Source organism: Nocardioides oceani, assembly GCF_030412965.1.
Taxonomy (GTDB): Bacteria; Actinomycetota; Actinomycetes; order Propionibacteriales; family Nocardioidaceae; genus Nocardioides; species Nocardioides oceani.
Window position 1 is genome coordinate 55025 of the sequence record NZ_JAUHJQ010000009.1, and the last position, 56540, is coordinate 111564.

At 74.3% G+C, this 56540-nt stretch carries 55 protein-coding genes and 1 pseudogene (2 of these 56 running past the window's edge); 20 read left to right on the top strand and 36 right to left on the bottom strand.

What is annotated here, in order from left to right; all coding sequences use genetic code 11:
• On the top strand, positions 1-769 hold the end of the coding sequence (locus QWY28_RS18340; protein ID WP_300954032.1) for a hypothetical protein. It extends 1100 nt beyond the left edge of the window; 769 of the gene's 1869 nt are visible here — the last part of the coding sequence; its start codon lies beyond the left edge, outside the window; the stop codon is at positions 767-769.
• Between the two features lie 22 nt (positions 770-791).
• Here QWY28_RS18340 and QWY28_RS18345 read toward each other — a convergent pair whose 3' ends face one another.
• Genes QWY28_RS18345 through QWY28_RS18355 form a run of 3 tightly spaced genes read right to left on the bottom strand, consistent with a single transcriptional unit; the run spans position 792 to position 3654 of the window.
• Positions 792-1541, bottom strand: a complete 750-nt coding sequence (locus tag QWY28_RS18345; RefSeq protein ID WP_300954033.1) for an SDR family oxidoreductase — start codon at positions 1539-1541, stop codon at positions 792-794.
• A 33-nt stretch (positions 1542-1574) separates the two neighbouring features.
• Positions 1575-2258, bottom strand: coding sequence for a lysophospholipid acyltransferase family protein (locus QWY28_RS18350; protein ID WP_300954034.1), 684 nt, complete (start codon positions 2256-2258; stop codon positions 1575-1577).
• Between the two features lie 46 nt (positions 2259-2304).
• Positions 2305-3654 (bottom strand): cation:proton antiporter, encoded by a 1350-nt coding sequence (locus QWY28_RS18355; protein WP_300954035.1) that lies wholly within the window; start codon positions 3652-3654, stop codon positions 2305-2307.
• 114 nt (positions 3655-3768) lie between these two features.
• Between QWY28_RS18355 and QWY28_RS18360 the strand changes: the two genes are divergently transcribed.
• Positions 3769-6033, top strand: a complete 2265-nt coding sequence (locus QWY28_RS18360; RefSeq protein WP_300954036.1) for an SCO7613 C-terminal domain-containing membrane protein — start codon at positions 3769-3771, stop codon at positions 6031-6033.
• Here QWY28_RS18360 and QWY28_RS18365 read toward each other — a convergent pair.
• The 3 genes from QWY28_RS18365 to moeZ all read right to left on the bottom strand — a co-directional run bounded on the left by QWY28_RS18365 (position 6012) and on the right by moeZ (position 8696).
• On the bottom strand, positions 6012-6341 hold the full coding sequence (locus QWY28_RS18365; RefSeq protein ID WP_300954038.1) for an MGMT family protein: 330 nt from the start codon (positions 6339-6341) through the stop codon (positions 6012-6014). The genes QWY28_RS18360 and QWY28_RS18365 overlap by 22 nt on opposite strands.
• A 78-nt stretch (positions 6342-6419) precedes the next feature.
• A complete protein-coding gene (locus QWY28_RS18370) occupies positions 6420-7310 on the bottom strand; it encodes a hypothetical protein (protein WP_300954039.1) in 891 nt (296 codons plus the stop codon).
• Positions 7311-7496: 186 nt separating this feature from the next.
• Positions 7497-8696, bottom strand: a complete 1200-nt coding sequence (gene moeZ / locus QWY28_RS18375; protein ID WP_300954040.1) for an adenylyltransferase/sulfurtransferase MoeZ — start codon at positions 8694-8696, stop codon at positions 7497-7499.
• 251 nt (positions 8697-8947) lie between these two features.
• Between moeZ and QWY28_RS18380 the strand changes: the two genes are divergently transcribed.
• Positions 8948-9529 carry a TetR/AcrR family transcriptional regulator gene (locus QWY28_RS18380; protein ID WP_300954164.1) on the top strand — a complete coding sequence of 194 codons (582 nt, stop codon included), beginning with the start codon at positions 8948-8950 and terminating at the stop codon, positions 9527-9529.
• Positions 9530-9581: 52 nt separating this feature from the next.
• Positions 9582-9803: a DUF3107 domain-containing protein gene (locus tag QWY28_RS18385; RefSeq protein ID WP_300954041.1), complete on the top strand. Its 222-nt coding sequence runs from the start codon at positions 9582-9584 to the stop codon at positions 9801-9803.
• 80 nt (positions 9804-9883) lie between these two features.
• Here the strand turns inward: QWY28_RS18385 and QWY28_RS18390 are convergent, their stop codons facing one another.
• On the bottom strand, positions 9884-10597 hold the full coding sequence (locus QWY28_RS18390; RefSeq protein WP_300954042.1) for a ferritin-like fold-containing protein: 714 nt from the start codon (positions 10595-10597) through the stop codon (positions 9884-9886).
• A gap of 136 nt (positions 10598-10733) precedes the next feature.
• On the opposite strand from QWY28_RS18390, the pseudogene QWY28_RS18395 reads away from it, so the two are divergent.
• Positions 10734-12373 (top strand): annotated as a pseudogene (locus tag QWY28_RS18395) (DEAD/DEAH box helicase); the annotation flags it as partial.
• On the opposite strand, the gene QWY28_RS18400 reads toward QWY28_RS18395, so the two are convergent.
• From QWY28_RS18400 to QWY28_RS18425, 6 genes are all read right to left on the bottom strand, one after another.
• A complete protein-coding gene (locus tag QWY28_RS18400) occupies positions 12370-13080 on the bottom strand; it encodes a class I SAM-dependent methyltransferase (protein WP_300954044.1) in 711 nt (236 codons plus the stop codon). The pseudogene QWY28_RS18395 and the gene QWY28_RS18400 sit on opposite strands and share 4 nt — an antisense overlap.
• Entirely contained in the window at positions 13077-13904 is an 828-nt protein-coding gene (locus tag QWY28_RS18405) for an ABC transporter ATP-binding protein (RefSeq protein WP_300954045.1), read from the bottom strand. Before QWY28_RS18405 ends, QWY28_RS18400 begins: the two co-directional genes overlap by 4 nt.
• A complete protein-coding gene (locus QWY28_RS18410; protein ID WP_300954046.1) occupies positions 13901-14899 on the bottom strand; it encodes an ABC transporter substrate-binding protein in 999 nt (332 codons plus the stop codon). Before QWY28_RS18410 ends, QWY28_RS18405 begins: the two co-directional genes overlap by 4 nt.
• Before the next feature lie 9 nt (positions 14900-14908).
• Complete coding sequence (locus tag QWY28_RS18415; RefSeq protein WP_300954048.1) at positions 14909-15985, bottom strand: FecCD family ABC transporter permease; 1077 nt, start codon at positions 15983-15985, stop codon at positions 14909-14911.
• 174 nt (positions 15986-16159) lie between these two features.
• Positions 16160-16876: a L,D-transpeptidase gene (locus QWY28_RS18420; protein WP_300954050.1), complete on the bottom strand. Its 717-nt coding sequence runs from the start codon at positions 16874-16876 to the stop codon at positions 16160-16162.
• A 1-nt stretch (position 16877) separates the two neighbouring features.
• Complete coding sequence (locus tag QWY28_RS18425) at positions 16878-17690, bottom strand: ParA family protein (protein WP_300954052.1); 813 nt, start codon at positions 17688-17690, stop codon at positions 16878-16880.
• Between the two features lie 76 nt (positions 17691-17766).
• Between QWY28_RS18425 and QWY28_RS18430 the strand changes: the two genes are divergently transcribed.
• The 7 genes from QWY28_RS18430 to QWY28_RS18460 all read left to right on the top strand — a co-directional run bounded on the left by QWY28_RS18430 (position 17767) and on the right by QWY28_RS18460 (position 26535).
• A complete protein-coding gene (locus QWY28_RS18430) occupies positions 17767-18525 on the top strand; it encodes an SDR family NAD(P)-dependent oxidoreductase (protein WP_300954053.1) in 759 nt (252 codons plus the stop codon).
• A gap of 281 nt (positions 18526-18806) precedes the next feature.
• Positions 18807-18896, top strand: a complete 90-nt coding sequence (locus tag QWY28_RS18435; RefSeq protein WP_154614804.1) for a potassium-transporting ATPase subunit F — start codon at positions 18807-18809, stop codon at positions 18894-18896.
• Positions 18896-20554, top strand: a complete 1659-nt coding sequence (gene kdpA / locus QWY28_RS18440; RefSeq protein ID WP_300954055.1) for a potassium-transporting ATPase subunit KdpA — start codon at positions 18896-18898, stop codon at positions 20552-20554. The genes QWY28_RS18435 and kdpA overlap by 1 nt, the downstream gene beginning before the upstream one ends.
• A complete protein-coding gene (kdpB, locus tag QWY28_RS18445) occupies positions 20551-22668 on the top strand; it encodes a potassium-transporting ATPase subunit KdpB (RefSeq protein ID WP_300954056.1) in 2118 nt (705 codons plus the stop codon). Before kdpA ends, kdpB begins: the two co-directional genes overlap by 4 nt.
• Positions 22669-22672: 4 nt before the next feature.
• Positions 22673-23251 (top strand): potassium-transporting ATPase subunit KdpC, encoded by a 579-nt coding sequence (kdpC, locus tag QWY28_RS18450; RefSeq protein ID WP_300954057.1) that lies wholly within the window; start codon positions 22673-22675, stop codon positions 23249-23251.
• 81 nt (positions 23252-23332) lie between these two features.
• Positions 23333-25855, top strand: a complete 2523-nt coding sequence (locus QWY28_RS18455; RefSeq protein WP_300954058.1) for a DUF4118 domain-containing protein — start codon at positions 23333-23335, stop codon at positions 25853-25855.
• Positions 25852-26535, top strand: coding sequence for a response regulator (locus QWY28_RS18460; RefSeq protein WP_300954059.1), 684 nt, complete (start codon positions 25852-25854; stop codon positions 26533-26535). Before QWY28_RS18455 ends, QWY28_RS18460 begins: the two co-directional genes overlap by 4 nt.
• Positions 26536-26547: 12 nt before the next feature.
• On the opposite strand, the gene QWY28_RS18465 is transcribed toward QWY28_RS18460, so the two are convergent.
• The 5 genes from QWY28_RS18465 to QWY28_RS18485 are packed head-to-tail and all read right to left on the bottom strand — an operon-like array spanning position 26548 to position 30935.
• Positions 26548-27426 (bottom strand): PHP domain-containing protein, encoded by an 879-nt coding sequence (locus QWY28_RS18465; protein ID WP_300954060.1) that lies wholly within the window; start codon positions 27424-27426, stop codon positions 26548-26550.
• Positions 27427-27461: 35 nt separating this feature from the next.
• Positions 27462-27647 carry a hypothetical protein gene (locus QWY28_RS18470; RefSeq protein ID WP_300954061.1) on the bottom strand — a complete coding sequence of 62 codons (186 nt, stop codon included), beginning with the start codon at positions 27645-27647 and terminating at the stop codon, positions 27462-27464.
• A 19-nt stretch (positions 27648-27666) separates the two neighbouring features.
• The gene (locus tag QWY28_RS18475) at positions 27667-28308 is read right to left on the bottom strand and encodes a DUF6758 family protein (RefSeq protein ID WP_336622424.1); all 642 of its coding nucleotides are present in this window, start codon (positions 28306-28308) and stop codon (positions 27667-27669) included.
• A 42-nt stretch (positions 28309-28350) separates the two neighbouring features.
• Entirely contained in the window at positions 28351-28908 is a 558-nt protein-coding gene (locus QWY28_RS18480; protein WP_300954063.1) for a histidine phosphatase family protein, read from the bottom strand.
• Between the two features lie 29 nt (positions 28909-28937).
• A complete protein-coding gene (locus tag QWY28_RS18485) occupies positions 28938-30935 on the bottom strand; it encodes a CASTOR/POLLUX-related putative ion channel (RefSeq protein WP_300954064.1) in 1998 nt (665 codons plus the stop codon).
• 88 nt (positions 30936-31023) lie between these two features.
• Between QWY28_RS18485 and QWY28_RS18490 the strand changes: the two genes are divergently transcribed.
• Entirely contained in the window at positions 31024-32232 is a 1209-nt protein-coding gene (locus QWY28_RS18490) for an MFS transporter (RefSeq protein ID WP_300954065.1), read from the top strand.
• Here QWY28_RS18490 and QWY28_RS18495 read toward each other — a convergent pair.
• From QWY28_RS18495 to QWY28_RS18560, 14 genes are all read right to left on the bottom strand, one after another.
• Positions 32147-33622, bottom strand: coding sequence for a peptide MFS transporter (locus QWY28_RS18495; RefSeq protein WP_300954066.1), 1476 nt, complete (start codon positions 33620-33622; stop codon positions 32147-32149). The two genes, QWY28_RS18490 and QWY28_RS18495, sit on opposite strands and share 86 nt — an antisense overlap.
• 67 nt (positions 33623-33689) lie before the next feature.
• Positions 33690-34226, bottom strand: a complete 537-nt coding sequence (locus tag QWY28_RS18500) for a MaoC family dehydratase (protein WP_300954067.1) — start codon at positions 34224-34226, stop codon at positions 33690-33692.
• 100 nt (positions 34227-34326) lie between these two features.
• Positions 34327-34506 (bottom strand): DUF5302 domain-containing protein, encoded by a 180-nt coding sequence (locus QWY28_RS18505; protein WP_300954068.1) that lies wholly within the window; start codon positions 34504-34506, stop codon positions 34327-34329.
• A gap of 500 nt (positions 34507-35006) precedes the next feature.
• Positions 35007-35153 carry a DUF1059 domain-containing protein gene (locus QWY28_RS18510; protein ID WP_166195053.1) on the bottom strand — a complete coding sequence of 49 codons (147 nt, stop codon included), beginning with the start codon at positions 35151-35153 and terminating at the stop codon, positions 35007-35009.
• 17 nt (positions 35154-35170) lie between these two features.
• Positions 35171-36178, bottom strand: coding sequence for a hypothetical protein (locus tag QWY28_RS18515; protein WP_300954070.1), 1008 nt, complete (start codon positions 36176-36178; stop codon positions 35171-35173).
• Between the two features lie 58 nt (positions 36179-36236).
• Positions 36237-37436 carry an acyl-CoA dehydrogenase family protein gene (locus tag QWY28_RS18520; RefSeq protein ID WP_300954071.1) on the bottom strand — a complete coding sequence of 400 codons (1200 nt, stop codon included), beginning with the start codon at positions 37434-37436 and terminating at the stop codon, positions 36237-36239.
• 121 nt (positions 37437-37557) lie between these two features.
• The gene (locus QWY28_RS18525; RefSeq protein WP_300954072.1) at positions 37558-37785 is read right to left on the bottom strand and encodes a hypothetical protein; all 228 of its coding nucleotides are present in this window, start codon (positions 37783-37785) and stop codon (positions 37558-37560) included.
• Positions 37782-39089 (bottom strand): DUF6752 domain-containing protein, encoded by a 1308-nt coding sequence (locus QWY28_RS18530; protein ID WP_300954073.1) that lies wholly within the window; start codon positions 39087-39089, stop codon positions 37782-37784. Before QWY28_RS18530 ends, QWY28_RS18525 begins: the two co-directional genes overlap by 4 nt.
• On the bottom strand, positions 39086-40678 hold the full coding sequence (locus QWY28_RS18535; protein ID WP_300954074.1) for a LicD family protein: 1593 nt from the start codon (positions 40676-40678) through the stop codon (positions 39086-39088). The genes QWY28_RS18530 and QWY28_RS18535 overlap by 4 nt, the downstream gene beginning before the upstream one ends.
• A gap of 11 nt (positions 40679-40689) precedes the next feature.
• Positions 40690-41742 (bottom strand): endonuclease/exonuclease/phosphatase family protein, encoded by a 1053-nt coding sequence (locus QWY28_RS18540; RefSeq protein WP_300954075.1) that lies wholly within the window; start codon positions 41740-41742, stop codon positions 40690-40692.
• The gene (locus tag QWY28_RS18545) at positions 41739-43925 is read right to left on the bottom strand and encodes an RCC1 domain-containing protein (RefSeq protein ID WP_300954076.1); all 2187 of its coding nucleotides are present in this window, start codon (positions 43923-43925) and stop codon (positions 41739-41741) included. The genes QWY28_RS18540 and QWY28_RS18545 overlap by 4 nt, the downstream gene beginning before the upstream one ends.
• 149 nt (positions 43926-44074) lie before the next feature.
• Positions 44075-45487, bottom strand: a complete 1413-nt coding sequence (locus QWY28_RS18550) for a phospholipase D-like domain-containing protein (RefSeq protein WP_300954077.1) — start codon at positions 45485-45487, stop codon at positions 44075-44077.
• Positions 45488-45586: 99 nt separating this feature from the next.
• Positions 45587-45997: a hypothetical protein gene (locus tag QWY28_RS18555; protein WP_300954078.1), complete on the bottom strand. Its 411-nt coding sequence runs from the start codon at positions 45995-45997 to the stop codon at positions 45587-45589.
• Positions 45994-47073, bottom strand: a complete 1080-nt coding sequence (locus tag QWY28_RS18560; protein ID WP_300954079.1) for a hypothetical protein — start codon at positions 47071-47073, stop codon at positions 45994-45996. Before QWY28_RS18560 ends, QWY28_RS18555 begins: the two co-directional genes overlap by 4 nt.
• 56 nt (positions 47074-47129) lie before the next feature.
• On the opposite strand from QWY28_RS18560, the gene QWY28_RS18565 reads away from it, so the two are divergent.
• The 4 genes from QWY28_RS18565 to QWY28_RS18580 are packed head-to-tail and all read left to right on the top strand — an operon-like array spanning position 47130 to position 50483.
• The gene (locus tag QWY28_RS18565) at positions 47130-48377 is read left to right on the top strand and encodes a magnesium transporter MgtE N-terminal domain-containing protein (RefSeq protein ID WP_300954081.1); all 1248 of its coding nucleotides are present in this window, start codon (positions 47130-47132) and stop codon (positions 48375-48377) included.
• Positions 48370-48969: a DUF1003 domain-containing protein gene (locus QWY28_RS18570; RefSeq protein ID WP_300954083.1), complete on the top strand. Its 600-nt coding sequence runs from the start codon at positions 48370-48372 to the stop codon at positions 48967-48969. The genes QWY28_RS18565 and QWY28_RS18570 overlap by 8 nt, the downstream gene beginning before the upstream one ends.
• Before the next feature lie 11 nt (positions 48970-48980).
• Entirely contained in the window at positions 48981-50144 is a 1164-nt protein-coding gene (locus QWY28_RS18575) for an Mrp/NBP35 family ATP-binding protein (protein ID WP_300954084.1), read from the top strand.
• A 3-nt stretch (positions 50145-50147) separates the two neighbouring features.
• Positions 50148-50483, top strand: a complete 336-nt coding sequence (locus tag QWY28_RS18580; protein WP_300954085.1) for a sec-independent translocase — start codon at positions 50148-50150, stop codon at positions 50481-50483.
• An 11-nt stretch (positions 50484-50494) separates the two neighbouring features.
• On the opposite strand, the gene QWY28_RS18585 is transcribed toward QWY28_RS18580, so the two are convergent.
• The gene (locus QWY28_RS18585) at positions 50495-51034 is read right to left on the bottom strand and encodes a hypothetical protein (RefSeq protein ID WP_300954086.1); all 540 of its coding nucleotides are present in this window, start codon (positions 51032-51034) and stop codon (positions 50495-50497) included.
• A gap of 101 nt (positions 51035-51135) precedes the next feature.
• On the opposite strand from QWY28_RS18585, the gene QWY28_RS18590 reads away from it, so the two are divergent.
• Both QWY28_RS18590 and QWY28_RS18595 read left to right on the top strand, forming a co-directional pair.
• A complete protein-coding gene (locus QWY28_RS18590; RefSeq protein ID WP_300954087.1) occupies positions 51136-51342 on the top strand; it encodes a hypothetical protein in 207 nt (68 codons plus the stop codon).
• 87 nt (positions 51343-51429) lie between these two features.
• On the top strand, positions 51430-51711 hold the full coding sequence (locus QWY28_RS18595; protein WP_300954088.1) for a GlsB/YeaQ/YmgE family stress response membrane protein: 282 nt from the start codon (positions 51430-51432) through the stop codon (positions 51709-51711).
• A 58-nt stretch (positions 51712-51769) separates the two neighbouring features.
• On the opposite strand, the gene QWY28_RS18600 is transcribed toward QWY28_RS18595, so the two are convergent.
• On the bottom strand, positions 51770-52774 hold the full coding sequence (locus tag QWY28_RS18600; protein WP_300954089.1) for a cytochrome d ubiquinol oxidase subunit II: 1005 nt from the start codon (positions 52772-52774) through the stop codon (positions 51770-51772).
• Positions 52774-54234, bottom strand: coding sequence for a cytochrome ubiquinol oxidase subunit I (locus QWY28_RS18605; protein WP_300954090.1), 1461 nt, complete (start codon positions 54232-54234; stop codon positions 52774-52776). The genes QWY28_RS18600 and QWY28_RS18605 overlap by 1 nt, the downstream gene beginning before the upstream one ends.
• A gap of 140 nt (positions 54235-54374) precedes the next feature.
• Here QWY28_RS18605 and QWY28_RS18610 point away from each other — a divergent pair, with 140 nt between their 5' ends.
• Entirely contained in the window at positions 54375-56159 is a 1785-nt protein-coding gene (locus QWY28_RS18610) for an N-acetylmuramoyl-L-alanine amidase (RefSeq protein ID WP_300954091.1), read from the top strand.
• Between the two features lie 36 nt (positions 56160-56195).
• On the opposite strand, the gene QWY28_RS18615 is transcribed toward QWY28_RS18610, so the two are convergent.
• A protein-coding gene (locus tag QWY28_RS18615; RefSeq protein ID WP_300954092.1) for a Kelch repeat-containing protein crosses the window boundary here: on the bottom strand, positions 56196-56540 show its end. It continues 819 nt past the right edge of the window; the window shows 345 of its 1164 coding nt (coding positions 820-1164); its start codon lies beyond the right edge, outside the window; its stop codon occupies positions 56196-56198.

Consider the following 56540-nt stretch of genomic DNA (forward strand, 5'->3'; position numbering starts at 1 on the left):
CCGCGGCCGGTGGCACGACCCACTCACGGTCGACCAGTGGTCCGGCCTCCTCGCCGTCGAGAGCGGGTTCGTGCCCGGCTCCCTGGCCACCGCACGGGCGGCGCAGGGAGCGGTGCGCGGGCTCCTGGTGCGCGCGAGCCCGTCGTACCTGCACGTCATGGTGCTCGGACGCGACCGCGTCCCGCAGCGCCTCGACCTGCTGGTCGACTCGGTGCCGGGCGGCGGAGGCGAGGGTGCCGACCACCTGGTGCAGGTCGACACGGCGGCGGGCACCGCCCGCGCCTTCGCGCGGGCGGGCCTGGACCCCCTCCGCCTCTACGCGGGCCGGGATCTCGCGGCGGTGACCGAGACGACCTACTGGCGGCTGTACCGCCAGCTCACCAGCGCCAGCCGCACCGTCGGCGGCGGTGAGGTCCTGCCGCCGGAGACCAGCGCGGTCGGAGACCTCGTCGAGGGCTCGTGGGCGGTCGACCGAGGCGGGTACGACAGCTTGTCGACCTGGCAGGTCGACGAGCAGAACCGCGCACTCCGGCTGCGCCTGCCCTGGCCCCTGGTCGGGATCGCCGACCCGTCCCGCCGGGTGGCTGCTGGACCCGGGACGTCCGCGACGCTGGTCCCGGCACCCCACCTGGACCTGCGCGCCGACGTCGACGGCTCGCGGCTGGACCTGCGCTACCGCTGGCCGGCCTGGACGGCGCCTGAGCGCGAGGAGCGCCTCAAGGACGGCAGCGGGCTGGTCGCGGCCGCGTTCGCCGCCGTCTCGCCCTGACCGGCCGCCGCGGCGACGGCGGTCAGCGCCCGCCGCCCACCCGCAGCGTCGTGCCGGTGACGTACGACGCCTCGTCCGACATCAGCCAGGCGACCGCGTCGGCGACCTCCTCGGGGTCGCCGGGTCGGCCCATCGGCACGGTCGGCCCCACCCGGGCCAGCCGCCCGGGCTCGCCCGCGTCGGCGTGGATGGTGGTGTCGATGATCCCGGGCGCCACGGCGACGACCCGCACGCCGTCGCGGGCGACCTCCTGGGCCAGCCCGTGGGTCATCGCGTCGACGCCGGCCTTCGCGGCGGCGTACTGGACGTACTCCCCCGGAGCGCCGGTCGTCGCGGCGACGGACCCGATGGTGACCAGCACGCCGCCGGAGCCGCCGCGGCTGACCGCCATCGCGCGGACCGCCGCGCGGGCGACGTACAGGGCGGAGGTGAGGTTGAGCTCGACGGTCCGCGCGAGCACCTCGACCGGGGTGTCGGCCAACGGGCCGATGTGGAGCGTGGCGCCGGCGTTCGAGACCACCCCGGTGACCGGGCCGGCGGCCTCGAGGAGCGCGTCGACCTGCTCGGGGTCGACGACGTCCGCGCGCACGACGCTGCAGGTCGACCCGAGCGCCTCGACCTCGGCCGCCGTGCGGGCCGCCGCCTCCGCGTCGGCGCGGTAGGAGAGCACCAGGTCGTGCCCGGCCCGGGCGAGCCGCCGGGCGACCGCCGCGCCGATGCCGCGCGACCCTCCGGTGACCAGCGTGCGGGGACGAGCGTCGGGTGGCGTCATGGGCCCATCCTGGCGTGGTCCCGGCTGCGCGGGTCAGGCGTCCGGCGGCCGCTCGTTGTAGGTGCCGGCCTCGACCTGCCCGGTGAGCCGCTGGACGGCCGTCATCACCTCGTCGGTGAGCAACCGCCGCGCGCGGCCGAGCGGCATCCCGTCGTACCTCCCGCGCGGGTCGACCGGCGCGCCGAACGCCACGTCGACGTGCCTGACCCGCGGCAGCCGGGCCCCGACCGGCTGCAGCCGCTCGGTCCCGCGCAGCCCCACCGGCACGACCGGGACGCCGGCGGTCAGCGCGAGGTGCGCGACGCCGGTGCGACCGCGGTAGAGCCGACCGTCGCGCGAGCGGGTCCCCTCCGGGTAGATCCCGAACGCCTCGCCGCGGGCCAGCACCTCCAGCGCCGTGTCCAGGCTCGCCATCGCCGCCTTGGTGTCGTCGCGGTCCACCGGCAGCATCCCCAGCCCCTCGAACCACGCGCGCTGCAGCCACCCGGCCAGTCCTGGGCCGGTGAAGTAGTCGGACTTGGCGAGGAAGACGACCTTGCGCGGCACGACCACCGGGATGACCACGGAGTCGGCGAAGCTGAGGTGGTTGCTGGCCAGGATCACCGGGCCGGTCGCCGGGACGTGGTGCAGGCCGGTCACCGTGGGGCGCCACACCGCGCGTGCCAGCGGCGGCACGACCGCGTGGAGGACGCCGTACACCGACGGTGCGCTGGGCATGTCCAGCAGCATCCCGGTTACCCGTGGGTCAGCCGCATCGGCGGGATCACGAGCCCGGCGAGGACCGCTCCTCCTGCTCCTCGGCCTCGGCCTCGGCCTGCCGCTTCGCGGCGGCGTCCCTGCTGCGTCCGACCCGCGCCATCACCGGCGTGGCCAGGACGCCGTGGACGAGCACCGAGGCGACGATCGTGAACCCGACGGTCGACCACAGCCAGTCGGTTCCGAGCTCGTCGGACTCCCCCGCGGCGTAGGCCAGGTAGTACAGCGAGCCGATGCCGCGCACGCCGAAGAACGCCGCCGCCCACTTCTCCCCCCGGGTCATGCCGGGGTACGGCGCGCGCCGCCAGGCCGCGAGCGCGAGCGCCCCCGTGAGCGGCCGGATCACGAAGATGAGCCCGAGCCCGATCGCGACCCCGCGCAGGTCGAGGCTCTCGAGCAGGCCGCGGGTCAGCGCGATGCCGAGGACCAGCAGCACGAACAGCGTGAGCAGCCGCTCGAGCCGCTCGGCCACGTCGTGCATCGCGGCGTGGTAGTCGTGGCTGCGCTCGGCGGACCGGAAGGTCATCGCGCAGGCGAACACGGCGAGGAAGCCGTAGCCCTGGGCCACCTCGCCGACGCCGTACGCCGCCACCAGGGCCGCCAGCGCGAGGAGCGACTCGCCCCGCTCGGCCACGCGCAGCGACGCCGACTCCGACCGGAACGCGACGTAGGCGAGGACCCGGCCGACGAGGATGCCGGCCGCCACCCCGATGAGGACCTTGCCGACCAGGTAGAAGCCGATCCACGTCGGGAGCAGGTCCAGGCCCACGCCCTCGTGGGCGACGAGGATCGCCAGGTAGACGAAGGGGAAGGCCAGCCCGTCGTTGAGACCCGCCTCCGAGGTGAGGGTGAACCGCAGCTCGTCCTCCTCGTCGACCTCGTGCTCCTCGCCGGTGCGCGGGCCGGCGACCTGCACGTCCGAGGCGAGCACCGGGTCGGTCGGCGCCAGCGCACCTCCCAGCAGCAGCGCGGCGGCCAGGGGCAGCCCGGCCCACCACCAGCCGAGCAGCGTCACCGCCGCGATCGAGAGCGGCATGCCGATCGTCAGCAGCCGCCAGGTCGGGCCCCACGGCCGCCAGGAGGAGATCCGGCGGACCAGCAGCGGCCGGTCGATCGCCAGGCCGACGCCCATGAGCGCGACGATGACCACCAGCTCGGTGACGTGCTCGATCACCGCCCGGTTGGCCTGCGGGTCCAGCGGCAGGCCGTCGGGCAGCGAGGTGAGGCCGAGCAGCATGCCGACCCCGACCAGCACCATCGGCGAGGACACCGCCCAGCGGCTGAGCAGCTCGGGCAGGACGATCGCCAGGAGCAGTGCTCCGCCGGCGACGACGTAGACGACATCTGAGGTCACCACCCGCAGTACCCACCTCGCGCCCGCCCCGATCCGCCCGGCTGAGCCCGCGTACCCACCGGGGTTGAGCCGCGACCCCGGTCCGCCGACCCGTCGTCCCACGGTGCGATGGGGAGCATGAGCCCGACCGCCCTCGTCCCCTGCCCCACCTGCGGGTCCGCCGTGCCCCGCGACCGGCTCCGGCCGGCCGCCGAGCCCACCGCTGCCCCGGCCCCGACCCCCGCCCCTGCGCCCGCTGTCCCCGTCGTGCACGCCCCGCTGCCGACCTACCCCGTCGCCTCACCGCCGGCGCCGACCGCGGCCCGCCGCCGCGGCCGGGGCCTGCCGACGATGTCGGTCCCCGCGCTGCTCCTCGGCCTCGGCGCGCTGTGCCTGCTCGTCGCGGCCGTGGCGTTCCTCGCGGTCGCCTGGTCCACCCTCGGCGTGGGAGGCCGTACGGCGGTGCTCCTCGGCCTCACCGGCGCCGCGGCCGCGCTCGGCGTGGTGCTCGCGCGCCGGGGCCTGCGCGTCGCCGGTGAGTCCCTGTCCGTCGTCGCGCTCGGGCTGCTGGTCCTCGACGTCGTCGGTGCCGCCTCGGCCGGCTGGCTCGGCGACGCGAGCGGTACCGCCCTGGTGTGCCTGACCGCCGGCGTCCTCGCGCTGGCCGCCCTCGCCTGGCTCCCCACCGGCCTCGGGGCTCCGCAGGTCCTCGCCCCGGTCGCGCTCCTCGTCGCGGCGGTCGCCGCCGCCGGGCTCACCGGCCACCCGCACGCGGTCGCCACCGCCGCGACGGTCCTGCTCGTGGCCATGGCCGGGCTCGGCGTGCTCGCCGGAGCGCGGCTGCTGCCGTGGACCGCCGGGGTCGGGGCGGCCGTCGCCTGGGGGTCGCTGGCCCTCGGCGGGCTCGTCGAAGCGGCGACGTACCCCTCCCTCGGCGGGCTGTGGGCCGACGGCCACGCCCTGCCGCTGCTCACCGCCGCCGGCCTGCTCGCCGCCGCGGCGACGGCCTGGCGGCCCGCGCTCGCCGGCACCACCTCGGTGCTGACCCTCCTCGCCGTCCTCCCCGCCCTCGACGAGGGCGCCACGCCCGCCGGCCTGGCCGTCCTGGCCGCCCTGCTCGGCTGGTCCGCGCTCGGCCTGGTCACCCGCTCCGGGACCACCGCCGCGGTGCGCCTGCCGCTCGCCGGCGCCGGCGCCACCGCGGTCGCGCTCCTCGTGCTGCAGGTCGCCGAGGCCGTCGCCCGGGTCCTGCTGGTCGCCCCGCCGGCCACCGTCGACGCGGCCGTGCGCCTGCCCGCGACCGGCACGGCCCTGCACCCCGCGCTCGCGGCGACCTGGGCGCTCGCCCTCGCCGCGGCGTACGTCGTCGGCGTCGGCCGCGCCCTCCCGACCGCCGCGTGGGTCGCCGCCGCGGCCCTGGGCGCGGTCGTCGCGCTCGCCCTGCTGCCGGTCCCGCTGGCCGTCGTGGTCGCCGCCCTCGCGGTCGCCGGCCTGGTGGCCGTGCGCAGCCGGCTGCTCGCCGGCCTGCTGCTGCCGGCCACGGTCGTGGCCGCCCTCCCCAGCGAGGTCCTCACCGCCGGGGCGCTCGCGGCGCTGGTGGCCGGCTGCGCGCTCGTCCTGCACCGCGCCGTCGCCGCAGCGGTCCTCCCGGCCGCGCTCGCGGGCCTCGTGTGGACGGTGCTGGCGGTCGCCGACGTCGAGGTCGCCTGGCGCGCCGTGCCCGTCCTGCTCGCCGTCGCGGCGCTCGCACTGCTCCGCCCGCGCCCCGAGCTCGAAGCGGTCGCCGTGGCGTCCGGCGCCGTGGCCGCGGCGGTCGCGATCACCGGCCCGACCTCGCTCGCGGTGCACCTGACCGCCGCCGGCGCGCTGCTCACCGCGCACGCCCTCCTGGTGGCCGGCCGCCGGCCCGTCGCCTGGCTCGGCGGGCTGCTGCTCGCCGCCGCGACGTGGGTGCGGCTGGCCGAGATCGGCGTGACCGCGCCCGAGGCCTACACGCTGCCCTCGGCGGCGGCCCTGCTGCTCGTCGGGCTGGCGCGCCTGCGCCGCGACCCGGCGGCACCGACCGGGCCTGCGCTGACCCCGGGCCTGGTGCTCGCGACGGTCCCGACGCTGCTGTGGGTGCTCGCCCTCGAGCCGGTCTCGCTGCGAGCCGCGCTGCTCGGCCTCGGCTGCCTCGCGCTGGTCCTCGGCGGCACCTCGGTGCGGTGGAGCGCGCCGGTCGCGGTCGGCTGGGTGGTGGGCGCCGTGCTCGTCGTGCGCGAGCTCGCGCCGTACGCCGCCGCGACCCCGCAGTGGATCCTCATCGGCGCGGCCGGCACCGCCCTGACCGTCGTCGGGACCACCTGGGAGCGCCGCCTCGGCGACCTGCGCCGGGCGCAGGCCTACGTCGGGCGGCTGCGCTGAGCGTCGACCGCCCGCGGCTGGACGAACGCCTCGACGATGTCGACGTTCCCCGACGGGCGCAGCGGCGTGCCCTCCTCGAGGTAGGTCTGCCGGGCCTCGTCCTGGTGGCTCGGCGGGAGCGAGCCGTCCGCGCGGACCACGCGCCACCAGGGCACCGCGGCGCCGTGCTCGGCCATCACGTTGCCCACGCGGCGCGGGCCGAAGCGCCCGACCGCGTCGGCGATGGCGCCGTACGTCGTCACCCGGCCGCGCGGCACGGACTCGACGCAGGCGAGGACCGCCTCGACGTAGTCCTCGGGGTGCCGCACGGGCCCGACGCTAGCCGCTGCGCCGCGTCGGGCCCGTGGACCGCTCCCCCGTGAGGTCGGGACGTGGGGTCGTGCCGGTCAGAGGATCGGGTCGAAGGCCTCGGTCCCCTCGACCAGCTGCAGGCCGGCGATGCCGGAGTGCTGCTGGGCGAAGGCGAGCTCCTTGGCCAGGTCGCCGATGTTGTTCGACGCGGGCAGCGGCGCGAGGCCGAGCGTGGACAGCGTGCCGATGGCCTCGCCCTGCTTGTCGACGAACGCCGAGCCGGAGTCACCGGGGACGCCCGGAGTCAGGGTGTAGAGCGGGTGGCTCCAGCCGCCGTCGGCCGCGGCGTCGCCGAGGCTGATGCCGGTCTTCGGCGAGAGCAGCTCGACGCCGAAGCGCAGGCTGGAGTTGCCGTAGGAGTAGACCTGCTCGCCGGCCGACGTGCCGTCGGTGTCGATGCCGGTCGGGCCGCCCCAGAACGGGATGGAGGGGTTGACCTTGCCGACGTCGCCGGCGTCGACCTTGACCAGCGCGAAGTCGTTGTAGGCGCAGGTGTTCGGGTCGGTGGTGCCGACCTGGTCCATCGTGGCCCAGGAGGAGTAGACGAGCGTGCCGCCGCCGACGCGGGTGCCCTCGGAGATCAGGCTGCCGCCCTCGTTGAACGAGACCCGCGTGCCGAGCGGGAGCGAGTCGGCGAGGCAGCCGTCGGTGTCGGTCGCAGCGCCGGTGCCGGCGCAGTGCGCGGCGTACCCGACGTAGACGTTGCTCGAGGCGTCGGTGAAGACGAAGTTGGCGGTGCACTGGGCGCCCTCGGTGTACATCTGCACGCCCGGGTGGATCTTCGCCGAGCCCGCGGGCGCCCACTGCGGCGCAGCGGAGGCGGGCGCGGTGGTCACCATCGCCGTGCCGAGGACCGCGCTGGCGAGGACCGCGAGCGCCCCGGTGGCCCGTCGGGCGGTCCGGAGCGTGGTGGGACGTGCCTTCATCGAGTTCTGCCTTTCCGAGAGCGGACCGGGCGCACGAGGACACCCGGTGTGACGCCAGGCACAACGGCGGTGCAACCAGAAGGGTTACGTCGGCATGGCCCGAAATGACCAGACGGCCCGAGGTTTTTACCTCGGGCCGTCCGGAGCGGCGCACGCGCCGCGGGCTCTGCTGGGGGTGTCCTGCCGTTAGTACGACGGCTGGCTGGGGTCGATCTGGTTGACCCAGGCCACCACGCCGCCACCGACGTGGACCGCGTCGGAGTAGCCGGCGCCCTTGACGATCGCCAGCGTCTCGGCGGAGCGGACGCCGGACTTGCAGTGCATGACGACCTGCTTGTCGGCGGGCAGCTTCTCCAGCGCCGAGCCGTTGAGGAACTCGCCCTTGGGGATCAGCACCGAGCCGGGGATCTTGTTGATCTCGTACTCGTTGGGCTCGCGCACGTCGACGAGGACGAAGTCGCGGGTGCCCTCCTCGCGCTCCTTGAGCATGTGCTCGAGCTGGGTGACCGAGATCGTCGACCCGGCGGCGGCGTCGGCGGCCTCGTCGGAGATCGCGCCGCAGAAGGCGTCGTAGTCGATGAGGCCGGTGACGGTGGGGTTCTCACCGCAGAGCGCGCAGTTCGGGTCCTTGCGGACCTTCAGCTTGCGCCACTCCAGCTCGAGGGCGTCGTAGATGACCAGCTTGCCGATGGCCGGGTCCCCGATGCCGGTGAGGACCTTGATGGCCTCGTTGACCTGGATGGAGCCGATCGCGGCGCACAGCACGCCGAGCACGCCGCCCTCGGCGCAGCTGGGGACCATGCCCGGCGGCGGAGGCTCGGGGTAGAGGCAGCGGTAGCAGGGCGCGTCGTCGGCCATGGTGGGCGCGAAGACCGAGGCCTGGCCGTCGAAGCGGTAGATCGAGCCCCACACGTAGGGGATCCCCAGGAAGTACGCCGCGTCGTTGACCATGTAGCGCGTCGCGAAGTTGTCGGTGCCGTCGACGATCAGGTCGTAGCCCCGGAAGACGTCCATGACGTTGTCGTTGTCGAGGCGCTCCTCGTGCAGCACCACCTCGACGTACGGGTTCGCCTCGGCGATCGACTCCTTCGCCGAGACCGCCTTGGACTTACCGATGTCGGACTGGCCGTGGATGATCTGGCGCTGCAGGTTCGACTCGTCGACCTCGTCGAACTCCGCGATGCCCAGCGTGCCCACGCCCGCGGCGGCCAGGTAGAGCAGCGCGGGGCTGCCGAGGCCGCCGGCGCCGATGACGAGCACCTTGGCGTTCTTGAGCCGCTTCTGACCCGTCATCCCGACGTCGGGGATGATCAGGTGGCGGCTGTAGCGCCGTACCTCGTCGATGGTCAGCTCGTCGGCCGGCTCGACCAGCGGGGGAAAGCTCACGTCACGCTCCTCGTAGCGGTTCGTCGATCAGTGCCGGCACAACGCCGCAGCACCCCTCGATGTTCCCTCCATGGTCCCTCCGGCGCCCGCGGCCCCCGCGCCGCCGTCCCGTCATCCGGACCGGGGTGACCGGCGGGTAGAGTCCCGGCACGCAGCGCCGGTCGTCCGGTGGGTGCACCGGAGGACGGGAGGAGCGGATCGTGAGCACAGGGCAGTACGACGTCGACAACGCCCGGCCCCGGGGTGGGCGGATGCCGCGTCGCGAGCGACGCGCCCAGCTGCTCGAGTCGGCCCTCGAGGTCTTCGTGGCGCAGGGCTACCACGCGGCCGCGATGGACGACATCGCCGACCGCGCCGGCGTCTCCAAGCCGGTGCTCTACCAGCACTTCCCCGGCAAGCTCGACCTCTACCTCGCGCTGCTGGACCGCTCCTGCGACGCGATCATCGACAGCTGCCGCCAGGCGCTCGCCTCGACCCACGACAACAAGCTGCGCGTGGCCGCGGCGGTCGACGCGTTCTACGAGTACGTCGCCCAGGAGTCCGGCGCGTTCCGGCTCGTCTTCGAGTCCGACCTCACCAACGAGCCGGCCGTCCGCGAGCACGTCGACCGGGTGACCACCGAGTGCGCCGCGATGATCGCCGAGGTCATCCAGGCCGACACCGGCCTCTCCGACGCCGCCGCCCGTCTACTGGCGGTCTCCCTGGTGGGAATGGCGCAGGTCAGCTCGCGGTTCTGGCTCTCCGAGGGCGGCGGCATCAGCCGCTCCGACGCCGCGGCGCTGGTCTCCGGGCTGGCCTGGCGCGGCATCGGCGGCTACCCGCTCGACCACTGACCCTCGACCGACCCCTCTCCCGCACCGCGGGACAGACCTGAAGGAGGACCTCGTGGAGGTCAAGATCGGTGTCCAGCACGCCCCCCGTGAGCTCGTCGTCGAGACCGACGAGTCCGCCGACGCCGTCCAGCAGCTCGTCGCCGAGGCGGTCAGCGCCGGCACGGTGCTCACGCTGACCGACAGCAAGGGCCGCAAGCTCGTCGTCCCCGCTGCGAAGATCGCCTACGTCGAGATCGGCGGGGGCGTGGCCGGCCAGGTCGGTTTCCGCTCCTAGCTCCCCACCCGCTCGCGAGCCCGCCTCGTGATGCCGAGCGTGCGCCAGGGCGCACGCTCAGCATCACGAGGCGTTCGTGTCTAGTGGGCCAGGCCGAGCTCGGCCATCCGCTCGGCGTGCCGCTCGGTGATCCGCGCGAACATCCGGCCGATGGCGGCGAGGTCGAGCCCCGGCCGGTCGACGCCGCCGGCGAGCAGCGCCGAGAGCGCGTCCCGCTCGGCCGCGACCCGCTGGGCCTGGGTGAGCGCCTCCCCCATCAGGCGGCGACCCCACAGGGCGAGCCGGCCGCCGAGGCGCGGGTCGGCACCGATGGCCGCGCGCACCCGGTCGACGACGAAGGCGGCGTGCCCGCTGTCCTCGAGCGAGGAGACGACCAGGTCGCGGGTGGTGGCGTCGAGGTAGGCCGCGATCTCGCGGTAGAAGTCGTCGGCGAGCGCGTCGCCGACGTACGCCTTTATCAGGCCCTCGTACCAGTCCGAGGGCGCCGTGTGCTCGTGGAAGCGGTCGATCGCCTCGCGGAACGGTGCCATCGCGGCGAACGGGTCCGCGCCGAGCTCCGCGATCCGCCCGTGGATCCCGGCGACCTTGCCGAACTCCCTGGCCGCCATCCCCGCGATCGCGACCTTGTCCTCCAGGGACGGCGCCAGCTTGGCGTCCTCCGCGAGCCGCTCGAAGGCGGAGATCTCGCCGTAGGCGATCGCGCCCAGCAGGTCGACGACCGCCTCGCGGTACTCAGGGTCCTGGAGCGCCAGCGGCGCGTCCTCCCCCGCCGGTCCGTCCGTCGATGCCGTCACGTGCGCACCCTACCGATAAGGTGGAGGCGCACGAGGCTGCCTCCCGGCGCTCGTCCCGCTCGGACCGAGCGCCTCGCCGGCGGCCCGCACGTATGTGCGCGGCAGACCTCCCCAGCGGTCCTCCAGGACCCCGTGAGTCCGCCGCACCAGGACACCTTCGGTCGATCCGGCCGGAACTCACGAAAGCAGAAGAACACTGACCACCACGACCTTCCGAGAGCTCGGGGTGCTTCCCGAGATCTGCGACGCCCTCGAGCGTCACGGCATCACGACCCCGTTCGCGATCCAGGAGATGACCCTCTCCGTCGCCCTCATGGGCACCGACCTCATCGGCCAGGCCCGCACGGGCACCGGCAAGACCCTCGCCTTCGGCATCCCGGTGCTCCAGCGCAGCGTCTCCCCGAAGGACCCGGCGTACGCCGACCTCCCGCAGGGCAAGCCGCAGGCCCTCATCGTCGCGCCGACCCGCGAGCTCGCGCTCCAGGTCTCCAACGACCTCCACATCGCCAGCGAGGACACCGGCCTCCGCGTGCTCACCGTCTACGGCGGCGTCGGCTACGACACCCAGCTCGACGCGCTCGAGGCGGGCGTGGACATCGTCGTCGGCACGCCCGGGCGCCTCATCGACCTGGCCAACCGCCGGTCGCTCGACCTCTCGCACGTCCACGCGCTGGTGCTCGACGAGGCCGACGAGATGCTCGACCTGGGCTTCCTGCCCGACGTCGAGCGCATCTTGAAGATGACGCCCGAGACGCGCCAGACGATGCTGTTCTCCGCCACGATGCCCTCGGCGATCGTCGCGCTGGCCCGCACCCACATGCGGCACCCGATGAACATCCGCGCGGAGTCGTCGTACGACACCACGATGGTGCCGGCGACCGCACAGTTCATCTACCAGGCCCACGACCTCGACAAGCCGGAGATCATCGGGCGCGTCCTGCAGGCCGAGGACGCCGAGAAGATCATCGTCTTCACCCGCACCAAGCGGCAGTCGCAGCGCGTGGCCGACGACCTGGTCGAGCGCGGCTTCAGCGCCAGCCCGCTGCACGGCGACATGGCGCAGGTGGCGCGCGAGAAGGCGCTCGCGAAGTTCCGCGAGGACAAGATCCGCGTCCTCGTCGCCACCGACGTCGCCGCCCGCGGCATCGACGTCCGCGGCGTCTCGCACGTCATCAACTACACCTGCCCCGAGGACGACAAGACCTACGTCCACCGGATCGGCCGCACCGGCCGCGCCGGCGCCACCGGCACCGCGATCACCTTCGTGGACTGGGCCGACCTGCACCGGTGGAAGATGATCAACAAGGCGCTCGACCTGCCCTTCGACGAGCCGGTCGAGACCTACTCCACCTCCGAGCACCTCTTCACCGACCAGGGCATCCCGGCCGGCACCAAGGGCCGCATCGTGCCCCCGAAGCCGGTGGAGAAGAAGGAGCGCTCCGACCGGGGCGACCGCGGCGGGGCGGACCGCGGCGAGCGGCCCGCCCGGAACCGCAACCGGAGCCGGACCCGCACCCGCAGCGGCGCGACGGTCGCCGAGGGCACCTCGGACGCCGGCGCCACCGTGGCCGCCTCCGCCGACCAAGCGCCCGCCGAGGGCGCGCCCAGCCGCAACCGTCGTCGCCGCCGTCGCGGTGGCTCGGGCGGCGCGGGCGAGGGCCAGCCGGCCGCCGCCGGCGCGGAGGACTGACCTCCACGCCGACCCGGCACCCGACGTACGACGAGGGGCCGCCCGATCCGATCGGGCGGCCCCTCGTCGTGTCCGGGAGGACCTAGGCCACGCGGCCGGTCACCAGGTGCTGCAGCCGGACCTCGTGGCCCGGCGCGACGCCGTGCGCGCGGTCGAGCTCGAGGACGCCCTCCAGCGCGGTGACGGTGACGTCGACCAGCCCCGCGGCGCGCAGCGCGTCCGCCGTCGGGTCGATGCTCGGGGCCTCGGCGAGCGGCAGCGCGGCGCGCACCTCCGCGTCGTACGCCGCGGCGAAGGCGTCGCCGGCGCCCGCGCCGATCCCCTCGGGGAACCACGTGCTGTCGACCATCGCGACGACGCCGCCGGGCCGCAGGAGCCGCGCCCAGCGGCGGACCGCGGCGACGGGCTCGCGCAGCGTCCACATGACGTAGCGCCCGACGACCGCGTCGAACGAGCCCGCCGGGAGGTCGGGGTCGACGGCGTCGCCGCGCACGAACCGCGGCGGCGACGCCAGGCCGGCGGCGTGCTGCTGGGCTCGGGCGAGCATGCCGTCGGCGAGGTCGATGCCGGTCACCCGGTGGCCGGCCGCGGCCAGGAGGCAGGCGACGTGCCCGCTGCCGGTGCCGACGTCGAGCACGTCGGCCGGCGCCGCCGGGAGGGCCGAGCGCCAGACCTCCGTCCACGCCGCGCGGTCGAGGTCGCGGCGCTCGGGACGTTGCTGGTGGTCGTCGTAGGCGGGGGCGCGGCGGGTCCAGTAGGCGTCGATGCGCTCCTGGACGGGGGCGTCGGTCATGCGGGCTCCTTCAGGGAGGTGGCTGGTGCGGCTGGGACGGGGGCGGCGAGGGGCTCGAAGAGCAGGTGCAGCCGCCCCTCGAGGCGGACCGGGCGGACGCCGATGCCGTAGACCGGCTCGAGCACCGCCGGGTCCAGGACCTCCTCGGCCGGGCCCGCGGCGACGACCCGGCCGCCGGCGGCGCGACCGCCGAGGAGGACGAGGTCGTCGCAGTAGCGCGCCGCGAGGTTGAGGTCGTGCAGCACCACGACGACGCAGGTGCCGGCGTCGTGGGCGAGGGAGCGCACCAGGCCCAGCACCTCGTGCTGGTAGCGGACGTCGAGGTGGTTGGTGGGCTCGTCGAGCAGCAGGTGGGTGGCCTCCTGCGCGAGCGCCCGCGCGATGAGGACACGCTGCCGCTCGCCGCCGGAGAGCTCGGCGTGGGACCGACCCGCGAGGTGGCCGGCCCCGACCCGGGCGAGGCTCTCGGCCGCGACCCTCCGGTCGTGGACGCCCGCGCGCTGGAAGGCACCCAGCCGGGGGCTGCGCCCGAGCAGGACCATCTCGGCCACCGTGAGGGTCGAGTCGTCCGCGGCCTCCTGCACCACGACGGCCAGCCGGCGGGCCGCCTCCCGGGCCCCGAGGCCGGCCAGGTCCTCGCCGTCGACCGACACCCGGCCGGTCGCGCCCCGCAGGGCGCCGTGGAGCAGCCGCAGCAGGGTGGTCTTGCCGCTGCCGTTGGGCCCGATCAGGCCCAGCACGCGGCCGGGCTCGGTGCGCAGGTGGACGCCCGCGACGACCGGCCCGGCGGCGTACGCCCAGGAGACGTCGTGGGCGGTGATCACGGCGCGACCTCCTCGAGCCGGTCGACGAGGTTCTCCAGGCCGGTCACCGACAGCGGGGTGGGCGGCTCGGTGAAGTTGAACAGCTGGGTGACCACCCGCCCCTCGCGCAGCGCCGTCAGCCGCTCCGCGCCCGGCAGGTCGGCGACGGCCGCCTCGACCGCCGCGGGGTCGCCGTCGCCGTGAAGGAGGACGAGCACGTCGGGGTCGCGGCCGAGCAGCTCCTCGAGGGTCACCTCGAAGACCCGCTCGTCGACGTTGCCGAAGACGTTCTCGAGCCCGGCGGCCTCGAGCTGCGGCTGCGCCATGCTGCGGGTGCCGTAGGCGTACGTCGTGCCGCCACCGACGGTCGGGTAGAGCACCGCGGCGCTCAGCCCGGAGCCGGCACCGACCCGGTCCTCGACGGCGCGGACGCGCGCGCGGAGGTCCACCACGGCCGCCTCGGCCTGCTCGGGCCGGTCGAAGACCCGGCCGTAGGTCCGCAGCTGCTCCTCGACGTCGTCGAAGCCCGGGTCGGCCAGGCCCTCGTCGCACAGGCCCGGCTCCTCGAGCAGGGGGATGCCGACGGCCGCCAGCGAGCCGCGCGAGAGGTTGTCGACCTCGCCGACGACCAGGTCCGGCTCCTGGCCGATCACGGTCTCGCGCGAGATCTGCAGGTGGCCCGCGGTGTCCGTGCGGTCGGTGAGCAGCGGGATCTCGTCGAGCTCGGCGCGCGTGTCCTCGTCGTAGTAGCCGGCGGGGTACTGACCGGCCCGCGCCGTCACCCGGTCGAGCACGTCGAGCTCGCGCAGGAACGGCACCGAGGCGCTCTTGAGCAGCACGACCCGCTCGGGCGGAGCGGCGAAGGTGACCTCGGCGCCGCAGTTCTTGACGGTGACCGGGTAGGCGTCGCCGGCGGTCGCGGGGGACGCTGCGCCGGCGCCGGCACCGGCGTGGCCGCAGGCGGTGAGGGCGAGCGTCGCGGACAGCAGGACGGCGGACAGGACCGGACGGGACACGGTGGCCTCTCAGGTGGTCGTGGCGTGGAGCCGGCGGACGAGGAGCAGGAGGAACGGCGCGCCGACGAGGGAGGTGATGATCCCGATCGGGATCTCCTGCGGCTGGAGCAGCACCCGGGCGACGACGTCGGCCCAGACGAGGAGGACAGCGCCCATCAGCGCGGCGACGGGCACGACCCGCACGTGCCGCCCGCCGACCGCGCGGCGGGCGAGGTGCGGGACGACCAGGCCGACGAAGCCGATGCTCCCCGCGGCGGAGACCAGGACCCCGACGCAGAGCGCGACGACCAGCAGCAGGAGCGTGCGGAAGCGGTCGGGCGACGTGCCGAGCGCCCGGGCGGTGTCGTCGCCGAGCGCGAGCACGTCCAGCCGCCGGCCCCACCCGGTCAGCAGCACGAGCGTGGCCAGCACGACGACCGCGACCACGGCCAGCGGCGCGTCCCACTGCGCCAGCCCGAGCGACCCGAGCAGCCAGAACATCACCGAGCGGGCACCCTCCGCGGAGCCGGAGGCGAAGATGAGGAAGCTCGTGGCGGCGTACAGCGCGTAGCCGACGGCGACCCCCGCCAGCAGCAGCCGCACCGAGGTGACCCGGCCGGCCGAGCGGGCGACGGCGAAGACCAGGGCGGAGGCGGCGAGGGCGCCGAGGAAGGCGCTCGCCGGCAGCGCGTGCTCGCCGAGGCCGGACCCGAACCCGAACAGGATGGCCGCGGCCGCGCCGCTGGAGGCGCCGGAGTTGACGCCGAGGAGGTACGGGTCGGCCAGCACGTTGCGGACCATCGCCTGGAGGGCGACGCCGCAGACGGCCAGGCCGGCCCCGGCGAGCACGCCGAGGACCACGCGCGGCAGCCGCACCTGCCACACGATGGCGTCCTGCGGCAGGCTCCACGTCACCTCGCCGGGCACGCCGAGCAGGTGGTGGCCGAGCACCCGCGCGACGGTGGCCGGGGGTACGGCGACCGCCCCGGCCCCGACGCCCACCACGACGGTCGCCACCAGCAGGCAGCCCAGGCCGACGAGCCACGCCGTCGCGCGCAGCGACCCCCACCGCTCCGCCGCGTGGAGGTCGGTCGCCACCACGCTCATCCGCGTCCCTTGTTGCACATGACTTGCAACAACTTATCGGTCGCGTCTCTGCGGACGGCACGGGGGTGCAGGAGTCCCCGGTGAACCGGGGACTCCTGCACATACCGGGGCAGATCTCCCCTGAGAAGTGCAGGAGCTCCCTGAGAAGTACGCCGCCGAGCGGGCGGCCGCGGGTCAGGCGGTGACGACGACCGTGGTGCCGAGCGGGGCGAACTCCCACAGGGCGATGGCGTCCGCGCGCTTCTGCCGGATGCAGCCGTGCGAGAGCGGGGTGCCGAGCTGGGCGACCGTCTGCACCTTGCGGCCCTCGTCGACGGGGATGTCGTGGAAGCCGATCGCGGCGCGCTCGCCCTGGGTGAACCGCACGAAGTACTTCATCGTGCCGGAGTCGTCGATGCCGTACGCCTGCTCGGAGCGGGAGTACACGGCGTACGTCCCGGGATCGAGGTTGTCCTCGACGCTGCCCGAGACGAGGTAGGTGCGCACGACCCGCTTGCGGCCCTCGACCAGCCAGACGCGCTGGCGGCTCTCGCTGAAGACGACGCGGGTGCCGCGGCCGCTGTCGGGCGGGAGCGAGGTGTCCTGCTGCGGGTCGAGCGCCGGCTCCTGACCGGCCTCCTCCCCCGCGGACTGCTCCCCCGCGGACTGCTCCTCTGCAGCCAGGGCGAGCGCGGAGGCGCTGCCCTCGTCCTCGGGGGCGGGCGTCGTCGAGCCGACCGCCGGGTCACGCGCGACCGCCGCGGACGTGCCGGCGCTGTCGGCGGCGGACGTCGCGTCCCCCAGCACCCCGGTGCCACCGAGCACCGCGACCGCGGTGACCGCGAGCGAGGCCGCCAGCGTCGCGATCCGGCCGTAGCGCGGCCGGACCGGGGTGGCGCGGTGACTGCCCACGTCAGGCCTCCCGCGCGGGCTTCCGGGCGGGCTTCCGGGTCGCCCGGCGGGGGCGGGCGGCGCGCTCGACCAGGGCCACGGCGACCTCCCGGTAGGCCTGGGCGCCCTTGCTGCTGCGGCTGGTGGCCAGGATCGACCGGCCGGCTGCGGGCGCCTCGGCGAACTTGATCGTCTTGGGGATCGGCGGCTCGACCACGTCGAGGGAGTAGGTCTCCGCGATCGTCTCGAGCACCGTGCGGGAGTGGTTCGTGCGGCCGTCGAAGAGGGTGGGCAGCACGCCCCAGACCTCGAGCCGCTTGTTGGTGAAGCGGCGTACGTCGTGGACGGTGTCGAGCAGCTGGCCGACGCCGCGGTGCGAGAGCGTCTCGCACTGCAGCGGGACGAGCACCCCGTCCGCGGCGGTGAGCGCGGCGACCGTGAGCACCCCCAGGGAGGGCGGGCAGTCGAGCAGCACCCAGTCGTAGGTGTCCTCGAGGTCCTCGATGACGCCCTTGACGACGTGCTCGCGGCCGGTGCGGGTGAGCAGGTCGGCCTCGGCGCGGGCCAGCTCGATCGTGGCCGGGAGCAGGTCGACGCCGTCCTCGGTCTCGATGACGACCTCGGTCGCGTCGACGCCCTGGGTCAGCACCTGGTGGACCGACGTCTCGAGGTCCTCGGGATCGATGCCGAGGGAGAAGGTCAGGCACGCCTGCGGGTCGAGGTCCACCAGCAGCACGGAGTGCCCGAGCTCGGCGAGCGCCGCGCCCAGCGAGGCGACCGTCGTCGTCTTGGCGACGCCGCCCTTCTGGTTGGCGATCGCGAGTGTGGTGGTCATCGTCGCTCATCATGCCCGAGACCGCGCTCCGGAACGGGGCGACACCGCTGTTGCGCGCGGCTGTTTCACTGACCCCATGCCCACCGCTCTCGTGACCGGCGCGACCGCCGGCATCGGCCGCTCCTTCGCCCAGCAGCTCGCCGCCCGCGGCGACGACCTGGTGATCGTCGCCCGCGACACCGCGCGGCTCGACGCGGTCGCCGAGGAGCTGCGCTCCGGCCACGGCGTCGCCGTCGAGGTCCTCGCCGCCGACCTCGCCGACCGCGCCGGGATGGCCGCGGTCGAGGCGAGGCTGGCCGACCGCGACCGCCCGGTCGACCTGCTGGTCAACAACGCCGGCTTCGGCCTCAAGGAGCGTTTCCTCGACAACTCCGCGGACCTCGAGACCGCGATGCTCGACGTGCTGGTCACCGCCGTGCTCCGGCTGACCCATGCCGCGCTCGGCCCGATGACCGAGCGCGGGCACGGCGGCGTGATCAACGTGTCCAGCGTCGCGTCGTACCTCCCGCGCGGCACCTACTCGGCGGCCAAGGCGTGGGTGAACAGCTTCAGCGAGTGGGCCGCGAACGAGTACCGCCCGCAGGGCGTCACCATCACCGCCCTGCTCCCCGGCTTCACCCGCACCGAGTTCCACGAGCGGATGGACGTGAGCCGGGACTCCGCCCCGTCGTTCCTCTGGCTCGACGCCGACGAGCTGGTCCGCACCGCGCTCGCCGACCACGAGGCCGGCCGGGTGTTCTCGATCCCGAGCGCCCGTTACAAGGCGATCGCCACCCTGGCCCGCGCGGTGCCCAGCGGCGTGCTCCAGCGCTTCCAGTCGATGGGTCGCAAGTAGCAGGACACCTTTCGCCCGGTCAGCCGGGCCGGCGGGCTGCCGCCTCCGAGGCGCCCCTGACGCGCTCCCGAGGCGCCCCGTGTGGGGCTGCGACGCGTGTGAAGCGACCACAGCGTCGCTGAACACAGGGCAGGACGTGTGTGGAGCGACCGCAGGGTCGCTCGACACCACCCAGGAGCGCGCGGCCGGGTGCGGACGGGCCCGGCAATCTCGTGTCAAGGTCCGTCAAGAACGCGACAAGACCGCCGGTGGCGCCTCGGGCGAGGTCTTTGCTGAGGCCCATGAGTCTTGAAAGTGGACTGCTGATCGCGGCAGTCGTCGTTGCAGCGGCGTACCTCCTGGCGGCCCTGGTCCTCCCGGAGCGCTTCTGATGTCCGACACCCTCGCGGGTCTGGTGTCCATCGCGGCGCTGGTCGCGCTCCTCGCCCTCGCCTACCGGCCGCTCGGCGACTACATGGCGGCCGTCTACAGCAGCGACCGCCACCTGCGCGCCGAGCGCCTGGTCTACCGGCTGACCGGCGTGGACCCCCGCGCCGAGCAGTCCGCGCGGTCCTACGCCGTCAGCGTCGTCGGGTTCTCCCTCGTCGGCGTCGTGCTCCTGATGGCGATGCAGCTGGCGCAGGCGCACCTGCCCTTCAGCCGGGACCTGCCCGGCGTGCCGTTCTGGATGTCGTTCAACACCGCGGCGTCCTTCGTCGCGAACACCAACTGGCAGTCCTACGCCGGTGAGTCGACGCTGGGCTTCACGGTCCAGATGGCCGGCCTGGCGGTGCAGAACTTCGCGTCGGCCGCGGTCGGCATGGCGGTCGCCGTCGCCCTGATCCGCGGCTTCACCCGCGCCCGGACCGGCAACCTCGGGAACTTCTGGGTGGACCTGACCCGCGGCACCCTGCGCATCCTGCTGCCGATCGCGGCCGTCGGCGCCGTCCTCCTCATGGCCGGCGGTGTCGTCCAGACCTTCTCCGACACCCCGATGGACACCCTGGCCGGGCACGGCCAGGTGCTGACCGGCGGGCCGGTCGCCAGCCAGGAGGCGATCAAGGAGCTCGGCACCAACGGCGGCGGCTTCTTCAACTCCAACTCCGCGCACCCCTTCGAGAACCCCAACGGCTACACCAACCTGCTCGAGGTCCTCCTGATCCTGCTGATCCCGGTCTGCCTGACGCGCACGCTCGGGACCCTCGTCGGCAACCGCCGCCAGGGCCTCGCCGTGCTCGCTGCGATGGGCGTGCTCTTCGCGGTCTCCCTGGCCGCGGTGACCGCCGCCGAGGTCGGTGCCCGCTCCCAGGCGGCGCAGGCGGCGGGCGCGGCGATGGAGGGCAAGGAGACGCGGTTCGGCGAGTGGGCGTCGGCCCTCTTCGCCGTCGCGACCACCGGCACCTCGACGGGTGCGGTCAACGCCTCCCACGACTCCCTGACGCCCACCGGCGGCGGCATGGTCCTGCTGAACATGATGTTCGGCGAGGTCACGCCGGGCGGTGTGGGCTCGGGCGTCTACGGCATGCTCGTCCTGGCCATCGTCGCGGTCTTCATCGCCGGCCTCATGGTGGGCCGCACCCCGGAGTTCCTCGGGAAGAAGATCGGCGCCCGCCAGATGACGTACGTCGCGACGTACATGCTCGTCACGCCGGCACTCGTGCTGGTGGGGACCGGCGTGGCGATCGCCCTGGGCTCCACGAGCGACGCCCTGGGCAACCCGGGCGGGCACGGCTTCAGCGAGGTGCTGTACGCCTACACCTCCGGCGCCAACAACAACGGCAGCGCCTTCGGCGGCATCACCGTGACGTCGGACTTCTTCCAGATCACCATCGGCCTGGCCATGCTGCTCGGCCGCCTCGTGCCGATCGTGCTCGTCCTGCTGCTCGCCGGGTCCCTGGCCGAGCAGGGACGCGTCCCGACGACGGCCGGGACCCTGCCCACGCACAAGCCGGTCTTCGTCACCCTCCTGGTCGGCGTCGTCGTCGTCTTCACGGCCCTGACCTACTTCCCCGCCCTTTCCCTCGGACCCATTGCTGAGGCACTCGCATGAGCACCACGACCACTCCCACCCCGGCTCCCGACGCCGGCCCGACCACCGACGCCGCTGCGCACCGCCCGGGGGCCGGCACCCTCGTCCACGCCGCGTCGAGCACCGGCCTGCGCGTGCTGGCCGCCCAGGCGCTCGCTCAGCTGCCCGAGGCGTTCCGCAAGCTCGACCCCCGTCACCTGTGGCGCTCCCCCGTGCTCTTCCTGGTGTGGTGCGGCTCGGTCCTGACGACCGTCGTCGCCGTCGTCGACCCCAGCGCGTTCGCGACCTGGCTGGCCGTCTGGCTGTGGCTGACCGTCCTCTTCGGCAACCTCGCCGAGGCGGTGGCGGAGGGTCGCGGCAAGGCGCAGGCGGCCTCGCTGCGCGCCACCCGGTCCGACACCGTCGCCCGGCTGCTGGACGACACCGGCGCCACGACGTCCGTCCCGAGCACCCGGCTCCGCGTCGGCGACCGCGTCGTCGTCGAGGCCGGGGAGGTCATCCCCGGCGACGGCGACGTCGTCGAGGGGATCGCGAGCGTCGACGAGTCGGCGATCACCGGCGAGTCGGCCCCCGTGATCCGCGAGGCGGGCGGCGACCGCAGCGCCGTGACCGGCGGCACCACCGTGCTCTCGGACCGCATCGTCGTGCGCATCACCGCCGCTGCCGGGGAGTCGTTCCTGGACAAGATGATCAGCCTCGTCGAGGGGACGTCGCGGCGCAGGACGCCCAACGAGATCGCGCTCTCGATCCTGCTCGTCAGCCTGACGCTGGTGTTCCTGGCGGCCGTGGCGACGCTGCCGCCGATGGCCGACTACGCCGGCGCCCCGCAGGAGCTGGTGGTGCTCATCGCCCTGCTGGTCTGCCTGATCCCCACCACGATCGGGGCGCTGCTCTCGGCGATCGGCATCGCCGGCATGGACCGGCTCGTGCGCGTCAACGTGCTCGCGATGTCGGGGCGGGCGGTCGAGGCCGCCGGTGACGTCTCCACGCTGCTGCTCGACAAGACCGGCACCATCACCTACGGCAACCGCCAGGCCAGCGCCTTCCTGCCCGCACCGGGCGTCACCGAGGAGGAGCTGCGCGACGCGGCCCGCCTGGCCAGCCTGGCCGACCAGACCCCCGAGGGCCGCTCCATCGTCACCCTCGCCCTGAGCCAGGGAGCCGACGACCAGGACCTGCCCGCGGGCCTCGACTTCGTCGAGTTCACCGCCCAGACCCGCATGTCCGGCGTCGACCTCGCCGACGGCACGCAGATCCGCAAGGGCGCCAGCTCCGCCATCGCCGCCTGGCTCGGCGTCGACATCGACCCTCGAGTCATCGCCACCGTCGACGACATCGCCCGGCAGGGCGGCACCCCGCTGCTCATCGGCTCGCAGGGACCCGGCGGGGAGAGCGCCGCTCTCGGCGTGGTCCACCTCAAGGACGTGGTCAAGGACGGCATGGCCGACCGCTTCGCGCAGCTGCGGTCGATGGGCATCCGGACGGTGATGGTCACCGGCGACAACGCCCTGACCGCCCGCGCCATCGCCGACGAGGCCGGTGTCGACGACTTCCTGGCCGAGGCCACGCCCGAGGACAAGCTGGACTACATCCGCAAGGAGCAGGCGGGCGGGCGGCTGGTCGCCATGACCGGGGACGGCACCAACGACGCCCCCGCACTCGCGGCGGCCGACGTCGGCGTCGCGATGAACAGCGGTACGTCGGCGGCCAAGGAGGCCGGCAACATGGTCGACCTCGACTCCGACCCGACGAAGCTCATCGACATCGTCGAGATCGGCAAGCAGCTGCTCATCACTCGCGGGGCGCTCACGACGTTCTCCATCGCCAACGACATCGCGAAGTACTTCGCGATCATCCCGGCGATGTTCGTGGCCGCCTACCCCTCGCTGGACGCGCTCAACGTGATGGGCCTGGCGACGCCGCGGTCGGCGATCCTCTCGGCCGTCATCTTCAACGCGCTGGTCATCGTGGCGCTCATCCCGCTGGCCCTGCGCGGCGTGCGCTTCCGTCCCGCGGCGGCCACCGAGGTGCTGCGCCGCAACATGCTGGTGTTCGGCCTGGGCGGCGTCCTGGTCCCGTTCGTCGGCATCAAGCTCATCGACCTGCTCGTCTCCACCATCCCCGGGATCGGCTGACCTCATGATCAAGGACTTCTCCCGCCAGTCGCTGGCGGCGCTCCGCATGCTGCTCGTCCTCACCCTGCTCCTCGGCGTCGTCTACCCCGTCGCCGTGTGGGCCGCCGGCCAGGCGTTCGGCGCCCGGGCGGAGGGCCAACCGGTGGAGGTGGACGGGGCGGTCGTCGGCTCCCGCCTGCTCGGCCAGCAGTTCGAGGGCGACGCGTGGTTCCACTCCCGCCCCTCCGCCAACGACCACGACTCCCTGGCGTCGGCGCCGAGCAACCTCGGGCCCTCGAGCACCGACCTGCTCGCCCTCATCGACGAGCGGCGCGCCACGGTGGCCGCGACCGAGGGCGTCGACGAGGGCGACGTCCCCCCGGACGCCGTCACCGCGTCCGGGTCGGGGCTCGACCCGCACATCTCGCCGGCGTACGCCGCCCTCCAGGCGCCCCGGGTGGCCGAGGCGAACGGGCTGGAGCTGTCGGTCGTCGCGGACCTGGTCGAGGAGCACACCGACGGCCGCTCGCTCGGCTTCCTCGGCGAGCCCGGCGTCAACGTGCTCGAGCTCAACGTCGCCGTGCTCGAGGAGACGCGCCGCTGACCACCCGGCCGGCGCAGGAGGGGGCGCCGGTCCGATGATGTGGGAGGGCGCGCGCGGGCGCCCGTCTCGCGAGAGGGAACGATGGAACGAGCAAGGCTGAGGGTCTACCTCGGCGCGGCGCCCGGCGTCGGCAAGACCTTCGCGATGCTGCAGGAGGGGCGCCGCCGGGCCGAGCGGGGCACCGACGTCGTCATCGGCTACGTCGAGACGCACCAGCGTCCGCGGACGGTCGAGGCGGCCGAGGGCCTGGAGGTCGTCCCGCGACGCCGGCTCTCCTACCGCGGCACGGTGCAGGAGGAGATGGACGTCGAGGCCGTCCTGCGCCGTGCCCCGGCCGTCGTGCTCGTCGACGAGCTCGCCCACGCCAACGTCCCCGGCAGCCGGCACGAGAAGCGGTGGCAGGACGTCGAGGAGCTGCGCCGCGCCGGCATCGAGGTGGTCACGACCGTCAACATCCAGCACCTGGAGTCGCTCAACGACGTGACCGAGGCGATCACCGGGGTCCGGCAGCGCGAGACCGTTCCCGACAGCGTGGTGCGGTCCGCCGACCAGATCGAGCTGGTCGACATGAGCCCCCAGGCGCTGCGGCGCCGGATGGCGCACGGCAACGTCTACAGCGCCGACAAGGTCGACGCCGCGCTGTCGCAGTACTTCCGGGAGGGCAACCTCACCGCGCTGCGGGAGCTGGCCCTCCTGTGGCTGGCCGACCGGGTGGAGGAGGGCATGGAGCGCTACCGCGCCAAGCACGACATCGACTCGACCTGGGCGACCCGCGAGCGGATCATCGTGCCGGTCAGCGGCGGCCCCGAGTCGACCACGCTGATGCGGCGGGCCGCCCGGATCGCCTCGCGGGTCTCGGCCGGCGAGTGGCACACGCTGTACGTCGCCCGGCAGGACGGGCTGGCGGGCGTCTCGCCGGAGGTGCTCGACCGGCTGCGGCAGAAGACCGAGGAGCTCGGCGGCAGCTTCCACACGGTGATCAGCGACGACCCCGCGCAGGGCATCCTCGACTTCGCCCGCGCCGAGAACGCCACCCAGATCGTCGTCGGCGCCAGCCGCCGCGGCCGGGCGGCGACGCTGGTGAGCCCCGGCGTCGGCGAGCGGGTCGTCGCCGGCTCCGGCGACATCGACGTCCACATCGTCACCCACGACTACGCCCGGCGTGCCAACGCCGACCGGCGGGCGCCCGAGGTCCTCAGCCGGCGGCGCCGTACCGCCGGCTTCCTCTTCTCGGTCCTGGCACCGGCCCTGGTCAGCCTCCTGTTGTGGTGGACCCACGACTGGCACGGCCTGACCACCGAGTCGATGGTGCTGATGGCGATCGTGGTCGCCACCGCGCTCATCGGCGGGCTGGTCCCGGCGGTGGTCGCGGCCCTGGTCAGCGGGCTGCTGCTGAACTTCCTCTTCGTCTCCCCCACCTACGTGCTGACCATCGACGAGCCCGAGAACGTGCTCGCGCTCGCGCTGTTCGTCCTGGTCGGCGTCGCCGTCGCGACCGTGGTCGACAACGCCGCCCGGCAGACCCATCAGGCCCGTCGGGCGCGCGGCGAGGCCGACGCGCTGACGGTCCTCGCGCACAGCCTGCTCAACGCCACCGACGACCCCTCCGGGCTGCTGCGGTCGGCCTGCGAGGTCTTCAACGCCGACGGCGCCGCGATCGTGCGACGGGCCGACGCGCCCGCCGGGGGCGCCGAGCTGTGCCTGGCCTCGCACGGCACCGCCGTCGGCGACGCCGGCCAGGCGGGCATGGTCGCTGACGTCGGCGACGACACGGTGCTGGCGTTGTACGGCAGCCGGCTGCCCGCCTCCCAGCGCGGCCTGCTGACGGCGTACGCCGCGTACGCGCGCGTGCTCCTCGAGCGCCGCGCCGCCACCGCCGCCGAGGTCGAGCGGCTGCGGCTCAGCGAGGTGGACCGGACCCGCACCGCGCTGCTCGCGGCGGTCTCCCACGACCTGCGCTCGCCGCTGTCGGCGGTCAAGCTGGCCGCGGACAGCCTGAGCGCCTCCGACGTGGCGTGGACCGAGGAGGACCGCGCCGAGTTCGTGTCGACGATCCAGGAGGCCACCGAGCGGCTCATCTCGCTGGTCGACAACCTGCTCGACATGAGCCGGATCCACACCAGCTCGATCACCGCCGCCGTCGACGTGGTCGCGCTGGGCCCCGCCATCCGGGCCACGCTCGCCGGGCTGCCCGGCAGCGAGCGGATCCGCGTCGAGGTGGCCGAGGAGCACGCCGTCCTCGCCGACCCCGGCCTGCTCGACCGGGTCGTGGCGAACGTGTGCGAGAACGCGCTGAAGTACACCCCCGCCGACGCCGAGATCACCGTCGACGCCACCCCCCTGGACGCCGGTCGGCTCGCCGTGCGGATCGCCGACACCGGCCCCGGCGTGCGCGAGCAGCAGCACGACCAGCTGTTCTCGCCGTTCCAGCGCCTCGGCGACGTCCCCGGATCCGACGGCGTGGGCCTCGGGCTCGCCGTGGCGCGCGGCCTGCTCGAGGCCTTCGGCGGCACGATCAGCGCCGAGGACACCCCCGGCGGCGGCCTGACCTTCGTCCTCGAGCTGCCCCGGGCCGACCCCAGCTCCTCAGGAGGAGACCAGTGACCTTCGTGCTCGTGGTGGACGACGACCCGGCGATCCGGCGGACGCTCTCGGTGAACCTGCGCGCCCGCGGGTACGACGTCGAGACGGCCGGCGACGGCCGGTCGGCGCTGCAGGTCGTCGACGAGCGGATGCCCGACGTCGTCCTGCTCGACCTGGGCCTGCCCGACCTGGACGGCGTCGCGGTGCTCACCCGGCTCCGCGCGTTCACCCAGGTCCCGGTGATCGTCGTCTCCGCACGCTCGGAGGCCGTCGACAAGGTCGAGGCGCTGAACCTCGGCGCGGACGACTACATCAGCAAGCCGTTCTCCCTCGAGGAGCTCCTCGCCCGGGTCGGCGTCGCCACCCGGCGCACCCAGCAGGAGACCCGCCCCGAGCGGCTGGAGGTCGACGGGCTGGTGCTCGACGTCGCCGACTCCCGGGCGAGCCGGGACGGCGAGGTCATCCACCTCACCCCGACCGAGTGGCGCCTGGTGGAGCTGCTGGTGCGCCGGCGCGGCCGGCTGGTGCGGCAGGCCGAGCTGCTGCACGCCGTGTGGGGGCCGACGTACGAGCGCAACAGCAACTACCTGCGCGTGCACCTCTCCGCGATCCGGCACAAGCTCGAGCGCGACCCCGCGGCGCCGGTCCTGTTCATCACCGAGCCGGGGCTGGGCTACCGCTTCGCGCCGCGGGAGGACTGAGCCGGGGGACCCTCAGGGGCGGACGACGGCCGGCGGCGTGCGGCCGGCCCGGCCGGCGGCCTCGGCGGCAGCCGCGAGCAGCCGGGCGTACTGCTCGGGGTCGGTGGTGTTGCAGCCGAGCTCGTGGTCGATCTTGCCGGTGCCGTGGTGGTCGCTGGAGCCGGTGACGACCAGGTCGAGGTTGCGGGCGATGGCGCGCAGCTTGTCGCGGCTGGAGGGGGTGTGGTCCTCGTGGTCGACCTCGATGCCGCTCAACCCGGCGGCCTGCAGCCCGGCCAGCTCCGGCTCGCCCGGCCACTCGCGCTGCGAGCGGCCCCACGGGTGCGCCACGACGGTCACGCCGCCGGCCTCGGTGACCAGGCGGATGGTCTCGGCCAGCGGGGCGGCGTACCGGTCGACGTACGCCGGGCGGCCGGCGCCGAGGTAGCGGTCGAAGGCCTCGGTGCGGTCCCGCACGACCCCGACCGCGACGAGCGCGTCCGCGACGTGGGGGCGGCCGGTCGCGGCGGTGCCGTCGGCGGCGCGGGCGACGTCGGCGTCGGTGACCTCGATGCCGAGCGCGTGGAGGCGGGCGAGCATGTCGGGGACGCGGGCCTGGCGCCCCTCGAGCACGCGGGTCAGCTGCTCGACGAGCGGCGCGTACGTCGGGTCGGGCAGGTAGGCGAGCAGGTGCACGCCGCGCCCCTGGTGGCGGGTGCTGACCTCCATGCCGCGGACCAGCTCGATGCCGACCTCGAGCGCGGCGCGCTCGGCCTCGGCCCAGCCGTCGGCGGTGTCGTGGTCGGTGATCGCGAGGACGTCGAGCCCCGCGGCCGCCGCGGCGCGGACCAGGTCACCCGGGCTCTGCGTGCCGTCGCTGGCCCGTGAGTGGGTGTGGAGGTCGATGCGCACGGGTCCCAGGGTAGGCGGGGGCGCCGACGGCCCGGTCAGGGCCGCGGGGCGCCCGCCCCGCCGGCGTTCGTCGGGCAGTCGGGGTTGGTGCAGACCCGCTCGTCCACGGTGCTGTCGTTGTCGCCACGGACCGTGGCCTCCTCGGGGTCCTCGGTCGCCTCGTGGGCGCGCAGGCGCACCTCGGAGCCGCAGACGTCGCAGGGTCGGTTGTCCTGGTACACGCCCGGCAGGTACCCACCCTCACCAGGACGGCCGCGGGCCCCCGAACGCGGTCTCCACCAGCCCCGGCCCCAGCGAGGAGACGTCGCGCAGGATCCAGTCGTCGCGCAGCAGCAGCATCGCGGAGGCCGGCCGAAGCACCAGCCAGAGCCACCGTCCGCGCGCCTCGCCGGCGACCACCGAGCGGTCCCACTCCCCCGTGGCGGCGCTCGTCGAGACCGGCCACAGCCCGACGGCCTGGTTGTCGAGCCGCACCTTGACCGCCGGCGGACCCTCGCCGATCTCGGCGCCCGGGTCGGCGTACGCCGTGCCGGCGCAGCGGGCGCCGAGCCCGGTCCCGGCCTCCTCGGTCACCACCAGCACGTCGACCGGCCCGTCGAGCTCGCTGGTGCCCGAGCAGCAGGTCATGGTGGCCCGCGCCCGCTCCGGCCCGGTGCCGACCACGCCGAAGTCGGTGACCGACCAGCCGGGGCTCATCGGCCACGGGAGGTACGTCGGGAACGGGCCGGCCCGGCGCAGCTGGTCGACGAACCCGTCGTACGACGCCTCCTCGGGGCGCCACAGCGGGTCGATCGACCCGTGGTCGGGGCAGGACCAGCCGCCGTCGGGGGCGGCCTGCGCCACGGGGGTCGGACAACGGGGGCACCCGGCCGAGAGCGACATGGCTCCATATGCGCCGATCCGGCGGCCCCCGTCAAGCGTCGGTCAGGCGTTCCAGCGCTCGACGACCGGCGTCTCCCGCTCCCACGCGAGCACCGACACCGTGGCGGTGCCGAGCTTGAGGTGCCGGCCGCCGGCTACGGGCAGGCCGAGCCACCGGGCCGCGAGCGCGCGCAGGCAGTGCCCGTGCGCGAAGACCAGCGTGCGGCCCTCGACCGCCCGGGCCCGCTCGACGACGCGGTCGAGCCGGGTGGTCACCTCCTCGGCCGTCTCGCCGCCCGGGCTGGGGTGGTTCCAGACGGTCCAGCCCGGGACGGTCTCCCGGATCTCGTCGGTCGTGATGCCCTCGTACTCGCCGTACGCCCACTCGACGAGGTCCTCGTCGACCTCGGCGTCGGGGAACCCGGCCAGCTCGGCGGTACGCCGCGCGCGCTGCCGCGGGCTGGTGCGCACGACCTCGAAGTCGCCCGGGGCGAGCCGCTCGCGCAGCGTCCGCGCCACCTCCTCGCCCTCGGGCAGGAGGGGGAGGTCGCTCACCGACGTGTGCCGGTGGTCCCGGCTCCACTCGGTCTGCCCGTGCCGGACCAGCCACAGCTCGCTCATGCCTGCGCAGTTGCCGCTCGGCGCGTGTCTCACTCCTCGGCGAGGACCACCACGCGGTCACCCGCCCGGACCTCGAACGTGCGCGACTTCGGCGGGTTGACGACCACGCCGTAGGGCTGGCCGTCCTCGGCGAGGGCGTCGGACTTCCAGCCCAGCGCGGTCTCCCGGCGGCGCGAGGCGCCGGCGACGACCGTCGCCCAGGTGACCTCCTGGCCGGACCGCACGTACCACTCGGCCGGCCGCAGGTAGATCTCGCTGCCCTCGTTGCCGAGCAGCTCGCCGAAGACCGCCTCGAGGCGCGGGTCCTCGCTGAGCTGGGTGACCACCAGCGAGACGATCTCCCCGCTGACGACCACGTCGTCCACGTCAGCGACCTGGGCCAGCGCCCGGTTGCGGTCGTCGAGCATCTCGCTGACCACCGGCGTCGTCTCGCCGAGGCGGGAGAGGATGTCGCGCACGTGGAGGAGCGTCACCAGCGTGCGCGCGTCCGCCGCCTGCGCGGGCAGGTCCTCGGAGTAGCAGAGCACGATGACCTGGTCGAGGCCGGCGACGACGTGCCGCTCCAGCAGCGCCCGGTCCGTCGTCGAGCCGCGCTCGACGGTCACCGCGAGGCCGGACAGCTCCGGGACGGCGGCGTCGCCGTGCGAGGTCAGCACGGTCAGGGTGGAGCCGGGCGGCGCGTAGTGGTCCAGCTCGCGCAGCACGATCGGCGCCCGCTCGTTCCAGCCAATCAGCAGGGCGCGGGTCGGGTGCTCGCCGTACCCCTCCTCGGTGCCCAGCGCGGTCGGGTCCGGGGCGACGGTGCTGCGCGGCGCGTGCTCCAGGCCCTCGTCGTCCTCGGCCACCACGACGAGGGTGTGGCCGGCGACGACGGTGTCCGGCGGCGGGTTGAGCTTCGGGTTCCCCGCGGGGTCGATCAGCCCGATGACCGAGGCGTGCTCGTGGACCAGCTGCGCGTCGGCGTACGTCGAGCCGTCCAGCGCGTGGCCGGAGAGGAAGTAGATCTCGTCCCCCTCGTAGTCGAAGAGCTCGGTGTAGACGGCCGCCGCGCCCGACTGGCGCGAGGTCTGGACGACGAGCTTGGCGACGGTCTCGCGGATGTCGAGCAGCACGGTGCGGTCGGTGCCGACCAGCCGCGCCGCCTCGAGGTTGGTGGGGTTGCGGATCTCGGCGACGATCCGCGGCCCGTCCTGGCCGCCGTGGGTGAGCGCGAGCAGGGTCTTGATCACCTCGGCGTCGGGGTCCTCGGAGTCGGGCGCGAGCAGGATGACCGAGCGGGCGGTGGCGTGGCTGGCCAGGCGCAGGTCGTCGAGGTCCATCGGCGAGCCCGAGCGGCACACGACGCGGGTGCCGCGCAGGTCCGGGACCTTCGCGCGGATCTCGTCCTCCATCTCGACCTTGTCCCGGTCGGCCAGCACGACCACGACCGGGCGGCGCCGGCTCTCGTTGGCGATGGCGAGCTCGCGCAGGATGGTGAAGACCGAGTCCGACCACCCCAGGACCACGGTGTGGTCGGACTCCAGCACGAGCGACCGCCCCCGCCGCAGCTCGGCCAGCTTGGCGTCGATGCCGGTGGCGATCACGCCGATGAGCGCGCTGACGATGAACAGGCCGCCGATCGTGAGCAGCAGCATCGTCAGCAGGAAGCGCCAGCTCCCGGTGTCGCCGCCGATGGTGCCGGGGTCGAGCGCGTGCAGGAGCGCGGCGAACAGCTCCTGGGCGAAGCCCTCGTCGCCGTCGGACTCGCGCAGCCCGGTGAGGGTGACGAGCACCGCGAAGGCGGTGATGAGCACGAGGGTGGCGACGCTCAGCCAGGCGATGAGCGCGGGCGTGCCGCCGGCCATGGAGTTGTCGAACCAGTAGCGCAGTCGCGCACCCGTGCCGTGCCGCGGTCGCGGGCGGGGCCGCGGTGCCGGCCGGGTGCCGGCCTTCCCGCCGCGCAGGCCGGCGACCGGCGCCCCGTGGCGGTCGGCCCGCCTCGGTCCGCGGTGGGTGCGTGCTCGGAGCTGGTGCCCGGTCCTGGCCATGGCGCGATCGTCCACACCCGGGGCCGCCGCGGGGGCGTTTCGCCCAGGAACCACCCGATGTGGCCATGTCGCGTGCCACGATCCTCGGGTGCCACCGACCCGGGCCCGCGCCGCGGCCGCAGCCGCCTTCGCGACCCAGGGCCTGGTCTTCATCAGCCTGACGACGCGGCTGCCGGACTTCTCCGACCGCTGGGGCCTCTCCGAGGTCGCCCTGTCGATGCTGCTGCTCGTGCTGGTGCTGGCGGCGGGTGTCGGCTCGGTCGTCGCCGAGCGGGTCGCGGCGCGGCACGACAGCGCACGCCTGCTCCGCGCCGGCCTGCTGGTCATGGCGCTGGCGCTGCCGACGCTGGTGCTGGCCGGCGACCGGGCCGTCTTCGTGGCGGGCATCGTCGGCTACGGCTTCGCGCTCGGCCTGGTCGACGCGGCCACGAACATGCAGGCCGTCGCCGTCGAGCACCGCTACGGCCGGCCCCTGCTGCCCTCACTCCACGGGTGCTGGACCCTCGGCGGCCTCGTCGGCGCGGCCACCACGCTGGCGACGGCCACGCTGCCGCTCGGCGTGACCGCCGCGCTCGCGGTCGTGCCGCTGCTGGCCGCCGCGGCGCCGTACCTCCCGCGCGTGCACGCCCCACCCGACCCCGACGTCGTGCTCGAGGCGGCGGCCGTGCCGTGGCGTCCGATCGCGCTGGTCGGCGCAGCGATGGTCGTCTTCTACATGGTCGACAGCGCCTCGGCCGCCTGGGGACCGCTCTACCTCGACGACGTGGTCTCCGCGCCCGAGCGGCTGGTCGCCCTCGCGACGTTCCCCTACCTGCTCGCCAGCCTGGTCGTGCGGCTGGCCGGCGACCGGCTGGTGGCGACGTACGGCGCCGTGCCGGTGCTGCGCGTGGGTGCCGTCGTCGCGGCGCTGGCGCTGGCGGTCGTCGTGCTGGCGCCGACCTGGCCGGTGGCGGTCGCGGGCTTCACGCTGCTGGGCGCCGGCGTGGCGGTCATCGCCCCGCTGAGCTTCTCCGCCGCCGCCCGGATCGCCGGCGGCGACCAGGCGCGGGTGGACGCCGTCGTGGCCCGGTTCAACCAGTTCAACTACGTCGGCGGGCTGCTCGGGTCGGTGCTGACCGGGCTGGCGGGGGCCGGGTCGCTGCGGCTCGGCTTCGCGGTGCCGATGGTGCTGGTGCTCGCGCTCCTGCCGCTCGCGCGGACCTTCGCCGCGGTCAGTGCACCCCCGCCATCAGCCGCCGGACCGGCCTCGTCGCCAGCAGGAGCAGCGCCCCGACGACGATCGCGACCAGCCCGATGACGAGGAAGTAGCCGCCCTCGTCCTCCGGGTCGTAGTACTCCCCCAGCCGGCCGGCCATGGTCGTGCCGAGCGAGACCGACAGGAAGTAGAGCGCGACCATCTGGGTGCGGAACTGCCGCGGCGCGAGCTTGGTCGACAGCGACAGGCCGACCGGCGAGATGAGCAGCTCGGCGATGGTGAACACCAGCAGGATCGCGGCGAGCGCGAGCACCGGCACCGATCCCGCGCCCTCGGGCGCCAGCAGGAACAGCAGGAACGCCGCCCCCATCGTGATCGTGCCGAGGCCGAACTTGACCGGCGTCGACGGCTGGCGCGGCCCCAGCCGCGTCCACAGCGCCGCGAACGCGCCGGCCAGCGCGATGATGAAGACCGGGTTGATCGACTGCACCCACGAGACCGGCATCTCCCAGCCGAGCAGGTCGCGGTCGAGCCGCTCGTCGGAGTAGATCGTCACCACGGTGAACTGCTGCTGGTAGAGCGACCAGAACACCGCGTTCACCACGAACAGCGGCACGAAGGACCAGACGCGGCTCCGCTCGGTCGCGTCGACCTGCCGGCTGGTAAGGATCACCGCGAAGTACGCCACGGCCGCCGCCAGCGTCACGCCCGCGACCCAGTCGTCGAGGTTGTCGACGGTGACGACCCCCGTGGCCGCCAGCACCGCGACGACGAGCACCACGGTGGCCGCCGCGGCGGCGTACCGGACGGCCTTCGGGCGCGGCAGGGGGTTCGGCACGACGGCGGTCTCCGGCGGCAGGCGGCGGCGCCCGACGGCGTACTGCGCCAGGCCCGCGGCCATGCCGACCGCGGCGAGGCCGAAGCCCCAGTGGAAGCCGACCTCCTCCTGCAGCAGGCCGGTGAGCAGCGGTCCGACGAGGGCGCCGATGTTGATGCCCATGTAGAACAACGAGAAGCCGGCGTCGCGGCGCTCGTCGCCCTCGGCGTACAGCGACCCGACCAGGCTGGTCGCGGTCGCCTTGACCCCGCCGCTGCCCAGCGCGATCAGCACGCAGCCGATGCCGACGCCGGCGAAGCCCGGGACCAGCGCCAGCGCGAGGTGGCCGGCCATCACGACCGCCGCGGACCAGAAGAGCGTGCGCTCCGGGCCGAGCACGCGGTCGGCCAGCCAGGCGCCGAGGATGGTGGAGAGGTAGACCGAGCCGCCGTACGCCCCGACGACGCCGGTGGCGGTGCCCTGGTCCAGGCCGAGGCCGCCGTCGGTGGCCTCGTAGTAGAGGTAGATCAGCAGGATGCCCTGCATGCCGTAGAAGCTGAACCGCTCCCACAGCTCGACGCCGAACAGGTTCGCCAGCGAGCGCGGCTGGCCGAGGAAACCGCGGTCCTCCGCCCCGGGCGTGCGGTCCGGACGGGCGGTGTCGACGTGAGTCACGGCGGGTCCGGTGCCCCGGACCCGCCGTGGTCAGTACGGCGCAGGGGTGATGCCTGCGCCACGTGCGTCACTCGCCGGCGTCGGGCCCCGGCCAGTTCTTGTCCGGCTGCGGGACCGGGCGCCCGGGCTGCTCGCCGCCGCGCTGCTCGAGGTAGTTGTCCTTCGGCACCATCACCTTGCGGCGGAAGATGCACACGACCTTGCCGTCCTGGTTGTAGCCGATGGTCTCGACGTGGACCACGCCGCGGTCGTCCTTGCTCGTCGACTCCCACTTGTCCAGCACGCGGGTCTCGCCGTAGAGCGTGTCGCCGTGGAAGGTCGGCGCGACGTGGCGCAGCGACTCGATCTCGAGGTTGGCGATCGCCTTGCCCGAGATGTCCGGCACCGACATGCCGAGCAGGATCGAGTAGACGTAGTTGCCGACCACGACGTTCTTGCCGAACTGGGTGGTCTCCTCGGCGTAGTTGCTGTCCAGGTGCAGCGGGTGGTGGTTCATGGTCAGCAGGCAGAACATGTGGTCGTCGAACTCGGTGACCGTCTTGCCGGGCCAGTGCTTGTACGTCGCACCGACCTCGAACTCCTCATAGCTGCGACCGAACTGCACGGGGGCTCCTTCAACGACTCAGGGGACGGATCCCGGCCATCCTGCCCGGGGTCCGTCCCCTCCGTCACTGCTGCGCGCCGTGGGTTACCTCACGGTAGGTTCACGCGCCCCCGCCGCCGGCCTTGCGGCGGTGCATCTTCGGCGCCCCACCGACCACCTCGGGCCCGTGCGCCTTGGCCTTCGCCGGCCGGTCCCGCGGCACCCCCGGGTCGTTGGCCTGCTTGCGGTCCAGCGCCGCCTTCATCCGCGCCTTCAGGTCGTCGTTGCCGTTGCTCGTCATGGTTCCTCCCGAGGGTCGCTGCCGGACCCCCACCGTCCCAGCCCCCGTCACCCGTGTCGACGGGTTATCGAGGTCCCGATCCTCTCCCCCGGCCGCCGCCGCGCCGGGGCCCAGCCGAGGGACAGGTACGCCGCGCGGGTCGGGGCCGGAGGCGGACGACGGGCGGGCAGGCCCGGTCGTGGTCGGGTCTGGCGGGCCGGAGCGAGGAACGAGCGCAGGCCTGGTGGACCGGGCCTGCTCGGCCGGCGGGAGCCGCAGGCGCCGACCCACCACCCGGCGTACCCCGGCTAGCGAGCGAGGGCCGCCGAGCGACGCGGGAGCCAGCCACCCCGCCCGCCGCAGGCGGGATGGCGTCACCGAGGTCGCGGTTCGGCTCACGGGGTCTCGACACGCTCGCTGGCGCTCGCTGCTCGACCAGCGGGGATGCGGTCGCGGTTCGGCTCACGGGGTCTCGACACGCTCAGGCCTGGCGGCCTTCGCTGCTCGACCAGCGGGGCGGGTCAGGTGGCCATGAACAGGATCATCTCCCGCTCGTACTCCCGGCCGGGGTGCTGGTCGGCGAGGTGGGCCTGGGCCTTCTCGACCAGCTCGTCCTCGTCGGCGCCCTTGACGACCTCGCCGCAGGGGCAGGTGAGACGTGTCTTCATGCCCGCACGCTAGCCCCTCAGCCGTCGGTGCGTCGCCGGTCCGCACGCTGGACGGTCAGCCCGGCGAGCACGTCGACCGCGGCCGCGAGCCGCTCCTCGGCCGGTAGCGAGGACGGGTCGACGCCGGGCACCGCGACCGGCCGGAGCTCGGCGAGGTCACCGACCACCCGGGCGCCGGAGGCGGCGACCCGCTCGACGACCTCCGCGGAGCGCTCGACCAGCCACGGCGGCGGGGTGAAGCCGATGGCCGGGCCGCCCCGCCCGGCCATGACCCGCTTGGCCAGCCCGAACTTCACGAGCGTGTGGTAGTCCGCGGACGACAGCTCGGCGGCCTCGAGCCGCCGGTTGAGGTCGAGCAGGACGAGCGCGGAGGCTCCGTCGAGGGAGGTGTTCGCGGGCTCGACCGGGGCGGCGCCCTCCCCGTCGATCCCGGTCGCGCGGCAGAACCGCTCCCACAGCAGCCCCGAGGCCGCGCCGGGCGGCGGGACGGTGACGACGGTGGTCCGCCCGGTCCCGACGGCCGCGGCCCAGTTGCCGACGATCCGGCCCATCCCCTGCTGCCGCCAGAAGGCGCGGGCGGGGCGCCGCTTGCCGGCCAGCCCCGCGACGTACGTCGTCCAGTCGGTGGTGCCGCCGTTCTGCAGGCTCTCCTGCCACATGGCCGGCACCCCGCGGCCGAGGTCGCGCAGCGTCAGCACCACCTCGACGGGCACCTCGCCGAAGGACCCGACGACCTCGGCGATCCGCTCCGGCGGGGCGGGGCCGAGGAACTCCATGCTGACCACCACGACACCGTCGTGCGCCGCGGCCTCGGCGACCAGCGCGGCCCACCGGCCGCGGGCGGCCGGCCCGGCCTGCTTGCGCTCCAGCACGTCGGAGACGGCCAGCACCTGGTCGCGCCAGGTCTCGCCGGGGAACAGCACGCCGCGCTCGCGCAGGAGCGCGCGGTTCGCGCCGAGCCGCTGCTGGAGGTAGGAGGTGCCGGACTTCATCAGCCCCACGTGCAGGACCACCCGGCTCGCCACGCCCCGAAGGGTAGCCGTGGCGGACCGGGTGGTCCGAGGTGGTGCTGGTCCGAGCGGGTCAGGCCTTGAGCTTGTAGTCCTTGAGCAGCGAGCGGCCGATGATCATCTTCTGGATGTCGGAGGTGCCCTCACCGATGAGCATGAAGGCGGCCTCGCGGTAGAGGCGCTCGATCTCGTACTCCTTGGAGTAGCCGTAGCCGCCGTGGATGCGGAAGGAGTCCTGGACGACCTCGTTGCAGTACTCCGCGGCGAGCATCTTGGCCATGCCGGCCTCGACGTCCATCCGCTTGCCGGAGTCCTTGAGGCGGGCGGCCTTGACCATCATCGCGTGGGAGGCCTCGACCTTGGTCGCCATCTCCGCGAGGCGGAACAGGATCGCCTGGTGGTCGGCGATCTGCTTGCCGAAGGTCTCGCGCTGCTGGGCGTAGGCGATGGCCAGCTCGAAGGCGCGCAGCGCGATGCCGCACGCGCGGGCGGCGACGTTCACGCGGCCGACCTCGACGCCGTCCATCATCTGGTAGAAGCCCTTGCCCGGCTCCCCGCCCAGGACCTGCTCGGCGGCGACCTGGTGGCCCTCGAAGACCGCCTCGGTGGTGTCGACGCCCTTGTAGCCCATCTTGTCGATCTTGCCGGGGATGGTCAGCCCGGGCGCGGTCTCGCCGAAGCCGGACTCCTTCTCCACCAGGAAGGTCGTCATGTTCCGGTAGACCGAGTCGGCGCCCTCGTCGGTCTTGACCAGCACGGCGATCAGGTTGGAGGTGCCGCCGTTGGTCAGCCACATCTTCTGGCCGTCGATGGTGTAGCCACCGGCGTCGTTCTTGACGGCCTTGGTCTTGATCGCCGAGACGTCCGAGCCCAGGCCCGGCTCCGACATCGAGAACGACCCCCGGATCTCGCCGGTGGCCATCTTCGGCAGGTACTTCTTCTTCTGCTCCTCGGTGCCGTGCCGCATGAGCATGTAGGCCACGATGAAGTGGGTGTTGATGACGCCGGAGACGCTCATCCAGCCGCGCGCGATCTCCTCGACGCACAGCGCGTACGTCAGCAGCGACTCGCCCAGCCCGTCGTACTCCTCGGGGATCATCAGCCCGAAGATGCCGAGCTCCTTGAGCCCGTCGACGATCTCCTGGGGGTACTCGTCGGCGTGCTCCAGCTCGGTCGCGACCGGCAGGATCCTCTCGTCGACGAAGGTGCGGACCGCCTTGACGATCTCGGTCTGCTCCTCGGTGAGACCCTCGGTCTCGCACAGGCGGCCCATGGACTGCTCCTCGTTCGGTGATGGGTGCGGGTGGGGAGGTACGGCGATGTGTCGGCGAGGTTACCGCTCGGTAGCGAACCGGGGTATGCCCCGGCTCACACCGTCGGCCCACCCCGCCCGCTCACCCCTCGCGGTGCTCCGCGACCTGGCGCAGCCGGTGCTCCAGCGGGCCGACCAGGGACTGCTCGAGCTCGGCGACGATCGCGGTCAGCGGCACCTCGAGCGCGGCGTTCTCGGCGACCGCATCAGCCAGCTCCTCGACCTGCCGCTCCAGCGCGAGCACCTCCTCGACACCGGTGCCCGCGGCGACGCGGCGCAGCACGCCGGAGGAGCGGGGCAGCCGCCTCACAGGGACTGCCCGCGGTAGGTGTTGAGGGCCTTGGCGGTGACCCGTCCGTCGGTGGAGCGCGGCGGCAGGAGCAGCTCGGTGACGACGTCGGACAGCTCGGCCACGCGCAGCTGCAGCTCGCGGCTGCGGGCCACCTCGGCCTCCAGCTCGGCCACGCGGGCGCGGAGGTCCTCGGCGCGGCTCTCGACCCGCGGTGCCGTGATCCGGCGGACGACGCCCTTGCCGAGCGCGACGACCTTCGGCTCGTCGGGGTTGCGGGCCAACGTCGTGCGGGCCGCGTCGCGCTCGCGGGTGCGCTCGCGGACGAGCACCAGCAGCCGGACGATCGTCTCGACCGCCACCTCGAGCAGCTCGGACTCGGTGGCCTCGCCGGGGGTCCGCGCCTCCGGCCGGGTGGCGCGCAGGTCCGCGAGGTCCCCGCGGACGTCGTAGCCCGCCTCGGCGATCGCGGCGATCGCGGCGTCGGCGCGGCCGGTGGCGTCGGCGTACTGCTTGTCGGTCAGGCCGATCGGCTCGCGGCCGAGCGTGGCGAGGATGCCGTGGGCGAGGGTGTCGCGCAGCCAGAGCGCCTGCTCGCGGTTGCCGGTGATGGGCTCGCGGACCTTCTCGTTGACCCGGCGCAGCAGCTCGGCCGCGACCAGGCCCATGGACTCGTTGGCGCGCTCGACGTCGAGGCGGAGGCCCGGCGGGTCGATCGAGCAGGCCGCGGCGAAGCGGCGCCACAGCTCGTGCTCGTCGCCGGGGGTGACCGGGACCGTGACGACGTGGACCCGCTCCGGCGGCAGCTCCGCACCCCAGCGGGCGGCGACGCCGGCGGGGTCCATCGTCCGCCAGCCCCACTCAGCGCGGACTCCGGCCGACTCGGGCCGTGGCCGCCACTTCTCCAGCGGCGTGGTGAGCGCGAACTTCAGTCGCTCCTGCCACGCCGAGGGCACCGCGCGGCCGAGGTCGCGGGCGGTGATGACGACGTGCACCTCGATGCCGTCGAGGTCGCGCAGGACCCGCGCGACCTGGTCGGCCGAGGCCCCCGCGAACAGCTCGTAGGACAAGATCGCGACCGGGCCGCGCCAGCCGCGAACCTGGGCGACCAGCCGGTCCCAGGCGGTCGACGCACGGGCCGGCAGCGAGTCCAGCCGGGGGTCCTCGCGCACGACCATCGCGGCATGGATGCGGTCGACGTGGGTCTCCCCCACGACCAGCACGCCGGCGTCGGCCAGCGGGCCGCGGTTGGCCTCCAGGATCCGCTGCAGGTACGTCGTGCCCGACTTCGGCGCTCCGACGTGCAGGTAGACGCGCTCGGTCACTGGTCCTCCCTCGTGGGCCACTCGACGATCATCCTCCAGCGGGCCGGCGCGCCCCCGGACACCGCGGCCGCGGCGTCCAGGAACCCCTCCCTATGCACGACCCGACCACCGGCCCGCACCGCCCGTCCCTCTAGCACGCGCGGGTCGACCGGGTGCAGGCGACCGCCGCCGCGCTCGGCGCGCTGCTCGGCCGCATCCGCCCGCGAGAGCGCCTGCCCCTCGAGGTAGGCCGAGCCGCCGGCGCGCAGGGTCATCGAGGCGAAGCGCCAGAAGTTGTCGAGACCGTCGGGCTCGAGCGTCTCGAGGAGGTCCCGGGCGTAGAGCACCTGCCGGGCCCGGTCGCGCGCGACGAGCGCGCCGCGGGTGAGCACGTCGCGCAGGTCGTAGAGGTTCAGGTGGTCGAAGTCGGCGGGCAGGTCGTCGCGCCGGGCGCGACGGGCCGGCGCGCGCAGGCTCTGCCGGGCGTAGTCGAGGGCGAGCACGCGGATGCCGCGCCCCGCGAGGTGCAGCGCGTCCTGGCCGTTGCCGGCGCCGAGCTCGACGACCCGGACGTCGGCGAGGTCGCCGCCGTCGGGCACCGTCGCGGCCAGCCGGTCCGCCACCCAGCCCGCGGCCTCGGAGGGACCCTGGTCGTCCTCCTGGGCGAGGTCGGCGAGGTAGCGCTCCCAGTCGCGGCGCTGGCGCATGAGGGAGGAGAACCAGCCGTCGAAGCGGTCGGTGACCTCGGGGCCCGGCTCGTGGCGGAACGACGGGTCGGGGACGCGCCACCCGGCGCCGTACGACACCGTCAGCATGGTGTCGGGGTCGGCCGGGGCGGGAAGCATCCGGCCCTCGAAGGACAGCTCGCCCAGCGGCAGGATCGCGCTGCGCGGGACCTCCTGGCGCACGGTCGCGGTCTCGTGGAGCAGGTCGCCGACGTAGAAGCAGGTGTAGAGGTCGATGCTCGACATGCCGCCGTCGGGCGAGGTGAAGACGACGGTGATGAACGCGGCGGACTTGTTGAGCACGCGCATGCCGTGGCGGCGCAGCGCGCGGGCGATGTCCCACAGCTCGACGGCCATCTCCGCGGGGGTGGCCTTCTCGGAGAGGTAGGCGAGGTCGACGTCGGAGTCGTGGCCGATGACCGCGCCCTCGCGGGCGGCCCCGAGCAGCGTCCCGAAGGCGATCCAGCCCTGGACGCCGCACTCGGCCTCCATGACGTCGAGGATCCGCTCGGTCATCTCGACCATCTGCTCGACGACCCGGCCGTCGCGGCCGGAGAAGGGGCGTTGCAGCAGGCCCCACTTGTCGATCATGACGGGGATGCCGTCCTTGTCGACGAAGCGGACCCGGCCCTCGCCACTGCCGAAGGCGACCTCGCCGGCGTACACCTCGACACCGCCGGAGACCACCCGCACCTGCGAGACGCCGTCGAGCCAGCGGGTCATCCGCTTGGGCCACGGCACGAACGGCGAGCCGGGCTCGGCGGTGAACGACCAGGCGTGGTGGCCGTCGAAGAGCACGTCGCCGGAGCCCTCGAACCCGTCGGGAAGGTGCAGCCCCGCGTCGTCGACGCGCGGGCGCCCGCCCGTCCCCGCGTCGTCCACCACGAGGGGTGAGGCTACGGCACGGTGACCTGGGTGGTGATGACCGCGTGGTCGGTGATCCGCCGCACCGCGGGGCCGGTGTCCATGCGGAACCCGGAGAAGCCGACGTCGGGCGTGCCGAAGATCCAGTCGACGCGCATCGGGCGCGGCGGGCGGCACGCGCCGGCGTTGGACCCGCCGTTCGCGGCGACCAGCCCGGCCTGCCCGGTGAAGCGGCAGAACGCGTCCTCGTGCTCGTTGAAGTCGCCGATGATGAAGACCGGGATGCCGTCCTTCTTCAGCGTGTTGACCGCCGCGACCTCGATCTCCTCGGCCTTGTCCCGCTCGTCCTCGCGTCCCTGCCGGTCCTTCGGCGAGTTGTGGATGTTGAGCACGTAGACCTCGCGCTGGGACTCCAGGTGCTGCAGCCGCACGACCGGCTGGGGACGGGTGCCGCCCATGAACGGCACCGTGATGGAGTCCTGGTACGTCGCCGTCCACACCGCCGTGTCCCACATCAGCGACTGCGGCACGCCCTTGCCGCCGAGCGCCGTGCCGGGCCAGAAGGCGAACCGCCCGCCCGTCGCGCGGGTCAGCGCGGTGAGCTGGTCGGCCTGGAGCTCCTGGAGCCCGACGATGCTCGAGCCGTACGACGCGACCAGGCCGGCCGCCCACTCGGTGCGGACGCGTCCGGGTGCGTACTCCGCGGCGGCCCCGCCCGGCGCGGTGTGCTGGCTGCCGAGGATGTTGAAGGTGGTGAGCGTGAACGAGTAGGGCTGCTCGGCCACGAGGTCCTGCACCTTGTTCCGCAGCTTGCCGGCGCCCGTCGGCACCGCCTGCGGGGCGATCTCGCCGCGGTCGATGAGGGCCGCGTCGGCGATCTCCTGGGGGCTCATGTCCGCCAGCTCGGCCGCGGTGGTGCGGCTCGGCGAGGCCGAGGGCGCGGGGGCCGCGGGCGCGGGGCCGTCCCCGCCGCGCGGGACCAGGTTGGCGGCCACCACGACGAGCACGATCGCCGCGACCGCTCCGACGGTGGCCAGCGCGGCGCGCCGCTCGCTGCCGCGCTCCTGCTCGAGAGGTCCGCTCACGAGACTCCCTCCGGCAGCGGTTGGTCGGTCGTGGAGCCGTCGCCGACCTGGCCCAGCTCGTTGTTGCCCCAGCATGCGGTGCCACCGGTGTCGACGCCGCCGCACGCGTGGAACCAGCCCGCGTCGAGGGAGAGCCAGCGCTGCTCGCCGACGACGAGGGTCGGCACCGTCCGGGTGCTCCGGGAGCCGTCGCCCACCTGGCCGTAGCGGCCGCTCCCCCAGCACCAGGCGCTGCCGGTGTTGTCGACGCCGCACGTGGTGGCGTCGCCGGTGGTGATGCTAGTCCAGATGCGGTCCCCCGCGACGGGTTCCGGCGCGGGCCGCAGGATGCGGGTGCCGTCGCCCAGCTGGCCGCGGTCGTTGAGCCCCCAGCACAGCGCGGCGCCCTCGACCGTCGTGCCGCAGGCGTGGGCCCAGCCCGCGTCGAGCCCCGTCCACGACGTCCCTGTCGCGAGCTGGGTCGGCACCGGCTGCGGCTCGCCGACCGGGGCGCCGAGCTGGCCGAAGGTGTTCTGGCCCCAGCACCACGCCGTGCCGCCCGTGCGGGTCGCGCAGGTGAACCAGCCGCCGGTGGCGACGCTCGACCAGTCGCTCGCGGTGCCGACCCGCGTGGGCCGCCCGCGCATCGTGAAGGTGCCGTCTCCCAGCTGCCCGCGCAGGTTGGACCCCCAGCACCAGAGGCTGCCGTTGGCGCGCGTGCCGCAGGTGTGGAACCAGCCGGCGCTCACCGAGGTCCAGCTGGAGCTGGTGCCGACCTGCACCGGGGTGGGCCGCGCCGGTCCCCGCCCGATCCCGAGCTGGCCGTGGTTGTCCAGGCCCCAGCACCACAGCGTGCCGTCGGCGCGGACGCCGCACGTCGTCGCGCCGCTCGTGCTGATCGACGTCCACGTCTCCCCGCCGACCACCTCGACCGGCAGCGTCCGCGTGGTGGTGGAGCCGTCGCCGACCTGGCCGAAGTTGTTGCGCCCCCAGCACCACGCGCTGCCGCTCTCGCGGACCTCGCAGGAGGTCTGGCCACCCGCGCTCACCGCGGCCGGGCCGGCCGGCACGGTCACCACCACGACCCCCGTCGCGCCGGCCGTCGCGGGACGCGTGCCGCGGACGACGTACGAGACGTTCCAGGTGCCGGGCCCGGTCGGCGTGCCGGAGAGCAGGCCCGCGGCGTCGAGGGTCAGGCCGGGCGGCAGGTTGCGCGCGTCCTCCCAGACGACGCCGCCCGCGGCCGAGGTCGAGGCGGCCAGCTGGAGCGAGAACGGTCGCCCGATCGGCGCGGTGGCCACCTGCACCTCGGGGCGCGGCACCGGCCGCAGCCGCGCCCTCGCGAGGAGCCCGCCGGCCACCTCCCGGAGGGCGGCGGCGCCGGGGCCGTAGGCGTAGGAGCGGTTCTTCTGCAGCGCCTTGGTCGCGCGGATGTCCTGCGGGTCGCAGACCAGGTCGCCGGCCGTGCACACGCTCCAGGCGGCGTACGTCGGGGTGCGGGCGGGGACGTCGGCGACCGTGCCGAGCCGGCGGGCCGCGATGCCGCTGCGGGCTGCCGCGGCCGCGGGGGCGCCGACGCGGATCGCGCGGGTCCGCACGTGGCGGTCGGGGTCGGCCACGAGCGCGGCGCCGACGACGTCGAGCAGCCCCTCGGGCCGGCCGGCCAGCGCCGTGAGGGCCCGGTGGACGACGGCCGCGCCCTGGGCGTGCCCGACGAGGACCAGCTGCTGGTCGGGACAGGCGAACGCGTGCCGGTCGACCAGCGCCAGCAGCCGCTGCGTGGCCGCGGGCACCGGGCGCATCCAGGTCCGCGCGCGGGCGACGGTGACGTCCCGGAACGCCGTGCGGGTGTCCGTCCGGCGTCCCAGCAGGGCGGTCGTCGGACGCGAGGCCATCGGCACGCGCACCTGCTCGACGGTCCGGTCGGCGCTCAGCGCCTGCCGGGTGAGCGCGCGGGCGAGGACGCCGACGGTCCGGCCGTACGTCGTCCCGCCGCTCGGGGCCTCGCCGGCGCCGTCGACGCCGAGGAGCAGCAGGTCGGCGCACTCGTCGACCGTCGCTGCCGTGCCCGCGCCGAGCGCCGCGCGGTCCGGCGCCTCGCCCGGACCGGGCTGCGAGCCGGTGTGCAGGAACGCCGCGACCACCGCCACCGACACGAGGGTGGCGGCGATCAGCAGGAGGGCCTGCCCGCCCCGGCGTCGCACGGGCACACGTTAGGTGCCCCGCCGGTCCGTCCGGCGCTGCCGCGCTGGGCGGCTCCCCACCAACGCCGAGTCGGGACCTGCGACCGCGGGATCGGGACCTGTGCCGGCCCGACCTGACGACTCGATCGTCACCGGTCCCGACTCGGGCGTCAGTTGACCTGGATGCCGGCGTACGGGTTGCCGCCGCGGGCGACGAGCGAGCGGCGGGCGAGGCCGGCCTGGGCCGACATCCGCTCCTGGACGCGCGGGTTGCTGCTGTAGCGCGGCGGGTTGGCGTAGAGGTGGTCGACCCAGTCGGCGTAGGTACGGCGCACCCCGGCGTCGAAGATGCGCATCACGATCTCGTCGCTGGCCAGCGCGACGCTCGTCCAGTTGGCCGAGCCGTTCCAGGTGACCTCGACGTCGGTCGCGCCCTTGTAGCGACCGCTGACGGCCATGTACTTCATGTGCAGGTACCGGTCGTAGACGCCGTCGAGGTTGAAGTCCTGGGCGATGTGGCGCATCGGGACGGGGCCGCGGCTGGTGTTGCGCAGGATCTGCAGCACGTTGTTGCCGAAGACGGCGTACACGATCTTGATGTCGCAGCCGCGCTGCCACATCGTCCGCAGGCGCTCGGCGATGGCCTTGCCGCGCTCGCCGTGCATCGAGGTCTGGGCGATGCGGATCTTCGTCATGCCGTTCGTGCCGGTCCCGCCGGTCGCGCCCGCGCACACGATGTCGTTGAGGTCGCGCAGCAGCGGGTCGGCCTCGGTGCCCTTGCCGCGGTAGGGGTAGAAGTACGACGTGTACTTGCCGTGCTCGTGGGACTCGTAGGCCTGGTTCACCGGCCGGTCGCGGCGCATCTGGTCGAAGACGTGCTCGAACTCGCCGTAGATGTTCGTCTTGCCGGTGATCGTGTAGACGTCGTTCCACTGCCCGTGGGCGGCGAGGTCGGTGGCGTTGTTGGAGCCGTAGATCACGACGTCCCGGGCCTTGCCGGCCTTGCTGAACAGGAAGAACTTGGTGTGGGCGATGCCGCCGCGGTTGCGGCACGAGCTCACGCACTTGCGCACGTCGCTCTTCATGTCCGCGGAGCGGTTGTACTCCCTGGTCTTGAACGCCGCCTGCATCCGGTTCACGCCGTCGTTGACGTTGTCCTTGTTGGCGTTGAGCCGGTCCATCACCACGCGGACCGAGACGCCTCGACGGTGGGCCGCGATGAGCGCGTCGACGATGTCGTCGCTGCGGACGTTCCAGCTCGCGATCCGGATCTTCTCCCGGCCCGGGACGCTCTGGATGGTGCGGATCAGGTGGCCGATGATCCGGCGACGGGCGGCGCGGTCACCGAGCGGGTTGTTGACCCGGACGCCGGTGGTCGGCGTGTAGCTCAGCGGCGCCGGCTTCGGCTTCCCGAGCACGCGGGCGGCGGCGGGGGCGGCGCTGGAGGTGGCGCTGGAGGTGGCGCTGGAGGTGGCGCTGGTGGGGGTGTCGGCCGCGGTGGCGGTCGGGGACAGGGCGCCGAGCAGACCCGCGAGCAGCACCAGGCTGGTCGCGAGCACGGTCGCGGCGGAGAGACGACGCACGCGGGTTCACACTCCGGGGATCGGTGGCGACGGGCTACGGGTGGTGACGTCGACCGCCCCGCGCGGGCAGGCTACCCGCCGATCCCCCATCCCGCCGGATCAGCCGCCGCAGGAGCGCAGGGCGTCCCGGTAGGCGCGGTCGCGCCGCAGCGGCCCCTCCGCCTCGCCGATCCGCCCGCCCGGCACCGACCACCAGCGGTCGTCGAAGGTGATCAGCGGCTTGCCGAACTCGCAGTAGCGCCCGTCGGGCTTCACCAGCCGCCCGTCCTCGACGCAGCCGCGGTAGCCGCCGGGCATGGTCTCGCCGGTCACCCACACCGAGGCACAGTCCGGGCCCTCGGGCGCCGGCGACGCCGACGGGGTGGCCGAGGAGTCCGAGGAGGTCGGGGCGGGCGCCTCGCTGCCCGCGGCCGGGTCGGTGGCCGTCGTGCCGCCGTCGTCGCCGCACCCGGCGAGGAGGGCGCCGGTCAGCACCAGCGGCGCGAGCAGGGCGGTCCTCAGGCGGGTCATCCCCGCACCCTACGCCGCAGCAGGCCCCGACGGCGGGGGCCACGACCGGCGCGGTCCAGCAGGTCGCGGGCGACCGCGGCCGGGTCGGCGCCCGGAGGCACCGGCGCGTCCGGGTCGGGGTCGTCCGGGCCGCCCACGACCGGGCGGAGCCCGACCGGGTCGCCGTGGACCGGGTGGTCGGTCGCCGCGAGCTCCGCCGACCAGCGGTCCGTCGTCGCGGCGAGCAGGTCGTGCAGGCGGTACGGCGTCCGCGGCCGGTCCGCGGCGCCGGCCGCGGCGAGCACGCCCTCGGCGTACTCCTTCTTCACCAGGCGCAGGTACGTGTCGCGGTCCAGGCGGCCGGCGAGCTCGGCGTTGACCGCCCGGAGCAGGGCGACCTCGGAGCGACCGAGCGAGGGGTTCGCGGGCGGCACGGCGTCGGCGTCGACGAGGTCGGGGTCGATCCGCGCGGCGGCGGCGAAGCGCCGCCACAGCTCGGCGGGCTCCGCACCGGGCTCCGGGCAGACGACGAGGTGCACGCGGGACGCGGGGACCGCGCTCGACCAGCGCTCCAGCGCCCAGCCCCAGTCCTGGGCGTGCCAGAAGTGGGGCCGGCGGCCGCCGGCGTCGGGACCGGCGTCGCGGCCGGTGTCGGCGCGAAGCTCCTCGGCCTCGAACGCCGCGAAGGTCCGCGTGTCGCCGAGCTTGACCTCCTCCTGCCAGTGGGCGGTCGCCTGCCGGCCGAGGTCGCGGGCGGTGACCACCACGTCGACCTCGACCCCGGCGAACGGGGCGAGCGTCGCCGCGACCTGCGCCGGCGTCGCCCCGGCGAGCACCTCGTGCCCGAGCAGGACCGGCCCGTCGTGCTCGCGCGCCCGCTCGCACACCGCCGCCCAGGTGCCCGCGACGTCGCCCTCGGGGAGGCCGAACTTCGCGTGCGAGCCGCGCAGCTCCACCGCGGAGCGGAACATCGCGCCGGGACGCACGAAGGGGTGCAGGACCCCGCCGGCCCGCAGCGCGTCGCGCTGGGAGGCCAACAGCGACTGGAGGTACGTCGTGCCCGTCTTGGGCAGGCCGACGTGCAGGACGACGCGCACGTTCCACATCCTCCCACCGCACCGCCGCGGCCACCCGCGGCCGCTAGCCTCACTGCGTGAGCACCACCCCTGCGCGCGTGTACGCGGCCCGACTGGTCGGCCTGCCGATCTTCGACCCGCAGGGCGACCAGGTGGCGAAGGTGCGCGACCTCGTCGCGGCCGTCCGGTCCGAGGTCAGCCAGCCGCGGGTGCTCGGCATGGTGGCCGAGGTCTTCGGCCGCCGGCGGATCTTCGTGCCGATGACCCGGGTGACCCACATCGACGCCGGCTCGGTCTACACGACCGGCCTGCTGAACATGCGCCGCTTCGAGCAGCGCTCGACCGAGACCCTCGTGATCGGCGAGATGCTCGACCGCGAGGTCACGATCCCCTCCACCGACGTGCGCGGCACCGTCTACGACGTCGCGATGGAGCAGGCCCGCAACCGCGACTGGGTGCTGAGCCGGGTGGCTGTCCAGGAGCCCGCCAAGGGGCTGCGGAGGCGCGGCCAGACCCACGTCGTGGAGTGGCGCGACGTCGTCGGGCTGAGCCGGCGCGAGGAGACCCAGGGGGCCACCCACCTGGTCCACGCGCTCAACGAGATGCGCCCGGCCGACGCGGCCAGCATGATCCACGACCTCCCCCGGGAGCGGCGCACGGCGGTCGTCGCGGCGCTCGACGACGAGCGGCTCGCCGACGTCCTCGAGGAGCTGCCCGAGGAGGACCAGGTCGAGATCCTCAGCCACCTCGACACCGAGCGCGCCGCGGACGTGCTGGAGGAGATGTCGGCCGACGACGCCGCCGACCTCATCGCCGACCTCTCCCCCGAGACCGCCGAGGTGCTGCTGGACCTGATGGAGCCGGCCGAGGCCGAGGACGTGCGGCGCCTGATGTCGTACGTCGAGAACACCGCCGGCGCGATGATGACGCCCGAGCCGGTCATCCTCGGCCCCGACGCGACCATCGCCGACGCGCTCGCCCACGTGCGCAACCCCGAGCTGACCCCGGCGCTGGCCGCGCTGGTCTACGTCTGCCGCCAGCCGCTGGAGACCCCCACCGGCCGGTTCCTCGGCGTCGCCCACATCCAGCGGCTGCTGCGCGAGCCCCCCTCGACCCTCGTCGCCGGTGCGCTGGACGACTCGATGGAGAACCTCAAGCCCGAGGCCACGATCGACCAGGTGGCGGCCCACCTGGCGACGTACAACCTGGTCGCGGCGCCGGTCGTCGACGAGAACGGCCACCTGCTCGGCGCGGTGACCGTCGACGACCTGCTCGACCACATGCTGCCGGAGGGCTGGCGCGACCGGGCGGTGCGCGATGCCTGACCAGCGCTCCGCCCCCAGCCGCCTCGACACCCCCCGCGAGCTGCGGCGCCGGTCGCTGTTCACGCGGCGCCCGTCGTACGACGCCGACACCTTCGGGGTGTTCGCCGAGCAGTTCGCGCGGTTCATGGGCACCGCGCGGTTCCTGATCTACATGACCGGCTTCGTCGTGCTGTGGGTGCTCTGGAACACCCTCGCGCCGGAGGACTGGCGCTACGACCCGTACGCCTTCATCTTCCTGACCCTCATGCTCAGCCTGCAGGCGTCGTACGCCGCCCCGCTCATCCTGCTGGCGCAGAACCGGCAGGAGCAGCGCGACAAGGTGATCGCCGAGCAGGACCGCCAGGCCAACGCCCGGGCCCACGCCGACATGGAGTTCCTCGCCCGCGAGGTCGCCTCGCTGCGGATGTCGGTGGGCGAGATGGCCACCCGCGACTTCCTGCGCTCCGAGCTCCGTGCGCTGCTGCAGGAGCTCGACGATCGGGCCGAGGCGGGGGCGCTGGACCGCGCCGACGAGCACGCGGACCGCCGCCAGGCACGTGAGGCTCGTCCCACCCCTGCTACGGATGCGGGGTCGGACACCCCCGCGACCTAGACTCGGACATCATGAGCACCGGGCTTGTCGACAAGGTCACCGCAGCTCTCGGGAACGTCAACGACCCCGAGATCAAGCGGCCCATCACCGAGCTGGGCATGGTCGACTCCGTCGACGTCGACGCCGCGGGCGTCGCGCACGTCCACGTGCTGCTGACCGTCGCCGGGTGCCCGCTGAAGGACACCATCAACCGCGACGTCACCGCAGCGGTCAGCCAGGTCCCGGGCATCACCTCCGTGGACCTCTCCCTCGGCGTGATGACCCCCGAGCAGCGGGCCGGCCTCAAGGACGTCCTCAGCGACGGCAAGGCGCAGCGCGAGATCCCCTTCGCCCAGCCCGGCAACCTCACCAAGGTCTTCGCGATCGCCAGCGGCAAGGGCGGCGTCGGCAAGTCCTCGGTCACCGTCAACCTCGCCCTCTCGATGGCCGGCCAGGGCCTCAAGGTCGGCATCGTCGACGCCGACATCTACGGCCACTCCGTGCCCGCGATGCTCGGTGTCGCGGACTCCCGCCCCACCCAGGTCGACGACCTGATCATGCCGGTGCCCACCGCCAGCGGCGTCTCGGTCATCTCCATCGGCATGCTCAAGCCGCGACGCGACCAGGTCGTCGCGTGGCGCGGCCCGATGCTGGACCGGGCCCTGGTCCAGATGCTCTCCGACGTCTACTGGGGCGACCTCGACGTCCTGCTGCTCGACCTGCCCCCGGGCACCGGCGACGTGGCGATCTCCCTGGGCCAGCACCTGCCCGGCGCCGAGGTGGTCGTCGTGACCACCCCCCAGGAGGCCGCCGCCGAGGTCGCCGAGCGGGCCGGCACGATGGCCTCGATGATGCACCAGCGCGTGGTCGGCGTCGTCGAGAACATGAGCTACCTCCCCTGCCCGCACTGCACCGCCGAGGGCAAGGAGCACCGCCTCGAGGTGTTCGGCTCCGGTGGCGGCGACCGTGTCGCGCAGACGCTGTCGTCGCGGTTCGGGTACGACGTGCCGGTCCTCGGCCGCGTGCCGCTCGACGTGTCGCTGCGCGAGGGCGGCGACATCGGCAAGCCGATCGTCGAGTCCGACCCGACCGCGCCCGCCGCGCGCGAGCTGCACCAGGTCGCCTCCACCCTCTCCGGCCGGGGCCGCGGTCTGGCCGGCATGCAGCTGGGGCTGACGCCTGCCGCTAGGTTCTGACCCGTGTTCGGGGTCGGCCTGCCGGAGTTCGCGGTCATCGCGTTCGTCGCGGTGCTCGTCTTCGGTCCCGACCGGCTCCCGGACCTGGCCAAGCAGGCCGGTCAGTTCCTCCGCAAGGCCAAGCAGTTCGCCACGTCCGCCCGGGACGAGCTGCGCAGCGAGCTGGGGCCGGAGTACGCCGACCTCGAGCTGCGCGACCTCGACCCCCGCGCCATCGTGCGCAAGCACGTGATGGAGGCGATGGCCGACGCCGAGGAGGAGGCCAGCCGCCCCAAGCGCCGCGGCCTGCGCCCGCTCGCCGACGGCGAGGTCCCGCCGTACGACGTCGACGCCACCTGACCCCGCCGCACTCAGGAGTCGCGGGACTGGACCGCGGCGAGGCCGGTGAACGCGACGAGGACGACCCGGCCCGCGTCACCGGTGCGGACCTCGACGAAGTCGGCCCCGACGCGTGCGAGGGTGCCGTCGTGGGTGGCGCCCTCGACGGTGCGCACGACGCAGCGCTCGCCGGCGTCGGCGAGCCGCCGGAGGGCGGAGCCGAGACCCAGCCGGGCCGTCGCGGGCCAGGCCACCTCGGGCACCGAGCGCGGTGCGGCGTCGTGGACGGCGGTCACGGCCGGCAGGTGCACGACCCAGTCCTGACCGGGACCACGGAGGTGGCACCACCCGGTGCCGACCCGCTCCAGGACGCCGGCCGTCGTGCCGGCGCCACGCACCTCGAGCACCAGCTCGCGGTCGAGGGAGGCGACGAGCCGGGAGGCGAGGGTGACCTGCTGGTACTCCGCCCGGCTGCGGTCGGCGAGGTCCGCGGCGCGCTCGAGGTCGTACGCCGCCTCGGCCTGCTGCTCGAGGTCGTCGAGGACGCCGAACAGCTCGCGCTCCCAGCCCATGCCGGCGCACCCTAGCCGCCCGCGCACCCCTGCGCCGCCCGGTGCTGGTCGCGTGCCGGGAACCGCGGACAGCAGGGGCGCCCCCGGGTGACCATGGACCCATGACGACGACGGTGGTGCAGGTGCTGTGGGGCGCGTGCCTCGCGATGGCGGCGTTGGTCGTGGGCCTCGGGATCGAGCTCCACCTGGACGGCGCCGGGGCGCTCGTCAGCTACCCCCTGGTGGTCGGCGGGATCCTCCTCCTGCCGGCTGCCTCGGCGCTCCTGGAGCGGGCCACCGGGCCCACTCCGCCGCCGGCCGAGGGCTGACCTGCAGGGATGTCGGGTACCGGGGTCTCCGTGGCGCTGCGGCGCCGTCCCCCGCTAGGCACTTCCCTGCACTCGAAGGAGACCCCCATGGAGATCGTGGGCATCATCATCGCCGGCCTGATCATCGGCCTGCTCGGCAAGCTCGTCGCCCCCGGCGACAAGGACAACACCCCCATCTGGCTGACGCTGCTGTGCGGCATCGGCGGCGTGCTCCTCGGCCTGGTCGTCTACCAGGCCTTCGGCGGCAACGGCTCGCCCGGCGTCGACTGGGTCCGCTGGGCCGTCTCGATCGCCATCGCCGCGGTCCTCGTCGTGCTCGCCTCGACGCTCACCGGCCGCAACCACGGTCAGCGGCACGCGCACCGCTGACCCACGGCGGCACGTCCACGCGGAGGCGTGGTCGCGCCCGGCACGGCCCCTCACGGGGTCAGTGCTCGGGCCGCGACCACGCCTCCGTCTGCGTGAGGCGGAAGAGGTAGGCCAGCGCGGGCAGCACGACGGCCGCGGCGATGCCGACCGCGACCAGCAGCGCCTGCAGGGTGGCCTCCGCCCCGGCGGCCTCGGCGATGGTGACCTCGTCGACGAGCAGCCAGGGGTACTGCCCGACGCCCCACCCCGAGACCACCGCCGCGACCGCGACGACCGCGGTCATCCGGGCGACCGCGAAGCGCCGTCGCGCGAGGAGCACGAGCGTCGCCGCCCCGGCCAGCGCGGAGGCGACGACCAGCGGTGCCGCCTGGGTCTCCAGCCCGTCGGCCAGCGTCGGCGCGTCGAGCTCGAGCGGCACCAGCGCGGCCAGCACCACCCCGCCGGTCACAAGGCCCACGGCGATCGTGCGGCGCCGCAGCTGCTCGGCGAGCCGCTCGTGCCCCCCGCGCGCGGCGTCGGCGCACAGGAAGCAGCCCGCCAGGAAGGCGCAGGTGCCGACGGCGATGACGCCCCCGAACGCCGACGTCGGGTTGAGCCAGGAGCTCCACAGGTCGCCGCGCCCCTCCGCCGGCACCCGGCCCGAGGCGATCGCCCCGGCCACGGCCCCCAGGAAGAACGGGGTCACCACCGACGAGGTCGCGAAGACCGCCCCGAACAGCCGCGCCTGCGCCAGCGACGCGGCGTACTTGCGGAAGGCGAAGCTGGCGCCGCGGAGCACGATCCCGAGCAGCGCCAGCAGCAGCGGAAGGATCAGCGTCGACATCGCCGAGGCGAAGGAGGCCGGGAACGCCGTCCACCAGGTCACCAGCACGTAGATCAGCCAGACGTGGTTGGCCTCCCACACCGGGCCGATGCTGTGGTCGACCAGGGTGCGCAGCTCCGCCCCCTTCCGGCTGCCGCCGGCGGTGAGGTCGAAGAAGCCGGAGCCGAAGTCCGCGCCGGCGAAGACGGCGTACGCCAGCACGCCGACGAACAGGGCGGCGGCGACCGCGGTCTCGAGCATCAGCGCACCGCCCCGCTCGTCGTCGTGGAGGTGCCCTCGGAGCCGGGCGGGTCCGGGGCGTAGGGGCTCGGCAGGTCCGCCTCCCCCGCCCGCCAGCGGCGCGCCATCGAGCGCAGGACGACGATCGCGCCGATCGTCATCGCGGTGTAGACGACGAAGGTCGCCCCCAGCAGCCACCACAGCGCCGGGTTGTCGCCGGCGGCCTCGGGCGTGCGCATGACGTCCTGGACGATCCACGGCTGCCGGCCGACCTCGGTGGCGATCCAGCCGGCCTCCATCGCGACGACGGCGAGCACGCCGCCGGTCGCCATGAACCGCAGGAACCAGCGACGGTCGGTCAGGTCGCGGCCGCGCCAGCGGGCGAACCAGTAGACGACCGCGACGAGCGCGAGCAGCGTGCCGATCCCGACCATCAGCTGGAAGGACAGGTGGGTGATGTTGACGGGCGGGTGGACGTCGGCCGGGAACTCCTCGAGGCCCACGACGGGCTTGTCGAGGGAGTTCCGCGCGATGAGCGAGCCGAGGTAGGGGATGTCGAGCGCGTAGCGGATCTCGCCGTCGACGAGCACCCCACCCAGGCGCAGCGGCGCGGGCTGCTCGGTCTCCGTCGCCAGCTCGAACGCCGCGAGCTTGGCCGGCTGCCACTCCGCGAGGCGCCCGCCGAGCAGGTGGCCGACGAACGGCTGGACCACCGCGGAGGCGCTGGCGAAGGCCATCGCGACGGTGAAGCCGAGCCGGTGCCGCGCGTCGCGCCGGCCGCGCAGCATGCCGACGGCGTACACCGCGGCGATGGCGAAGCCGGCGACCATGTACGCCGCCAGCCACATGTGCAGGAACTGCCAGAACGCGGCCGGGTTGAACAGCACCGCCCACGGCTCGATGTCGGTCACCTCGCCGTCGACGACGCGGAAGCCGGTCGGCACGTTCATCCACGCGTTCACCGCGATCACGCAGTAGGTGCCGACCACACCGGTGATCGCCATCGGCACCACCATCAGCAGGTGCTGCGTGGCCGGCATCCGGCCCCAGCCGTAGAGGTAGATGCCGAGGAAGATCGCCTCGAGGAAGAAGGCGAGCCCCTCGAAGGCGAACGGCAGGCCGAGGACGTCGCCGAAGGTGCCCATCAGGCCCGGCCAGAGCAGGCCCATCTCGAAGCTGAGCACCGTGCCCGAGACGGCACCGATGGCGAAGAGCACCGCCGAGACCTTGGCCCACCGCTGCGCGAGGACGAGGGCGTCGGCGTCCCCCCGGCGCAGGCCGATGAGGTGCATCGTGAAGATGATCGCGGGGAAAGCCACGCCGAAGCAGGCCAGCACGATGTGCCAGCCGAGCGAGAGCGCCATCTGCTGGCGGGCCGGCAGCAGGCCGGCGGGCTCGGACACGTCGGCGGCGTGCGCGGTCAGCCCGGCCAGTGGGGGAAGGGCGTCGGGGAGGGACTGGAGCACGTCGATGGGCACCACGTCCTCGACGGTAGGCCGGTCGGTGCCGGAAACCGAGACTTTGTGAAAGTTTTCACGAAGGGGGTCCTAGGACCATCGGGCGACAGGCCGAGGACTCCGCGGACGTGACCTCTGGGGGGCATGTGACGGATGATGTGGCGGTGACGACGACCCGACGCCGCCCGCTCCTCCTGGCTCTCGCCGGAGGAACCGCAGCCGTCGCCGGCATCGGCACGGCGGCCCGCACCGGACTGATCGGGGGTGGCGGGGATCCCGCAGGCGGGGCCCGGCTGGAGCTGAGCAGCGGCGACATGGGCGTGGAGTCCCTGACGCTGCCGCTCGACGACCGGGTCCTCGTCGAGGGCGCATCCCCGGGCGGGGGCCTCGGCGGCTCGTCCGCGCGGCGCGGCACCGGCAAGCTCGCGACGACGACGTACTCCATGGTCGGCTTCACCTGGACCCGCGGCGAGGCCGAGCCGGTGCTCGAGCTCAGCGTCCGCCGCGGCTCGGCCTGGGAGCCCTGGAGCCGGGTGCCCGGCTCCCACGAGTCCCCCGACCCCGGCACCGGCGAGATCGGCTCGGTCGTCGGCAGCGAGCTGGTCTGGGTCGGCCCGACCGACGGGGTCCGCGTCCGCGTCGTCGGCGAGCGCCCGAGCGACCTGGCACTGGTGCTGCTGCACCCCACTCCCCTGCCCGGCGACGAGGCGGCGCTCGACGACGCCGACGACTCCGAGGTGCAGCCGCTGGGCCGCACCTCCGCGCGGACGAGCGCCGAGGTCCGCGTGCCGCGGCCGAACATCCGCAACCGGCGGGCGTGGGGCGCCAACGAGGACCTGCGCGACAAGCCGCCGTCGTACATCACCACCGTGCAGCAGGTGCACGTGCACCACACCGTCAACAGCAACAGCTACGCGGCGGAGGACGTGCCGGCGCTGATCCGCGGCATGTACGCTTACCACACGCAGAGCCTGGGCTGGTCCGACATCGGTTACAACTTCCTCGTCGACCGCTTCGGCCGGATCTGGACCGGCCGCGCCGGCGGCGCCGCCAAGAACGTCCGCGGCGCCCACACCCTCGGCTTCAACCACAACTCCGCGGGCATCTCGGTCATCGGCAACTTCGACCAGGTCAAGCCCCCCAGCGCGGTCATCGCGGCGATCGCCCGGGTGGCGGCCTGGAAGCTCGACCAGTACGACCGCGACCCGCTGGGCCGCACCACCGTGGTCAGCGAGGGCAGCGACAAGTTCCGCTCCGGGCGCTCGGTGACGCTGCCGGTCATCGACGGGCACCGTGACACCAACGACACCTCCTGCCCGGGCTCCCACCTGTACGCCGCCCTCCCGGCGATCCGCCAGAAGACCAAGACCCGCATCGACAACTTCCGCACCCGCGAGACCGCGGTCGCGATCACCGCGCCGTTCACCGCCAGCGGGCGGGTCGTCTTCGGGCAGAGGCTCGTGGTCCGCCCGGGCACCTGGACGCCCGCCGAGGCCACCCCGACCTACACCTGGCTCCGGGACGGCGAGCCGATCGGTGGCGCACGCGGCGAGGACTACAACGTCCGCCGGGGCGACGTGGGGTCGCGGATCTCGGTCCGGGTCGACCTCGCCGCGCCGGGCAGCGCCCCCGCCAGCCAGACCGTCTCCTGGCCCTCGCGCGGCCGCTCGAACGTCGACCTCGTCGTCCGCGCCGCCGGCCGCAAGGGCCGGGCGCTGATCTCCGTGGTCGCCACCGCTCCGGCGCTGCCCTCCGGCCACCCCGAGGGCCCGGTCACCGTGAAGGTCGCGGGGAAGACGCTCACCCTCCGCCTGCGCGAGGGGCGCGCCGAGCGGCTGGTGCGGGGGCTCGAGCCGGGCACCTACGACGTGCGGGCGGTCTTCGAGCCGACCGCGGTCGCGGCGCGCGCCCGGGCGACCGACACGGTCCGGGTCAAGCCGCTCGACTGACCGGGCGGCTCGGCCGGGCGGCTCGGCCGGCCGCGCTCAGGGCTGGCGGTAGGTCCACAGCCCGGTCGACCAGACGTCCGCCGCGGTCCGGTCGCCCGGCGCGTCGCCGCCCGCCCAGTCGGCGCCGCCGTGCACGACCAGCACGTCGCCGGCCCACACCGCGGGTCCGGGCTCGCTCGGCGCTCCGGCGGGCCGGAGCAGCCGGGTCCAGGTCTCCCGCGCGTCGTCGTACACCCAGCCGGTCGTCGCGACGAGCCGCCCGCCGACCGCGTCGACGTGCCAGCCGGTCTCGTCGGCGTGGTCCTCCGGCGGGGCGTCGGGCAGCCGGGACCAGCGGCCGGTCGCGGGGTCGAGCCGACCGCCGTACGGGATGGTCCGGCC

What these genes read in the sequence shown, in the direction of transcription:
- QWY28_RS18600 (WP_300954089.1), bottom strand. Translation starts at nt 52,774, where the DNA reads ATGCTCGAGACCGCGGTCGCCGCCGCCCTGTTCGTCGGCGTGCTGGCG.
- QWY28_RS18505 (WP_300954068.1), bottom strand. Translation starts at nt 34,506, where the DNA reads ATGACGAGCAACGGCAACGACGACCTGAAGGCGCGGATGAAGGCGGCG.
- QWY28_RS18480 (WP_300954063.1), bottom strand. Translation starts at nt 28,908, where the DNA reads ATGAGCGAGCTGTGGCTGGTCCGGCACGGGCAGACCGAGTGGAGCCGG.
- QWY28_RS18555 (WP_300954078.1), bottom strand. Translation starts at nt 45,997, where the DNA reads ATGACCCGCCTGAGGACCGCCCTGCTCGCGCCGCTGGTGCTGACCGGC.
- QWY28_RS18585 (WP_300954086.1), bottom strand. Translation starts at nt 51,034, where the DNA reads ATGGGCTGGGAGCGCGAGCTGTTCGGCGTCCTCGACGACCTCGAGCAG.
- QWY28_RS18370 (WP_300954039.1), bottom strand. Translation starts at nt 7,310, where the DNA reads ATGAAGGCACGTCCCACCACGCTCCGGACCGCCCGACGGGCCACCGGG.
- QWY28_RS18455 (WP_300954058.1), top strand. Translation starts at nt 23,333, where the DNA reads ATGGAACGAGCAAGGCTGAGGGTCTACCTCGGCGCGGCGCCCGGCGTC.
- kdpB (WP_300954056.1), top strand. Translation starts at nt 20,551, where the DNA reads ATGAGCACCACGACCACTCCCACCCCGGCTCCCGACGCCGGCCCGACC.
- QWY28_RS18590 (WP_300954087.1), top strand. Translation starts at nt 51,136, where the DNA reads ATGACGACGACGGTGGTGCAGGTGCTGTGGGGCGCGTGCCTCGCGATG.
- QWY28_RS18520 (WP_300954071.1), bottom strand. Translation starts at nt 37,436, where the DNA reads ATGGGCCGCCTGTGCGAGACCGAGGGTCTCACCGAGGAGCAGACCGAG.
- kdpA (WP_300954055.1), top strand. Translation starts at nt 18,896, where the DNA reads ATGTCCGACACCCTCGCGGGTCTGGTGTCCATCGCGGCGCTGGTCGCG.
- QWY28_RS18345 (WP_300954033.1), bottom strand. Translation starts at nt 1,541, where the DNA reads ATGACGCCACCCGACGCTCGTCCCCGCACGCTGGTCACCGGAGGGTCG.
- QWY28_RS18435 (WP_154614804.1), top strand. Translation starts at nt 18,807, where the DNA reads ATGAGTCTTGAAAGTGGACTGCTGATCGCGGCAGTCGTCGTTGCAGCG.
- QWY28_RS18415 (WP_300954048.1), bottom strand. Translation starts at nt 15,985, where the DNA reads ATGAGCGTGGTGGCGACCGACCTCCACGCGGCGGAGCGGTGGGGGTCG.
- QWY28_RS18425 (WP_300954052.1), bottom strand. Translation starts at nt 17,690, where the DNA reads ATGACCACCACACTCGCGATCGCCAACCAGAAGGGCGGCGTCGCCAAG.
- QWY28_RS18475 (WP_336622424.1), bottom strand. Translation starts at nt 28,308, where the DNA reads ATGTCGCTCTCGGCCGGGTGCCCCCGTTGTCCGACCCCCGTGGCGCAG.
- QWY28_RS18570 (WP_300954083.1), top strand. Translation starts at nt 48,370, where the DNA reads ATGCCTGACCAGCGCTCCGCCCCCAGCCGCCTCGACACCCCCCGCGAG.
- QWY28_RS18430 (WP_300954053.1), top strand. Translation starts at nt 17,767, where the DNA reads ATGCCCACCGCTCTCGTGACCGGCGCGACCGCCGGCATCGGCCGCTCC.
- QWY28_RS18510 (WP_166195053.1), bottom strand. Translation starts at nt 35,153, where the DNA reads ATGAAGACACGTCTCACCTGCCCCTGCGGCGAGGTCGTCAAGGGCGCC.
- QWY28_RS18380 (WP_300954164.1), top strand. Translation starts at nt 8,948, where the DNA reads ATGCCGCGTCGCGAGCGACGCGCCCAGCTGCTCGAGTCGGCCCTCGAG.
- QWY28_RS18485 (WP_300954064.1), bottom strand. Translation starts at nt 30,935, where the DNA reads ATGGCCAGGACCGGGCACCAGCTCCGAGCACGCACCCACCGCGGACCG.
- QWY28_RS18400 (WP_300954044.1), bottom strand. Translation starts at nt 13,080, where the DNA reads ATGACCGACGCCCCCGTCCAGGAGCGCATCGACGCCTACTGGACCCGC.
- QWY28_RS18360 (WP_300954036.1), top strand. Translation starts at nt 3,769, where the DNA reads ATGAGCCCGACCGCCCTCGTCCCCTGCCCCACCTGCGGGTCCGCCGTG.
- kdpC (WP_300954057.1), top strand. Translation starts at nt 22,673, where the DNA reads ATGATCAAGGACTTCTCCCGCCAGTCGCTGGCGGCGCTCCGCATGCTG.
- QWY28_RS18575 (WP_300954084.1), top strand. Translation starts at nt 48,981, where the DNA reads ATGAGCACCGGGCTTGTCGACAAGGTCACCGCAGCTCTCGGGAACGTC.
- QWY28_RS18350 (WP_300954034.1), bottom strand. Translation starts at nt 2,258, where the DNA reads ATGCCCAGCGCACCGTCGGTGTACGGCGTCCTCCACGCGGTCGTGCCG.
- QWY28_RS18595 (WP_300954088.1), top strand. Translation starts at nt 51,430, where the DNA reads ATGGAGATCGTGGGCATCATCATCGCCGGCCTGATCATCGGCCTGCTC.